Raw genomic sequence first — 41882 nt, forward strand, 5'->3', positions numbered from 1 at the left:
CTGGTGGACCACCTGATGGTCCCGTCTCTCCTGTCGAACCTGTTGCTCCCGTTGGACCTGGTGGTCCTGATGGTCCTGTTGCTCCTGTTATTCCTGTTGGACCAATTTCAGGTAAAGGGAAACAACATTGAAACGGTATACATCTATTCTTTTTAAATTTGCTCATAGTTCTCACCTACCTTATAGAAAAAACAACTTTTCTAAATACCTACACCACAACATATGAACCTTCCAAATATAAGTATAAGGAAAACGCCTATGAAAACCACAATAGAATCATACAATTAAGCCCAATTTCACATTTTCAAATATAAACGGTACTGTTAAAAAAATATATTCACTCCAAAACATTTTTCACATATATACTGTATAAATGTATGGTTAACATAACCCATGGTTCTGGTGCAAAAATAAAATACAGGAGAATAAAGCACATATATTCCTATTGGAATCAGTATTTTTTACAAAATTTTCAACAATTAAAATAAATTCAGATAAAAAGATACTGAGAAGATTCATCTCATTATAAAAAGAATCCCTTACATTTGAGCAGAGATTGTTCAAATGTAAGGGATTTATAACTTATCTCTAAAAAATCGGATCATTTTGGTAGGCGAATAACTTATAACACCCACCTTTTTTATAAACTTAAAAATTTACTTTCTATATTATCTTGTTCGCAACGAATGGTAGTAAGTCGCTATTAATGTCATTAACATTGGAATAGTAATGACAATCGAAAACATGAAAACTATTTCAAATATTGTACTTAATAATCCCGAACTCATCGAAGAAACTATATAACTTACAATCAGTAAGGCCGTACTGATTGCAACTGTTGATATAACTGGTTTTCTAACATTTTTAATCTTTTCCCTTTTTGTTTCTGCATCTGTATAAATCGGCTTTGTACCTGGTTTCGCTTTAAATAGGTGCATATTATAGCTTGAACAAACATACTCCCAACCTGCCAATTCAAACATTTCGACATACTCTTCTAAATCATTCTCACCTAATTCTCTAATATCAAGACTAAAAATAACATCTTCAGCATTTCCTTTTTCTAATTCATATCCCATTCTTTTAAAGCGCTTCACAATCCATCCTTTTGCAGCATACTTTCTTAACTTTTTAAAATCCTTATTTTCAGAAAAAGCAATTCCAAATGATGTTATATATTTTGTTTCTCCCATTTTAGTTCTCCCCTTTTAATCCATTTTCAGCAAATTCAAGCATCGTTTTACGTCTCAAGATATCTTGCTCTAACACTTCTCTTCCTTTATCCGTCAAAACATATACCTTTCTACGTGAATCTGAGTCATCAAATAATTCAATGTATGATTGGGATATTAACTTTTTAATGATTGTATATAGTGATGCAGGCCCAATTACTACTTTTCCATTCGTTAATTCTTCAATCAAACTCATCACCGCATAGCCATGTCTAGGCTTTGTAAACCCTGCCATAATATAAAATACTGAATCGGTTAATTGTTCTAGTGACTTCATTTTATCCCCACTCTCTATATCACTTAATGATATATCTATAAATAATATATCATTAAGTGATATATTAAACAATAAAAAAGATGGAATGAATATATACATCCATTCCATCTTGAAATAAGATCCTTATTAAACTTTAATTCAAATCCACAATTAATATGGGTTTGAATTTTGGATTGCTTAAGTTTTTATACATAAAGATTAATCATTTTTTGTGATCTTTCCTCCATTACAGCGCCGTATCTTCATTTCTAGCTGACAGTTACTATTGAGGAATTATCTATCACTCTTTATTTTATATATACTTTTCTTTAATTTAGGCTTCTTGTGTAACCTTACATTGGTTCCATTAATATCTAAATCAATCTTTTCTTCCTCTAAAATCTCCATTTTCTCCTTATGTTCTTTTTCTATTCTATCTCTTTCTTCTTTTCTCTTAGTCGCTTTGGGACCAATTACGAACAGAATTAAGAATATACTCACCATTACAACAAAAGTGGTCACTAGTACCTCTCCTCCTTTGCCAAAACTTCGTACAACAAAATCCTTTTTAATGTTTAAGACTTAAATCAGCAACCTAGAGGAGAACAAGTACTGGCATAATTACACAGAAACATTATAGATACTACCTGCACTATTCCTCCTTCTCCTTATATAAACCAAGATTATAAATGACGCAGTAAGGCCGGTACTAGCAATGTCATTACAAATATAAAAATTGAACTATATCTCAAACTTGAACTCCATTTTCCATATTTGGGATGTTCAAATTTCTTATAAAGCATACCTAATGCTAAAGATATTAAAAACATCAATACAGCTGTCCCTAAAATTATAGAAGTGATTAAACCCACCATATTACTCATAAAGGTTTGAAAATCAAAAGAACGTGTTGTCAACATTAACACTGGTAGAATCCTTATTAATAGAATGAGAATAAAGGAACCTACTCCAAAATAGATAGATCTTTTTTTCCACTTTATATGTTTAAACCATAAAGAAGCTCCAAAAACTAATAATGAAATTAAAATTACTACAGAAAGAATAAGGAAAATAACATCAAAAAATGCAGGCACACTCACATGGACTGCACCATCTACTTTATTTCCCCCATCTTTTATTACATCACTGCCGCCATTAAACAAAGAACCAAACCAGTCTACAATCCAATCGGTCATCCAGGAAATATCAAATGGTAAATCTTCATTTTTTATTTGTGTAGGAGCAACTGAGTTGAAAATTTTCAAATTCTCCTCCCCCTTCATTAAAAATTCTCCCCTTTACTTTAAGTATATAAATTTCCTTAACCAAAACTAAGAAAGTATTAAATCATACTTGATTAAATAGAAGAACCACACTTATGAATAAAAATTTCATTTGTTACATTTGTACACTCGCGTTTTGATGACTATCCATTGCATTTAGCTTTTTCCCTATTTGGGAATAAGTAAAAAAGTACCCATCCAATTGTGATACACATAATAATTGGATGGGTACTTTTTACACATGCTTTATTCTGTTCTTACTTACACACACGAGGTTTATACATTTCATAGCGATACATACTGTAGTATATAATTAAATCTAGGAAAACGAAATTTCACAAACCTACGATTATAGCCTCTTGGTTTATCGGATAGAACATATGTATGAATAAACACGGCATAATATCGTTTTTTCTATCCTTGTAAATGACTTAATATATATCTTTGCGTATTTATGTCTTGGCGTTTTAATGCCGTTACCAGTTCTCGATTAACATCTGATACAGGTAATGGTTCTCCATATATATCAAATAATCTTATACCCAACTTACTTAAAATACGTATATTATTAAGATTCCTACTCTCTTGTGTATAACTAATAATATTGCGTAAATTAATCCCAAAACTTATCATAAACCAACGCTCCCTCTTCAATGTAAATAGATATGGATATACTTCTATTTATTTTCGAGGAATCCCTTGAAGCTTAATAAGCCCTATATATTTCTCAATACCATAACAGTATAATCTCTCTCTTTTTCTACTATAGTGCTACGCCACCGCTTATAAGAAGTATTCAATAGACAACAGTTAAAAAATCAAAAAATCCATTAACGAAACTTTCATTTCCTTAATTTTACTATTTGAAATTTAAAAGCATGGACAATCAAATAATTCAGAATATTCTGTATATTAATGAAAAAAATCGTAGTTAAATTTAATGTATCTATTTCCTGTTATTATCAGAATAAGCCTTTACAGAGAAATGGGGGATATTATGACTGTTCAAGAAAAAAGTAATAAGCAATTGATGGAATTATTACATGAATGGTATGAAGAAATTCGTTTATATCATGTAAAAGAAGCAAAACAGACATATCTACAAGTAAAAGAACGTTTAAAGGAAATAGAAATAGACCAATATGTATCATTCTATTATTCCCTACTGAATTTTAGATATAAAGTCTTGGTAGATGGAATGAGTATTACAAAAGATTCTTTTAATCAAATAGAAAAACTCCCTAATATCAAAGAGGAATTTTCATTTTTAGCTTACTATTATTATTTCTTTAAGGCAATCCACTCTACAATTTTAGCAAATTATACTGAAGCGAAAACACACTATGAAAAGGCAGAAGAACTTTTAATTGATATACCTGATGAAGTAGAAAAAGCCGAGTTTGAGTATAGATTTTCAACTTACTGTTATCAATCTTATCAACCATTTAAAGCGATTCAACATGTAGTAAAAGCCAAAGAAATATACCGGAATCATGTAGGCTATGAAATTAATATTGCTTTATGCGACAATGTATATGGACTGGCTTGTATAGACCTAAGAGAATTTGAAAGAGCGGAAGAATGTCTCAATACGGTTATTGATGTTTTTAAGAAGTATGATGAAGAACAATTATTATTACGAGTACGATCCAATTTAGGCTGGTTATATAATATTCAAGACTTATATCCATTGGCGATTAGACAGAGTTCTGAAATTATAAATACCATACCGAACCATTTTAAAGCATTATTTGTCTTAGCAAGAGCATATTATAAATTAGAAGGCGTTGAAACAGCAAAAGCATATATCGAGCAAGGAATAAAGTATACAAATGAATCAGGGAATGAGGAATATAAGCATCGTTTCGCAGTTTTAAATGAACTAATCACAGAACTACCTAGAATTAAATTAGAAAAAGTAGTTACTGATGCAATTTCTTATTTTGAAAAAGAGGACATGTGGGATTGTGTAAAAGAATATGCAGAGATTTTAGCACTCCAATTTTACGAGGCAAATAATCATGTTAAAGCGAGCAAATATTTCTATATTAGCAATAATGCTGATAAGAAACATTTGAGAAAAGGAGCGTTAAAGTAATGAAAAAAATAAAAAAAGTGTTATTAAGTATGGTAGTAGTAAGTGCGTTAGCATGTAGCATGATTAGTTTAAATGTATCACAACACTCTTCGTTTAATGGTGGAGATACGCCAGCACCAACAAAACCGATTGTCTCTAGTGGGGTATCTATTGATTAACGTAATACATTTTTCTCGCTTTATGAATCAGAAAATTCAGCCTTTTAATTCTTAAAAAATGTTGAATAAAATGGATAAAATATCGAATCCCTAGTCCGAAACACATTTGTTTCGGACTATTCACGTTCTTCTTTCAACTTTTCTATATAATTGTGAGCAGAATGAAAAATATCAAAAAGTTGATTTAGAAAAAGCACTGCCAAAATCTTCAGCAATGCTTTTCGATTAGACGTACTACGATAATGAGCGTCTACTTTCTTCTATATGTTTGCTCATGAATAGAATACAAATTTGTATTTAACATAAGTTCTGTATGTTTAAATATATTTACTTTAATTTCAAAATACGTTCTATTATCTTTATTGTACATAAAGAAAGGTAGAGCATGCAAACAGGCTCTTATGCTATCTCACATAAGAATCTGCCCAAATCCTTGAACTACTCACCACTTAACGTCCTAACGGACTATTTGAAGTGGTGAGTAGTTCAAATATGTGCTCTTTTTATTTAATTTTGTTTACACACTTAAACGAAATTAGCATATATTATTATATACTAATCCAAGACTCATATAGTCTACTTTACTAAGAGCGCTCATCTATGCGCTCTTTTTTTGTTTTCAGATAACACTTCTGTTTAGTTTTCTTTTTGCTGTAAATGAGTTGCATCCCAAACTTCTCTTCCTAGCCTATATATTTCTCGCATATCAGTTGGCCCTGTCCAGTTCCCTGTTTTATCCCATTTCTTTAAGAAGGAACTCATTTTGGAATAAGACTTTAACAAAAGTATTTGCTGGTACATTTTGATTAACTTTACTCACAGCTCTAAAAGCAGATGCTCTTACAAGCTTATTTTTTTTATCATCACAATAATCCACTTTTAGATTAACACAAGGTTCTTCCTCATGTTTTTTTATTACATTTTTCATATTAGTGATACCACTTACTGTTTTTACGTTTTTATATAATTCTAGTTTTTTATTAGTCCAAACAGTTCATATTGCTACCACATACAATATAAAATGTTTGGACTGTATTATATCAATCAAAACTTAAAGTTAGGAGGGTTTAATATGGCAGCATGTACAGGTTTAGCTTGTGTTATATTCTCTTCATGGCCAAAGGGAACAGTTGTTACAATTACCACTAGATCAGGTCAAATTATTGGTCCTGCTACTTTTTCACAGTTCATTGCGAATACTTGTGCGGTTGTATTAGTTGAAGAAGATGTGATAACCCCCTCTTCTACCAATACTATATTCATAAGTTGTGAAGATATTGAAAGTGTTACTTTAACCACCCCTTAAGATGCTTCAGGTGGTTAAAGTTCAATCCATAGTTAAGACATTCTAATGAATGTCTTAACTATGGATAATCTAATCAAAATGCTCCAAAATGTATTATTCCATTGTATCTATCATTTCAATAAGTTGCTTTAAACTGAATTTTCCCCCTTCTAAAGGTTACTTGTCTACACATCCCTCTACATACTTTCATATGATATAGTATATTGTTTAAAGGAGGGATAAATTTGTTCTTATGTAATTTATTTCGTTGTTCAGGTGGAGTATGTAGTATTTTTAAAAATTTACAACCAGGCGAAGTCGTTACTGTGACTGGTAAATCTGGAAATATTATTGGACCTGCTATTTTTACAAATTTTAACCCTAATACTTGTATCGTCACATTAGAAGAGGAAAATTCAGTTACTCCTCCTACTACAAGTATTACTAAGATCAGTTGTAAAGAAATAGAAAGTGTTACATTTATCTCATAATATATTTTAAACCTAAAGCAGGGATTGAAATATGAAACTCTTATACATTACTTCTGGTTACTCAAAAATCTATCAATATCTAGATCAAAGCATACAGAGAACACTTATCGATCAAAATTTCGAATTATTAGCAGTACAGCCGAGTGAATTAATAGAGCAATTGGATTTCATTACGGCAACGTTTCATCCTGATATTGTTTTCACCTTATTAGGTAATCATCTACCACAAAAAGCAATTCAATATTTTAAAAAAAGGAACATTAAATTAGCTGTCTGGTTAACAGAGGACCCATTTTATATAGATACCTCTCTTCTTCTATTAAATAACTTTGATTTTATATTTACTATTGATAGTGAAGCACTTAAATATTATTCAGGTTTAGGATATACCAATGTATACCACTTACCATTAGCAACTAATATAGATGTATTTAAGCCTGGTCTAAGAAATTCGAAATATAAAAGTGAAATATTGTTCATTGGATATCCTTATCCAACCCGAGTAAAATTGATGCAGTTTCTTTTGGAAAAAACCCCTTATCACTATACTGTTATTGGTCAACACTGGAGAAATAAGTTAATTAAAAAATGGCGGAATCACCGAAGAATTAAAATTATAGAAGAATGGATTCCACCTCAAGAAGTTGCACTCTATTATAATAACGCTAGTCTTATATTAAACCCTCATCGTAGTCATCTATTTTCACAGAATAAAAATAAAAATAAAGTGAAAAATAATACCATTAATAATCGTACGTTTGATATTGCAGCTTGCCAAGGCTTTCAAATTATAGAAGAAAAATCTGACCTTTCATCTTTCTTCAATAAAGATGAAATTATATCCTATAATAGCTTTGAGGACTGTTTAAATAAAGTATCTTTTCATTTGAATGATACGATTTCGAAAAGATTAATGGTCGAAAAAATTCATACAAAAGTTATTACACAGCATACTTTTCATGAGAGAATCCATTTTATTACGACTATTTTACAATCACAACTTCATTAGGTTATTAAATTAAAAATATCTTTTCTTCTATAATCATTCTGAATAAATTAAAATGCCTTTTCATTAAATTGAAAAGGCATTTTAATTTATTCAACGAATTCCTAGTAGTATCTAATTGTACCCTATCAAATAAGATCCCACGAAACAGGCGTTCCTTTTTCAATGTCCTTATTCGCTTTCTTTCCGATAATTTTGGATAGGTGTTTTGGTAATAAGCCATTACCTGGTCTAATAGCTTTAATATTTTCTATCGTGAAAGCCTCTCCCGCTTTTATGTTTTCTACAACATATAATGACCTTCTAAATTTTAAAGAATCTTTTTCTAAATCAGTAGGGCCATAATATACTTTCCCCAAAGATTCCCATGCTTTTTCAGTTTCGCTTACTAATAATTTAAATTCAGCAGGTTCCATTGAAAAATCAGCGTCAACTCCTCCATCCGATCTCGAAAGCGTTAAATGTTTCTCAATTACTGTGGCTCCCAAGGCGACACTCGCTACAGATACTCCTACCCCAAGTGTATGATCAGACAAACCTACTTCACATTTAAATAACTCCTTCATATGAGGTATCGTAGCTATATTTGTAGATTTCGGAGATGCAGGATACGTACTTGTACATTTTAATAGAATTAATTCTTTACATCCCTCTTCTCTCGCAGCTCTTACTGTTTCATCTAATTCAGCAATAGAAGCCATACCTGTCGAAATGATTATTGGTTTTCCTGTCGTTGCTACTTTACGTATGAGGGGAATATCAGTATTTTCAAAAGATGCGATTTTATAACAAGAAACATTCAATGATTCTAGAAAATCTACAGCAGTTTCATCAAATGGAGTACTAAATGGTATCATTCCTAATTCTATACAGCGATCAAAAATGGGTTTATGCCACTCCCATGGTGTATATGCTTCTTTATATAAATGATAAAGTGTTTTACCTTTCCATAAGCTTTTCGTATCCTGAATTAAAAAATCACCATTTTCTATATTTAAAGTCATTGTATCTGGTGTATATGTTTGAATTTTAAATCCTTGTGCTCCAGCCTCTGCTGCTGCCTCTACAATTTGCAAGGCTCTATCTAATGATTGATTATGATTCCCTGACATTTCTGCAATAATAAATGGTGGCGAGCTATTGCCAATCTCTCTACCCCCGATATATAAATTACTCATATTTTTCACCTTCAATTTCTTTTTTTATAGCTTCTTTCCTTTCCATCCATTGTTCATAAAAAAGGGTCATTGTAATAACGTCGATAAATTCATTATCCCTGAAAATATGGTTCACATATCTTCCATCTTCCTGGAAGCCGAGTTTCTGATGAAAGTTTAAACTAATACGATTTGATTCTAATATTTCTGCACATACTTTTTGTATGCCATTTGTTTCAAAAATATAGTCTAATGCTACTATACCTAATACAGTTCCAGCACGCCTTACACTCTGTTTGTCTCCTATATAAAATCCCCAATTACAAGTTCGATCTATTTTATTTATTTTTGTAAAATTAACAAATCCAATTGGCTTTTCTTTATATATTAGTAATCTTGCAATCATTGTTTCATCATATTTTAGTTTTTCAAACCATTTATAGTGTTCGTCTATTGTTATTTTATGATCTTCGTACATAACAGAACGAATTTCTTCTGTATTCCTCCACTTTAAAATAAGATTTAAATCTTTCTTTTCTATACATTTCAAATGGAATTTTTCAATGTTTAACATACTATCCTCCTAAAATAATTTTTGTTATTTCATCCGAATTACTGGCACACTTTATGGCAAGAGCTTTATTAGACATTTCTCTCACTTTATCTGAATCTGTTAAAAGTTTGTTTAGACATTTCGTAATGGTTTCATCTGAAACACTTTCAGCTGTACCGATATTCCATGTAGCTCCGGCCTCCGCCACAGCTTTGGTTACTTCTATTTGATTTTGTGCAGTTGTAATTGTTATAGAAGGTAATCCAAGAAAACAGCGCTCCCATGTTGTTGTTCCCCCAGCTCCTATCCCTAAATCCGCTCGTATCATAAACTCTTCAATATTCTCTATTTGACAATAAAATGAAGCGTTTGAAATGCTCTTGCAATAATTTTGAATATCTTTCTTATGAGGATTTTGGCTTCCTACCACTACATCTATTTTTAAAGTATCACTATTAATATTTTGTATAGCTCTTAACGTTTTTAATGTCTCATTCGTTACATCGTGCCCACCAAAAAATATAAAAATATGTTCAACCGCACCCGTTCTTTTTCGTAAAAATTTCTTAGCAGAATGGAACTCTGGCCGTAATATGGCATATTTAGGTCCTAATTTTATTAAAGAGTGCTCTGGTATTAATTCTTTATAGCGTTCATTAAGGCTTTCGTATAGATTTTGATCTAGTAACAACTCACAATCATGTACTCGATCTGCAAGATCATCAATTACCATAATCTTTTTTACAGTTTTTCTTAAAACAGTTTCCCATTTTTTATCTAATCCATAATGATCAACTATTAACCAATCAAATCGTGGGAGTTGTGACAATATATCATTGGTTTGTTGTGCATCAACAAACCAATGACATTTTAGCCAATTTAAATAACTTCCATATACTGCATTTGAGTATTCAGTATTTTCATCATTTGTATCTAATAAAAATACGTGGAATCCCTTACTTAAAATATATTGCTGAAGATCACCTTGTAACTTACGACAAATGAAATAAATTTGCGCACCTTTATTCTGTAACTCCTGAGCCAGTGTTAAACAACGCATAATATGGCCGGTCCCTATTTCAATAGATGCATCAGCGCGAAAGACAATTTTTTTCTCATCCAAGTTACTCCCTCCTCGTTAAAAGTAATACAATTTATTGATTTATAATTTTGTTTCTCTATTTAGCTCATCTACTAATGATTGTTGATTTGCCCATTTCAATTTCACATGACTATTGATTCGAATGAGTTCAGGGGTTCGAAGGATGTAATCTTTTATTTGGTGAAAATATATAGGTTTGGTTTTTACATTAAGATTTTTATAAAGTTCATTGAACAAATCTAAATCTGGTTGTTCATCTAATGTTAACCTCCAAGAAGGATAACAAAATGAAGGAGGGAGTTTTACTATATTGACCCGGAATAAATGAGGATTATTTGTAAAATAAAATGGAAGGTATTCTGTATAGGTTAAGGTTTTCGGGGTTTGTAGCAAACGTTCAATTGCTTCTAATGTGAAAATATCGCCTGCTGTTCCGACAGGTAACGTACTTAGCTGTGCTTGTGTATAATCTGCTCCACTTTTCAAATGTTGCTCTAGTAAATAATTATTGATTTCTGGTGATACAACTGGGCAATCTCCTGTAATCCGCATAACAATGTTTGCATTTTCTTGTTTTGCAGCTTGGAGTATGCGATCTGCGGTATTTTCTGGATCACCTCTGAAAATTTTAACCTTCCCACCTAGATCAAATTTTTCTAAAGGATCATCTTGTGCTACATCTGAAGTAGCAAGTATGACTTGGTGTCCCCCAGGAATAGCTAATGCATTTATAAGACAGCGTTCAATAGAAGGGATTCCATGTATTGGCAATATTGCTTTTAAAGGCAACCTAGTAGATTTTAATCTACAAAGTACAATAATTACTACTTTAGGAGGTTCAATAACCTCTTTCGTTAATGGAGTTCCTGCTTGCAAATTATATAAAGCTACTTGAGGTAATAATTCCTCAAACTGAAGCTGGTTCAGTGCATTTTCAACGATACCTAGTTCCATATCAACTTTATTAGCTGTAATGATTTCTCCTTTTTTTATATCAACTTTTGTTACTGCTCTTAACAACTTTTTGTTTCGCAATTCTAATAACACCCCTTTCATTTAATGTTTAGCAACTCTATAAAACGAAAGAACTTTTCTTACTGCTTTTATTACATCCCCTACATCAACTTTTGTCATTTTAGGAAATAGAGGAAGTGTAATAATTTCCTCATATAAATTTTCGGCTTGTGGACAAAGGCCTTTTCTATAACCCAAATTTTGATAAAACGGTTGTAAATGTACTGGTATATAGTGCACATTCACACCAATATTTTCTTTTTGTAATGCCTCATAAATTTCTTTTCGATTACCCTTTAATAATTTAGTATTTAACCGAATGATATAAAGGTGCCAACTTGAGTGGGTTTGGGGCAATTGCTTTGGTATGATGATTTCAGGTAAACTATTAAATTCTTTATTATAAATGTCTACATATTTCTTTCTAATCTTAATAAAAGAATCTAATTTACTTAACTGTGATAAGCCAAGAGCAGCCTGTATATCAGTCATCCTGTAGTTGTAACCCAAAAATTGCATTTCATAATACCAAGGCCCATGATTATCAAGAAGTTTTTGAGGATTCCTTTCAATTCCATGTGTACGAAATTGAACAAGCTTTTCATAAAGCAAAGTATTATTTGTAGTAATTACTCCACCCTCTCCTGTTGTAATATGTTTCACAGGATGAAAGCTAAACATTGTCATATCACCAATTGAACCAATCTTTTGATTTTTATAAGTGGCTCCTAATGCATGTGCTGCATCTTCAATGATAATCAAGTTATTCTCATTTGCTATTTTCTTTATTTTATCTAATTCTACAGGCTGCCCAGTAAAGTGTACGGGAATAATAGCCTTTGTTTTGTTTGTAATCTTTTCCTCTATAGACTTAGTACTGATATTGTATGTTTCATAGTCTATATCAGCGAAAACTGGCTTTCCACCCTGGTATAAAATACAATTTGCACTTGCTACAAATGTCATTGAGGTTGTAATTACTTCGTCTCCCTCTGTGATTCCAGCTGCATAGCAGGCAGCATGCAAAGCAGCTGTACCACTTGAAAAAGAAACAGCGTAATTTGCCCCAACGTATTTTGCTATAGCCTCCTCAAACTGTTGAATCGTTGGTCCTGTCGTTAAAAAGTCTCCTTTTAATATATCTATAACTGCCTGAATATCATGGTCATCAATTTGTTGTTGACCATAAGGCAAATATGTTCCTCTAACAGGATTTCCCCCATGTATACCGAGAATTTCCCTGGCCATTATTCTTTCTCCTTAGGGTTAATTTTTAAAGATTTAATCCACTCTTCTGTTTTAATAACTCCATCTTCTAAAGAAACTTTCGGTTCCCAATTTAATATTGTTTTTGCTTTTTCATAGTTACATAATAATTTTTGAATTTCACTTTGTGGATGGATATGAGTTACATGTTGAATACTTACTTTATTTCCCGAAATCAATTCTGCTAATTTATTAATTGATATATCTTGTCCTGTTCCTGCGTTGATAATATGACCATTTGCTTTAGAAGAATAGCCTGCTTTCACAACGAAATCTGCACAATCTTCAACGTATAAAAGGTCTCTCGTTTGTTTCCCATCTCCATAAATATTTACTGGTATTTTATCTAATTTATTATTTATAAAAATGGCAACAACCCCACCTTCACCTCCAGTTTTCTGGAATGGTCCGTACGTATTAAATGGACGAATTACCACAACTGGAAGCTTATAAGCATAATAGTAAGATAGAACCATATTTTCAGCAGCTATTTTTGATCCAGCATATGGAGAAGCTGGTTTAATGGGGTCTAATTCTGATATTCCTTGTGTATTAGTAGCTTTATCATATACCATACAAGTACTCATAAAGACCATTTTGACATTATGCTTATGACATTGTTCTAACAAATTAAAAGTACCTATTGTATCATTTTCAAAAGTCGTTCTAGCATCATCTATACTATCTTGAACATTAATACTTGCTGCTAAATGATAACAAAGGTCAAATGAATGATTTTTAAATAATTGGTCAACCGATTTTTTATCTTTAATATCTCCTTGTATACATTGCTTCAAGTTTAAATCATAAACGAACTCGATAATATTTGCTGTAGTTGAATTCGCTAAATTGTCTAATATCCATACTTCATGCTTATCTTGCAATAATCGCTTTACAACCCACCTACCAATAAATCCTGCACCACCAGTTACTAATATTTTCATAATTTCTCCCCTCCTGCTAGTAGTTGCTGGTTTATAATCAAATTTCTAAGTTCTTCTTTTGAAATCGCATCTTGATGATCAGAGCGATAAAATCCTGGCTTCGCTCTATTGGCATTTTCATATTGAGCACCCTTTTTTAGTGGACTTGGTATGATAAACATATCCGGTAATTCAAAAGCCTGTAAAGATTCATCATGTGTCATAAGTTCTTCATACATTTTTTCACCAGGTTTTAATCCAATTTCTTCAATCTTAATACTATCCTTGGACAAACTATACAACTTTGTAACTTCTTCTATCATCACTTCACCTAAATCTTTTAATGAAATAACTGGCATTTTCAATATGAAAGTTTCACCGCCCTTTGCTATTTTCATTGCTTCAATGGTTAACATCGTTGCTTGTTTCAGTGTCATCATAAATCTGCTCATACTAAGATCAGTTACAGTTATTTTGTGATTTTCTTTAATTTGATTTTCAAATAAGGGAATAACAGAACCTCTCGATCCCATAACATTTCCGAAACGTACACTTGCAAATATTGTTTCACTAGATCCTTTTGAATATTCCGCTGATGTTATCAATCTTTCAGCTGTTAGTTTTGTTGCACCATAATTATTTGTTGGTGAAATTGCTTTATCAGAGCTTGTGAAAATCACCTTTTTTACTTTCTGGGCAATTGCTGCTTTTATTACATTTTGTGTTCCAAAAATGTTGGTCAATACCGCTTCAAACGGATTATATTCACAAAATGAAACATGCTTCATCGCCGCAACATGGAACACATAATCAATATTTTCCATTGCGCTATCTAGGCGATCATAATTTCGAATATCCCCAATTAAATAGCGAATATTTTGATTTTTACCCCTAAACTCTTCTTGTAATAAAAATTGATTATATTCACTTCTACTAAAAATTCTTATAACTTTTGGCTTTCCCTCTAAAACATTAGAAAGAATGCTTTTTCCAATTGTTCCTGTTCCACCAATAATTAAAACGTTTTTATTTTTAAAAAACATGGATATGAATACCTCCTCTTTTTAAAATAATGTTTATCCTTGTGCGCTTTGAATTAAGCCTTGCAACTTTTTGGTGCTTACTTCTTGTGGATAATTTTCACTAATAAATTGTTGTCTTAATTCTTTTGCTAGACTTGACTGCAAAGAATCGTTTAGGACCTTTTCAATCGTGCTCACCATATCTTCAATAGAGTGATTTACAAGCCAATCTAATTTATCATAATACTTATAATCTCTATCCTCTAATAACGATTTATAAACAACTACAGGTATATCTAATAACATTGCCTCTAACCCTACTGTTGAATTAGAAATAACCACAAGATTCGCATGTAAAATAACATCATACATGTTCACTTCATTTGTTATATATTTAACATTAGGATATACGTTACTTAACCGAACATATTCTCCCACTAGGTTACGCCCTTTTTCCCAAGGATGAGGCTTTATAATAACTGTGATATTTTTATCTTTAACTAATTCTTCTGTCAATTCGACATAAAATGAAGTTTTAAATGGCTGGGTTGCAATAAAAACCACTTTTGTAGAGGGGTCTATTTTTAATTGTTTAAAAAGATTCTTTTTATCCGTATATACCATATCGAAGATATCATCATATCTGGGATGCCCTATAATCTCAATTTGAGATTCACTGACCCCTTTTTGAAGGTACCAATCTCGTTCATATCTTCCATATACAACCTGTTTTGTAGCGAAAACTGGAAAGTATGCTTCTTCACCCATTATCGCACCATGCTGAAGACAATAACTCGGTATCCCTTCACTTTTAGATAGAAAAGTAAGAGCTCTGCTTGCTATATCCTCCGTTGTGCCAACAATCACACCAGAAATAACTTGTTCTTTAAAAATGAAATATGCCATATTAAGTTTCTCAATCATAATAGGGAGGTCGCTGAGTAATTTTTTTTGAAAAAACATGTTTGAAAATAGTGGATGTTTATTGAACTTTGAATAGATTTTTTTAGCCTTTTCGATGAAAACATGTGCAGTATTAGGGGCTTTATTTATATAATCTGGTGCACAAATTGTAGGAAGACCATAAAGTTCTGTCTTTTTTGATCTAGTTAATATCTTTGTATGATTTGGATTAAAGTGAGTAAAATTACTTACTGAAAAACGGAGATAATCTGAATTCAGGAGAATCACTCCATTTTGATTTATTCTTTTTATCTTTGATTGAAATGAAGACATTCTTTTTTCAAACTCTAACTGCAACTGTGTTTCCTCTATAGGTTCAATTGACAGTTGTTTATAAAAATCTTTTTCTTTCATTTTATTTTTTACATCTTCGTCCAAATATTGATAGAAATTACTCAGTAATGGTAAAGCAACATTATAATGCTTTAATTCTGAAAAAATATTTATATATTCTAGATTTAATAACCAATAATTTTTCAAATAGATGTCACTCAACATTTCACCCTCTTTTTTTTCTTAAGTCTTCTCTTAATTCTTTACATGTTCTTTGTGGTGGTAATAATTGTACAAATTCATTTTTTTCTTCCGCAAATAACTGCGCATGGATTGAATGTGAAGTTATATAATTGATATCTAAAACTTCATCTAAAGGATGAAAATCCCAATAATGATTTAATCTCCAAAAAAAGCGTGCATCTCCAATACGATAAAACTGAGGATCTTCATCCCAGTAAGAACTCCACCTTTTTTCAAGAATCGGCAAAACAGATGCTCTATGCATTATAGAACAATGATCAATTGCGCATGGTGCATTATTAGTAACTTTTTTTGCAGGCCTTTCAACAGTTTTGATAGGTAAATCTGACTCATCTAGATGAATCGTTTTTGATGCAGAATAAATAATTTGAACATCTTTATTCTCATCAAGATAACTAGACATCATTTTAAGTCGCTCTTTTTCGTATTGATTATCATCTGTAATATAAGTAATATACTCCCCTTTTGCATGTTTAAGTGCCTCGTTAATTAAAGCAGCATATCTGACTTTTTTTGTTCGTTCAGAAATATGGCCTACATTACTTTTATAAAAGTGTACATTTTTCTTGTTTATGAATGGTTGAATCACTTTCTGAGTCAGTTCGTTAGAATCATCATCCATAATAAAAAGTTCAAAATCTTGGAAAGTTTGGTTTAATACACTTAATATCGATTTTTCTACAAATGTGGGCTTATTATAACTCGTCATAATAACTGTAATTTTAGGCAAATTTTACTCTCCTCCTTATCATTAAATAAAAAATAGTTACGTTATTATATAAAGAGAAAGGACGAACCGTTCCGATAATTTTAAAAAAGATTTATATATGTAATAAAATGATAAAGTAGCTATTTTATTTGCCCATGCATCTTTTTTATAATCCGGTATAGTCTATACCATATCTATGAACAAGTAATAAACTATTTAAGTACAAAAAAGAAAATATCAATAGTTAGAAACAACTAACTCCAAAGATTCAATTAATATCCACCTGAAAATATTAAGCTATCCAAAATTCTCACAAGAGGTGACAACTTTGAAACCCCTAATTTCAATTATCCTCACTAGCTATAATAAACCTTCTTTAATTAATCAAGTTATTGAAAGTGTTCAGATGCAAACTTTTAAAGAATGGGAACTTTTTATTATGGATGATAACTCTTATCCAGATACTATAAATATCATAAAAAAGTATTTAGATGACCCTCGAATTTATTATAAGAATAGTTTTATACAAGGTAATGAAAGATATAAAACCACAAGATATGCAACGCTCATTAATGAGGCGCTTCCATTAACATGCGGAGATTATATTTGCTATTTAACCGATGATACTATGTACGTTCCAAATAGATTAGCTGAAATGTTATCTTTCTTACAAAAAAGTCCTGAAATAGATGTGGTGTATTCTTCTCAGCATGTAAAATGTGTTGATTATAATCTGCAACCTACTCATGAATATGTAAGAAAAGCCTCGGAAATTTTATATACAGCTGCAAATGTTGTGGATCACTGTTCAGTTATGCATACAAGAAGAATTTTATTAAAGGTTTATCAAAAATACAGTAATTATTGGGAGACCAATTCTCTATATTGGTTTAACGGAGATGCAATGTTTTGGAAACGTCTAAATACATTCCAACCTTTCTATCCTATTAACAAAGTGCTCGATATTACTTTCAAAACACCTTTTTCCTTCCAAAATCTATATGCCAACCTCCCATCTAAAGATTTAAATGGTATATTGCTTAGAAATTCACAAGGTGACGTATTTTTAGTTGATAATTATAAACGTAGGTCCCTATCAAAAGAAATGCTTTCTTACTTCAAATATAATCAAAATCAAATTGTCCCAATCCCCGAACCATTTATTTACAAATATACAGAAGGACCACCTATATCTCTTACAGAACCCATTCCAAATTTACGTGTTGTAAAAAATGAAAAAGGAGAATTATTTTATATAGAAAATAATCAAAAACGTCCATTTATTAACACTACAGCATTTCGCAAGTTTAAATTTTCAGCTCAAGAAATTATTAAAGTTTCGCAACGTAGTTTAGATGAATTTTCAGATGGACCACCTATTTACCCGAATTTATCTAATTACACGATCCTACCTGAAGGGAAAGTATTTATCTATCATCACAATTATTTCATTATGACAGATCGCATGCTTCACCCAATAGATAAAGACATGTTACAAAAACTGTATCTATTAAAGAACTGTATACCGATTTCAAAAACTAGCTTATCCTACTTTAAAATTGGTCCTCCTATTTCATCATACCCATCTCACTTAGCTGAAGAGTACCAAGAAGACTGACAAACGAGATTGTGCCAAGAAGGACTATCCCCATGCCCATCAACTTAAGAAAAGTAAACACCCCAAAACAAAAAAATGAGCTGTTTTCTCAAAATATCTACCTGTAGAGAAAGAAAGTTTTCATTTAGGGGGTAGTTCAAAACCTTAGCTTACTAGTAGGGGTCACTATCTATCAATATTAGTAATGCAGATAACATCATCCTATCGAATAAAACGGTTCTGGTGCAAAAATAAAGTAAAAGAGAATAAAGCATATATATTCCTAACGGAATCGTATCTTATGCTACAAGTCCAAACAATTGATGGACGAATTCTTTCTGATTTTGGATAGACTGGTTCCGTAAATTAATCTGTTCTTTTTTAATCATATGCATGGCTTCTACTCCAGAAAGAATGGATATAGCTGTGTCAAAAGATTTGAGCCCTAGCATAGAACGGATACGCTTCTTTATAAAGCGATGATCTTGTTCTACTATATTATTCAAGTACTTTTGTTGTCTAAGTTGCATACCATCAGGTATGCTTTTTTCTTTTTTCAACAGTTCAATTGCTATAGGATAAGCCGGATTCTTATCGACTGTTATCACACGTGGCTTTGATACATGAAAAGACCGCAAAGCTTTCTTGCAAAAGCGCTTTGCAGCCTTTCGGTCTCTTGTTTTGCTTAGACAAAAATCGATTGTGTTTCCTTTCGAATCAACAGCACGGTACAGGTACATCCATTGCCCTTTAACTTTTATATATGTTTCATCAACTCTCCAAGAGTCATTGGTTTGCTTGAGGTGACGACGAATTCGTTTGTCCAATTCCGGGCCATACTGATGAACCCAACGCATAATCGTGGTATGAGAAATAGATAAGCCCCGTTCCTTCATCATTTCCACCAAATCACGAAAACTGGGGTTATACCATAGGTACCATCTTACCGTTAACAAAATTATATCAGGCTGATAATGCTTCCATTTGAACAAATTTCCCTTTTTCATACTGATCACATACCTTTTCTAGAGTAGTAATATCAGTATGTCCAAGTTTTATAGATTTTTTGCACCAGAACCAGATAAGGAGTGACTGTCTTTGTATCGTCAAACATTTGAAGAATGTGTATGGGATTGCATTATGAAAGGTGGACATAGGTTTGAATGTGAAGATATATGTCGTATGAATCCATCTAGTGCTAATTTTCACGGGTACAACCCTCACTCAATACCAACAACATCTGCACCTATATCATCTTATGGTACACCTTGGGCTTACGGGTAAAACTCCTACTCACAGCCAACAATTTATTCTTCCATTTTCCCAATAGATCCAGAGTGCTACGCCCAGTGCATAAGGAATGGTCATAGTACCTTGTTCTGTCAAAATGCTTGCAGAGAGAATCCATGGTAAAAATATTTTAATTCAATAAATAAGTAAAAAAACTATCTTATCAAAGATGTTTTTTTATTTTCACACACAAGATTGTTACGAATTTAGGGCCTATTTTTTACAAATAAAAAAGATGACTCATTTCTGAGCCATCTTGAATAAATAATTCGCTATATTCTTAACTGTTTCCGCAGAATGTTCGTTTACAACAATAACTTTAATTCCCCAAAATTCCTTCATTCCGACTTTCCTCTCAACCTTTTTAATACTCTTTTATTGAAAAGAAATTGAACGAAACAAATATCGTTCCTTGTCACTTCTGCAATAGATGATGCAGTTAACAAAAGCAAGGGTATCCTCTATTTCCAAGTATTTTTGAAAACCTAAGGAAAATACGGCCCCTATTATTATATGAATTTAATCTCTTTTTTCTCCACTCTTTACTTTTATTACGTTACGTTCTTAACAATTCGCAAATACATAGTATCCTTTTTCCCAGCGTTCTTTTAACCACCGCAATTTAAATTCCATGTTTGGTTCATAGGTAACAGCTACTTCCATCAGTTTATATTCCTCTAGAATTTCCAAACATCTATTTGGGCTCGGAAGCGTGCGTATAAACTTAATATCCTCATTCTCCAAAAAACCCCATACAATTCCCTTAAAATTAATTGGGAGTAGTTCCAATATCGTATCTCTACTTAATCCCGATGATTCTAAAAAATCTTGAAGATACGATAAGGATAAATATGTCCATGAAGTACTTTGATACTCCTCTCCCAAATTTAAATTCTTATCGCTATTAGTACCACTACATTCAGTATGTCTTATCGCTTCTATTCCCCATTTCATCTTTTTCCCTCACAATCATTATTCCCAGAATCGACTAATAAGTATTTTTACTAATTTATACCAGTTACCTTTAAACATCATAATGGACTTCTCTATTCCTTCTTTTCACATAATGAATATATAGGTAGCATGAACAAATCATATTTATTATCATCGTAGAAAAACTATAAAACACATTGATTCCTAAAACATCACAGAATAATAAAGCAACCATGCTTAAAAGCTAACGTAATTAGTTTCTTTGCTTTCATATTCATATGCTCCTTTGATTGTATGATTATTTGCGTCTTTCAGCTGTTATTGTATTGCCTTTACTGTCAGTCATTTTTAGAGAACCTGCTCGTAAGAATTCAAGTTTATACTCTACAAATGCATTTGTATTCTTTGCATCTATCTTCTTACCGTCTTTTACAAACTCAGTAGGTAACAATGTGACTTGTTTCTTGTCTGCATCGAAAAGCCATGTTCCTGTCATGTGATTGTCTTCATAAGAAGATTTACCTGTATCATCATAAGCAGTAAATGAATTATCTTCACGGAAGTCTAACCCTTTATGGAATTCAGAACCTTTGTAACTACCCCACTCACCTAGTAACTCCTTACCGTCTTTTGATACTTGTACACTGTCATCATCAGAATTAGAAGTTGAAGGCTTATCGAACTGTACTCCTGTTTTCTTACCAATAGCGTTTGCTTGGTCTAATTGAGCGTCTTGAAGTGGTGCATAGCCTTTTTGCCAATACTCATTACCTTCTTTAATTAAGTCCATTGACTTTTGAGACTTATTTCGGTCTTCATCTGTAACTTTTCCTTTGCCTTTTATAATTTCAACTTGTAATGCATAGGCTTTACTGTAACAATCTACAGCTTTTAAGATTTCTTTATGTGAGTCTTCAAACTCTTTTGGCGGTTCTATTTTCTTAAACTTAGCAATACTTTTCTGTACCTCAGACTCTTCTTTCACTATCTCTTTTACTAAAGACTTTTCATCTTTGTCTTTATCCATTGCTAACTCAGTTATAACCGTAATTTTCTGTACTAACTCAGAAGATAAATTCGTCATACGTGTTGGGTACTTCTCTTTTGACAACTTCTCCTTCGTCTCTTCTTTAGACTCTACTTTCTCTTTCGGCTTTGCTTCTGTTTTATCAGTTCCACAACCTACTAACAACATGAACGGTACTGCTAATGTTACTAGTTTCTTCGCTCTCATACATCATACCCCTTATTCTGAATGAATTTTAATTATTAGTTTGTTTTACTTGCAATACTCTTTGTTGCTTCTTCGAATAACTTTGCACCTTGATGTGACTTTGTAATTGATTCTTTCAGTTTACTTTCACTCTCTTCACCTACTGCATCTGAAAGGAGTTGGAATGCATCATAGTATAAGTCCATTGATTCTTTTATCTTGTCATGCTCTGCTTTCAGTTCAGTTGGTGGTTCAAGATACTTTATTTTTCTTACATATGCTTGTGACCCACCTGTTACAAGTTGTATTTCACTCTTCTTTAAGCTTACTGATTTAATGTCTGATTTTGCTGAGTCCTCAATCAATCGTAGTGTTTCGTCTATTTTATTTGCATTGTCTAAAATATCTTGCTTGTATTTGTCAACTTCTGAACCAGTTACCTTACTAGAAGAGTTGGAAGAACTAGTAGAGTTAGAAGTACTTGACTTACTTGTCTCCTTATCTTCACCTTTCGCTATAGATAAGCTATCCTCTTTCTTGCTATCAGTTGACTTACTCTCTTTTTCTATCTTTTGCGTTTCTTCTTTCTTTGGTTCAGCTTTCTTACCATCAGTTTCAATTGTAATACAACCACTCAATAACATAACTGGTAACGCTAAACTTACTAATTTCTTTGCTTTCATGATTCCTAATACCCCTTTATTTGTAAAATTTAGTGCAAACAAGTTAATATACTTAACTAAGAAATTTTCCCCGAATAATTTCTTAGAAACTACTATCCATAGATTACCTGTATATTCATAATCTTTCTATATATATCATTTTACAAATAATTACAAATATGGTCAAAGGTATTTATGTAGTCTTTAAAGGTAAATTTATTAGATGAAAAGAAAAGTTTTATTTTTAAACCTTTTCTAATACGATCAATTGTTCATTTTCTAACGAACAAATTACAAACGAAGGTTGAGTCGTGAACATCGATTCATCGTTATTACAACAAAACAAAGGTGAAGAGGCGGATCAATAATGAAGAAAATTAACCTACTTATTGCCGGGGTGCTAACTTTAGGGTTAGTCGCTTGCGGTACAGAAGAAACAGAAGTCAAAACAAAAAAAGAAACGAAGAAAGCAGAAGAACAATAATGCCAAGAACGAGAAAGATACAATAAAATAATAGTTGAATGGGAGTCCAATACATATTATTAAAATTAAAGTGGTTCTAGTCGGAGGAAGGCACCTTAGGGTGTCTTTTCTTTATTTTCAAAAGGACCTGCTCAATTAATACGTAAAAACATAAGGTAAAGTGAATCCATTAAAATTTTTGGTAGCACTGATTATGAAGAAAATGGAAGACTATCAATAACACTGTTAAAAGAAACAGCTAAAGCCATTAAATTTCCAGTTAATCAAGGGAGACTCTTTTTCTCTAAGGGTGGTAAATTTGAAGCAGTTAAGCTGAACATTGCTGAAGTATTTGATAATTTAGAAGAGTTATCAACCATATCAAGATTTCTAACTGGGTATGCGGATTTTGTATTAGTTGGTGATGATTTAGAATTCGGCGTATGTATTGAGAGAACGGAATATCATTATGAATTCAGTATGTGGGGATTAACGAAAATCTAAATTATGAAAATAGACAAAACCACCTTTTTGATAGGTGGTTTTGTCTACTATTTCACATACACATAGGCTTCATTTGCTGTTACATAGTATGTTTTACCTTTGCTATTGTGTACTTTATATTGTGGTGAGCCATTGACACTTACTTTCGCATCAATCATGAATCCTAATCCTATATCTACAGAGCCAGCAACATCTTTGTCTTGCCAAGAAGGGTATTATTGAAACGTAGATTATTAACCTTAGCAACAACATGCTTACCTACAAAGGGACTCCACAGTAATTTCTCCTATTATATATATAAATCATGCTTAGTTAAATTGGTTTAACTTTATATGGAGCCAAAACCTCTAAAAACTTATTTTATAATTACATAAATAATCCCAATATATTTAAAATATGATATAATGATGCATTGATTACTAGTAATTAGGGGGATATACAGCATGAACTATACACATATGCCAAAAGGAATAGGAATGGTTAAGCGGACTCCATTCGCTTCGATACCGAATAAATTCATCGGTATTGGTAAGATTGTTAAAAAACAAACAAAAGTAGAGTGCCCTACATTAACCCAAGACGAACAAGAAATTATTGAAAACAAGTTATTATGTTCATTTCTTTCTGAAGAGAAGATATTGATTACTTATTATAGAGATGGTCATTTGCTTACTAGATCTGTGACTGTAACTGACATAAATCCGATAAAGAATTTAATAACTTGCACTGATGCATCTTATAACAGAATTTTCCTTAAATTTATAGATATAATTGATTTGAGATAAAAACATACAATTTTTCAAATATATCCGGGAATAAAAATGAAAGAATCTTGTATTCTAGGTTAAATACAGATAGAGAAAAATTGTAAGTTCTTGTGAGAGTTAGCAAGATAAAGGCTGTTTGTTTATGTTTTGGACTGTCTGTTATGGTTATCGAATTTACAAATACAAAAGAGGAACAGAACTTAATAGAGAAAGCTAAGGAATCATTTAGATAATAGTTAAAGCCGCCCAATTAAGGACGGCTTCAACTATTACTTCACTTTGATATATTCGTAAAACCATTTACCTTCAGGTCGAGTATCCATCCACCAAGTAATTTTATCTAATTCTGTATTAGGTAAAACTTCGGTTTCGATATTGCATAACCCTGTAAATGGATCAGTAATAATTCTACCTTTCGTTCCTCGTTCAACCATAGCTTGAATCGCTTCGTATAGCAAATTAGTACCAAATCCGCCAGACTTAACGTATTGATAACCACCGTTAGAAACAGATTGTTCTAAGTGTTTCTCTCCTGTATACCAATCTAATGTTTTGTCACCTTGCAATAAATTAATATCCACTTTCCCAATACCATCAATATAACCATTATCGGTATATTGCCAGATATCACAAGGATAAGAGGGTTTCTTTTGTGGACGGCCATCATTTGTTCCATAGCGCGGTAACCAAATAAAATCAGCTTGTACACTTTGTAAATTATAGTCACCGTACATGTGATGAGCTACATAAAATCCTACTTTCCAACCTGCAGCTTTACATGTATCAATGAAAGCTGGTGATGCTTTTGCTAAATCATTAAGGTTACCTTTGCTTTTCATTGACTTTATTATATCGTCTTCCACAATTGCATCAGCTACTGATACAAAACATCCATAAGCATATGCCGCATGTGGAATACCGTATTGCTCTAGTTTCGATACATGCTCATTATATAAATGATCTACTAATTTCGAACCGTATTGTACACGACAAATAGCTAATTCAATTTGCGGTGCTGCTACATCCCAATTAATATTATCATTCCATTTTGAAATATCTACAATGTGTCCCATTATTGAACATCTCCTTTTTCATTTTGATCAGCGTCATCTCCATGACTTGTCCAAATGCCTAGTGCAATACCAAATAAATAAACAGCTTGCTGCACCTTTTCTAAATTACCTTCAAATCCAGTTACCCCGAACACTGATAAAATCAATCCAAGACATGAAAAGAGCGCAACCCATGTTTTCCAATTGCGCAAACGTTTTAAAATATTTTCTTTTGTAAGTGGCATCTTTAATTTGCCTCCTTTTCTAAAGTATCCAATCTTTTATGAGCTTGTTTAGAACTTTCTTCTACCCTTGTAATACGTTCACCAAGTACAATCATCTGTTTTTCATTCGCCTTTATATCAATACGAATATCATCAACGCCTTTGCTGATGTACTCTAATTTCGCGTTCGTTTCTGCACTTTGTTGGCCATCCAATTTAATGGACCTTGTTTTATTTAATGAATACCCAAAATAACTAATTGCAAGAGATAGCAATGCAATTAATAAACCAAGTTCAATTGTCATTTTTTCGCTCCTTTCAAAATAAAAAAGCCTACATTTCGCACGCTTTGAAGATGCTTATTCTGCTGGTTGATATGTTACACCAGTAATCAATTCATATTGCTCCAGCGTAATTTTCCCTCTTCTTACAAATACCGCTACATCTTCATTTGATAGGAAGAAACTCGTTATAACTCCTCCTTATGGTAATTCTTCTTGTAAATCCATTCATTTAAATGTATAATTATATAAAAATTTGAATCGAGGTGAAAATCATGAGAATTTTTAGTTCATTATTGATCTCTACTATCTGTTCAACAATCCTTTTAGTTTGGAATTCCCTTTCTTTCTATACTGGATTCACAACAGGACATACATACTACTGGGTTAACGGTATCATAGCCTTGATTTTCCTTCTATTCTTTGTCTTAAATATGCGAGATATCATAAAGAAAAACTACAGAACATCAGGACAATAGGAGTTGATACATATGTGGGAAAGATTTAAAAACTATAAATATTCCTCAAAAGAATTAAAGTTCATGCTTTGGTTATTTGGTATTACTTGTTTTGTACACTCAGTCGATTTCTTTGGCGGACTATTTTCTTCCGAGTTCCTTTGGTTTAAAGGGCTTTGTGCTATAGGAGCATTGTTAGCTTTTATGGATGTTAAGCGACAAATCAATAGGTACAAGATAGCGTTGTAAAAGGAGCCATTGTAGGTTCCTTTTTCTATGCAAAATAAAAAAGCAGCTGTTAAGCTACTTTGAATTCTTCTTATCCCCAAATGAAATGATATATATATTCTCCCGTTACACGTTCATTAATTCCAGCAATCCTAGCGAATCTCATTAAGTCCGCCCCTTGAAGAAAATACACCGAAATCGTAACTGGTACTTGTGACCACATGAATTGATACAGCTCATTCACTCTCTGATTCGTCGAAACGATTAAATCATTTACAGGTCCATGATTCCATGCAGAGGTTTGAACTGAAGTGAACGGAAGGTCTTTCCCATTAACCACTATTCTTGCCACACTTTGAGTTATGTCCACAACAATCCCCTCCACCATTACAAAAATCATCCTGTTTCTATACTCATATTCTTGATTGAAATTAAATGTTTAAGGCAAACCCCTATTTTTATTTCGACTCAGATACAATTTATTTTATAAAATAAAAAGCAGCGGATTCGCTACTTTAATTCTTCTTTATTCGCTTCTATTTCTTCTTCATTAAATGATTTTTGTACATCTCTTTTTAAATCCAATCCCTTATAAACAAGTTCCTTAAACTCTTTCATAAATAATGAATCCACTAATGGATCATTCACCACTTCCCATAACCCTATCAGTTCTGTATATTTAGGCGTTCCCATGAAATATTCATGTGATTTTACAGCTTCAAAGTGTCTATGAAATTCCCAATGACATTCTTCACATAGAGGAATAAGGTTATCATAATCATTTGTCCCACCTGTTTTTAACGGGATTTTATGATGCAGATGAACATCTGTTTTTGAAAAGCATTTTTCGCACATTTTAGGTTTCTTAGTCCGCTTCCAGTATTGCTTACTTATATTTCGGAATTTCTGCCGAAGCTGTTCATATTCCTCCATCATAATTCCTCCCCTTTTAATTCTTTCGCTTTCGCATAAATAGTAGAACGCGGAACACCTGTCATTTTTGAAATATCATTTACACTCAAACCATTTTCCTTCCTATTTAAAAATAAGTTCATGGCTTGTTTAACTTGCTTTTCATCCTGCCCTTTACGTCCCATATGTTTACCCATCGCTTTAGCCCTTTCTCGACCTTCAGCTGTTCTTTCATTGATTAAATCTCTTTCAAACTCAGCAATAGCCCCTAACATAGTAAACATCAATTTACCTGCAGGTGTTGAAAAATCAATTTGTTCTTTAAGAAACACCACCGCTATTCCTCGATCAGCTAATTGATTTACAATCTTATGCAAATCAAATATTGATCTGGCCAAACGATCTATTTTACAAACAACAAATTTATCTCCTTCTCTCATATACTCTAGTGCCTTTTGCAATTCTTCCCGATCACTATTAGCTCCACTGTACTTTTCAGAATATATTTTGTCACATCTATATTCTGTTAACCTTTCAATTTGTGCATCTAAGTTTTGATCTTTTTTACTTACCCTTGCATAACCAACGATAGCCATCCAAATCACCTCAAAATAGTCTAAAAGTCTTAAGAATTATATACTTTTATTTTAGACTATCTTTTAGACATTAACAACTATCTGTTTACAAAGTTTTTACCCTATAAATTTTAATTGTACAAAAGGGTCAACTTTTAGACAGAAGAACCGGACATTCTTCACCTCTATTTTCGTTCGTTGTGTTCGTTTGTTTTGTTAGACCTTAAACCGAATCGCAACTATATTCTTCATATTTAGTAAGTAGCAATTTAGAAAACCTATAAATAAAAAAAAGAGTGCTGTAAAGAAGCACACTCATTCAAAGGACTTTACCAATCCTTACGCTTATCACAATCACAGTCACGATCATGATTACGTCTGCGACGACATTCATCACAATCACAGTCGCGGTCACGTCTACAACGACGGTCATCACAATCTCTATGTCTGCGTCTGCAAAACATTAAATCATCCCAAAATCTATTACAATCTCTGCAATGTCTGAAATTACAATTACATCCCATAAATATGATTACCTCCTCTTAACAATAGAATTCCTCATATTCTATGATTAAAAGTTAAAAACAGCTTGTTTATTAGTCTACTTTCTGCATTTTAAAGTAATAATATTATTATCTAATCTTCAAATTGCAAGTCTATTTCACCCCTTATCATCTCTTAACAACAAACAAGACGCCAGCCAGATTACGGCAGCGCCTACGATAATTGCTATACACTTAATCAAACACATTTATCCTCACATTATTTATTTCTTTGCTTCCATACCCCATTCTCTTTACGATAAGTATCCTTTCCATTCATGGAGTCAGCTGTATTACCAGGCATGCTATATCTTTTATTCTTTTTCTTAGCCTTCTTCTTCAGCCTTTTCTCTTCTTGAACAGCTTGCAAATCCGCCTTCCATTGTTTCAACAAATCCTTTTCACTTCGCATCGAATTTGTACCCCTTGGATTAAGATGTGAACCAAACAACTAGATTCTACCAATTTATATAGATATCCTTTAATCCAAGTGTTAATTTTATACAAAATAAAAGAGCACCCATAATCGATAGGTGCTCAAATATATGAAGTGGGGCAACCCCATACTCCAATATATGCTTGTCCTTATTAAAAGGTGCAAAATAAAAAGAGTACCCGTCATTAGGTACCCTTCAACAAATAAGTATGGCGCCCCAAGTTTCACCTCATATGATAACTCGTCCCACGAATTCATCATATGCTTGTCTTATTAGAATGTTCACTGGTTTAATGTGTAATTTATATATAACAAAGAAAAAAGCACCCATTTTGGATGCTTAATGTATACTAATATTAATATTGAATAGCTCTATTGATAGACTTTCTAGAACAATGAATATACTAGCTGAAGCTGATCTATATCCAATATTATTTCCTGTAACATTAATAGTAATCTCCGCTAAATGGGTTTGCACATCATCTTTTTCAAAAATTTTATCTTCAACCTTTTCAATTATTGCTACATTATCTACTTCTTTAAAAGTTTTCAGCAATTTTGTTTCTAATAAAGTAAAATCAAAATTTTCATCTTTAACTACATCAAATTTAATCTTCATTTATCTTTCCCCATTTTTAACCAGTTAATATATTGACATCAGTATAATTATATATACTTTTATTACATAATTCAAAAGTTATGTTTTATAAAACTCCCCATAGTTCACATATTTAATAGAGAGAAATAAAAAAACAAATGGCAAAAATTCCTCTTCAAAGGTCAAGATAACTCTCAACCTTCTCCAAGTCACCGCAACACTATATATTAGCTACACGCTTCACATTTGGTTAGTTCGGTGACTGGGAGAAGACTAAGAATCTTCTCGTTTATACTCCGTAGAGTCGGCTCAATACTTCGGCTACTTAATGTCATTTTCACCTTTGCAGACCAATATCGAATTATAAAGGATTAATATCAAGACGTATATATTTCTTCCGACGCCTTGTCTGAACCAATACACTAGAGGGACGGAAGGGGAATGTTTCCGCTGTATTGGCTCAAACAAAGAGCGAAAGCTCTCTGCTCTCATTTTGGTCATTAATAAGAATTGTGAGTAATTACTAATGAACGAGATTACGCATACATTTTTAGAATTTTAGAACGCAAGTGTCACTCAATCATGAGCAACCACCCCCATTCCATTTTCAAGAAACGACATATTAGAGAAATAGACTTATATTTATTATCAACCCAGAGGACGCATCCCGAGCTGAATGATAAATATAAATAATTTCGGGAAGCTCTTATTCCCTCTAGCCTCCGCGTCACCGAGTAACGTTATTATAATGGGAACGCTATCCCCAAAACGTATTCTCTTTTCAAAGAACTGTTTATGGAAATAGCTTATAATTTTCACGTTTTTATTTAGTCCCCCAAAAAGTTCGCATTTTGTTCGCGGTTTTTAGATTATCCCTAATGCTGTAGCAATCAATTTAACCGCACTCTGCTTCTTCTCATAGAAATATGTCTTCTTGAGTAGTAGATCATGATAAACGTCTGAATCCTTTACTCTCTCGTTTGTCAGAAACTTACGCTCAACGATTTTACGCTCGTCTTCATCTAATAAGTTGTTAAGCGCCTTCTCTACCTGCTGCACCTTCCAGTTACTTGTATTCCTTGAATCACGTAACTCAGGGAATAAACTGATTCCTTCCTGCTCCACTTCATTACTGAATCGCATCTTGAGTGCTCTGTATTCCTTTAATACGCTCCCTACTTCCTTTTGTACTTTCTTATCATCGATAGCTGGTAATAAAGTTAATTGTCTCTCCATGAAGGAATCCCCCTATTTCTGAATTTGTAATTTTAACATCACATAAGGTACGTGAAATTTTAATATCTCATTGTTGAATAAGGGAACGACGGTTAGTAAGTAGCCCCACCATCTACTCTCCATCGTTCCGCTATCCATTAAGCCTTTAATAATTTACGTTTCTTGTTGTTCATTTTCTCTTTCGCTGCTTCAATGTCATTCGCTACCTTTTTATGGTCCTGATCAAATTGAATCATGCTATCTATTACCGGTGTGAATCCTTGCTCATCAATGTATTGTAAGTAATCAACTGGCGCTCTTTCTGTCTGATCTGCCAGGTACCCGTAAATATCAAAGTCTGCTCTCGGTATCGACTTCTTACCTTTTGGCTGCTGCGACATCCTTACATAAGCTTGAATGACTGATAGTGGTACCAGAAATACTGACTTGTCCTTGCTAAATCCAATAAGGAAGAAACAAATCGCTCCCATCTTCTCTGCTTTCTCTAGATAATCCAATTGGTGCCGCGCAATGTTTTTTAAATCAAATCTATTTATCTCATTTGTAGACTTCGCCTCAAACGCTATAGCTCGTCCTTTATACACGCCGTCATAGTCTACTGTACTTTTAGATTCGTAATAACCATCTTTCACACGGCCATAAACCATCTTTAATACCTTTACAGGAGTCGGACGCTTGTTTATAAGCGCCACTCTCCCTCTTTGATACATTTCATTCGATAGATTGATAAGCTTTTCAAAAGCCATTCCACGGTTACCTTGTCCCATTTTTATTCCTCCATTTCTTTCTTGCAGCCTTCAAGAAAATCAATAACTTCCTGAACATGCTCCCTTGTTGTCATACTTTCCATTACGTATCCTGCATCGTTATAAACATTAACCTTATTTCCTGTAAACTCCATTCCGCACATTCCGTCTGCACCTAATAGCTTTACTTTATCTTCCACTCTGCCAACCTCGCTTTCTATTAAAATGATTATTTTGTTTAGTTTTCTTTCCAACTCTCACCCTTACGAAAATGAATATTCCATGCTTGTTGTCGTGTAAAACCTATATCTTGCAGCTCTTTTATATTTTGGGGCTCTTCAAATGTGCAAGGAACACTTATTTCTCTACTAAAATCAAAACCAGATTCAACTGTTTCATCAGAAGAAATATCGATTTCTTGAATACCACCCTGTATTTCCACACTTTCTCCTTCAGCTGTTTGTATAAAGTATTTAACACCTTCTAAATTCAGGCCCATATCCATTCCCCTTTTCTACAAAATGAAATTTTTATAATCATAATTAGATAAAAACAACATAAATTTTAATGAGACTGGGTATTTATTAGCGGTTAGGAGCGCCTTGGTCAAGCGTTCCTTTTTTGTGTGTACAAAATAGCGTTTTTGTTAAAATTTCACTTCAATATACTTCATTTATGGTATATAATGATAATCGAAAACCAAAACTTTCATTTTAGAAAAGTCCTTACGTTTATGTGAGGGCTTTTTTACATTCAAATAAGGATGTTATTTAAATTTTACAAAACCTATCTTTACCAAAATAGGTTCAAAATTACCCATTTAGCATAATATAATCCTTTTAAACATTTTAAATTTATAATTAGTAATGGAGGCATTAAAATGGGAAGCATCCCAAAATTACCATCACAACAATCATCCCTAAAAAACCAAATTAATTCTAACAATCACCAACAAACGAATAAAAAACTAAGACGTCGTCTTTTACTAGCGCTAGCTTTTATGCTACCTATTGTTATTTCCGCCCAAATCTCCCTTTATAAGCAGGAGCAAATGATTAAGAAAAAACAAATTATACTTAATAATGAAAAACAAAAATTATCTTATTTAAAGAACGTTGGACACTATCTTGAAAATGATATTAAAACTTTAACAGAGAGTGAAGAAGGTATTTTACAGTTCGGAAGAAAGTTGTATGGGTTTTCCAAGGCTGATGAAACTATATTTCTAATAGCTAAATAGCTTTTCGATATATAAGCAATTATCATTAATCAATGAGCAATTTAATGATAATCGCTTATTATCAACATCCCATTAAATAACTATTTTGTTAAGATTTTAAGTATCCAATTTCCTTTTTCGAATAATCTTTTTTATATCGCACATACTATCTCTAAGCCGACCTTTCCCCGGCTGCACTCTTTCAAAACGGAAAGCGCTCCTCCGTGCCGTGCAAGAACATGGCGGGCAACTTAATCAGTTGCCTGCTGTTTTTGTGTATAATCGTAAAAATTCTTGTGCAGTTGCGATAGGTAAGACTTTGAAGTTATCTCCATCTTTTCCCCCGCTTAACACTGTACGTGCTACTTTCATCGCATACAGCGCCCCATCTTATTCTGCTATACTAAAGCAACTAGATTACAAACAATGTTGTACTCACCAACGTATTAATTCCCCTTTCTTACGAAAAGTCCCATCATCTTACTCGATCCTGTGAGTTACATCTAGTTAATTTAGTTTTCAAAGAACAAGACTAGGGACTATCCCTCCACATTCGTTACATGTTTCGTCGGTACTGTTTCCCTACCTTCACAAGAATGAAGCAATTTCGGTTCGTTAGAACCTTATATGCATCTGTCCGCTAGTAGGCGTTGGTGACAGTTTCTTGCTTACCACGTTCCGATTGACCTAGCTATACATATATCCTTAGGTGCTTGCTGTAAGCCTGTTATCTTTACATCATCATCGTTAGATGTTCCGAATTTCATATCCTTTAATCTTACTTTTCGGTAGATAACATCGTCATTGACGACATACATATTTCTTATGTATTAATAATTTAGACCCGTATATTCGCAAGTTCGCCAGTCCGTTATTTTAGACATTCTCATCATAGATGTTTTGTAGCATCCCGACCTATCCATTACCATATGATTTCTCACTTAGGTTTTGTTCAGCCGACTTCACCTAGCTTCATACAATTTGTGACTACTATCACGCCTTGCATGTAGGAGTATTAGATAAGTAGTTTCAGCTCAACCTGACAGCTTTCATTCCTACTTTCAGTCAATCAGTTGTTGTTATCAAATTGATGACCCTCCCATTTCGTGTTTACACACTTATAAGGAAACGTGTCGCGCAAAGGATTATTTTGTTAAAATTCTGGATAAATATTAATATTCTTCATAAAGGAGGTTTACTGATGAAAATGATTTTTTTAGTTATTTTCATAACAATTTCCCTTGTAATAATTTTGTATTTTGTTGGTATGTCACTCTTTTGAAATCAACCCTAAATTAAAATAAAACTATTTAAAACATCCTCCGTTTAATTATCAATTATTCCGTCAATACTGTAGATAGGCTGTTAGCCAAAATTCATTTAAAGTAGTTTTCTCTGTATCTCCTTGCAGGGAGCAGTTAGCTTTTGCTAGCTGCTCTTATTTTCTGCAATTGGTTACATTTACCTGATGTTTTTAACGTAATATTACGTTAAAATTTAAAAGAATAAAATATATTGAGCTGTTATACCATTACCCTAGGAAACTAGGTTTTTTTTTTCTACAAAATGAAATTTTTATTAAGAGTTTATAATCTCTCTGATTTTTTTAATCTTATCTGCGTTAACGTCTCCTAAAGCTTTCATATCAATTACTACACTAGAATGTCGCGCTCCATTCAATAAATCTACGCAACATACATGTTGTTCTTTTTCATCACTGGCCTTTAATTGAATGCCTTGAAATGAGGCATCACATATATCCCTTAAATATGATTTCGTTTCAAATAGCTCATTCCAATGTTCATTCAAATACATTTTCATAAAGCTTTCGATATCTTCACCACAAGATACCTCGATCTCTTCAATAAATGAATCGTCCATTGTAAAAACGTTAAAGATCATCCAAGCTGTAATATTGTTTAATTTCACGCTGTTTTCTTTCATCATTAATCCTCCTCAAGTTCCGTAACAGTTATATAATTTCTAGCATTCTTTCGATTCGATATTCTCCTTTGATACGCTGGTCTTGTATAAAAACGAACTGTTGCAGGAAGTACGCCCATATAATCAGCGCATTCCTTTATGGTCCCGATACATAGCAATGATTCACCTTTATAAACGACGTACTCCTTTAAGTTCATTGTTCATTCTCCTTTTCTAATAAAATAGCGTTTTTGTTTAGTTTCACTCTAAAAGTAAAATTTTCATTTTTTCATTCAACCGAGTTCATAACATATTCTTTTCCTCTGATAAAATAATGATTAGGTGCCCCATGCGCATTTTATTCACTGGAAATAATACCTTTCACGTACTTACGTATTAGAAACTTCATTTCTGCTTCTTCTGCAATAGCAATTTTGTTCACTTTTTTGATACATTTATGAAACATTCATATATTATCTTTAATATGTTCTATTCTTTTTAAAGAACCATGTGAGAATACCAAAACAAGAAGCCCTAGAGCCCTAACTCTAGGGCTTCTTGTTTTTAAATAACTATTTTGTTAAAAACTCTCTTTTTTCGTTTTCTTACATTTCAAAATACAAATGTAGTAAAATATAAGAACACTATAATTTAAGGAGGTGCGAAAACTTCAAAATAATTGCAGGTAATCTCTAAATCTTGGACATACTGATACTATTACTCTAAAAAAGGGGCATGATCAGTATGGAAAAGCGAAATTTATTCAAGTGGAAACATTATCATCATGATATTATTTTGCAAACAGCAAGATGGTACCTACGGTACAACTTGAGCTTTCGTGATTTGGTGGAAATGATGGAGGAACGGGGCTTATTCGTTGCTCATACAACGATTATGCGTTGGGTTCATCAGTATGGTCCTGAATTAGACAAAAGAATCCGTCGTCATCTCAAGCAAACCAATGACTCTTGGAGAGTCGATGAAACATATATCAAAGTGAAAAGTCAATGGATGTAGCTGTATCGTGCTGTCGATTCGAAATTTACCTAAGAAAAGCAAGAAACCACAAGGCTGCTAAGCGATTCTTCAAGAAAGCTTTGCAGTCTTTTCATATTTCTGAGCCTCGTGTCGTGACAGTAGATAAGAATCCAGCTTATCCTATAGCAGTTGAAGAATTGAGAAAAGAAAAAAAGATGCCATTAGGCATCCAACTAAGGCAAGTGAAATATCTCAATAACATAGTGGAACAAGATCATCGGTTTATTAAAAAGCGGGTTCGTTCGATGTTAGGATTGAAATCCTTTCGCACAGCTACATCCATTCTTTCTGGAATAGAAGCTATGCCTATGGTGAAAAAAGGGCAACTTGTTTTATTGGACAAGTGAAGTTCATCCATCAACTATTTGGGATTGCTGCTTAAGACTAGATTTCACTAGGAAACTTTTCGCATCTTTATATCTTTCCTAAGTATTTGCACCAGAACCGTTAATAATGTTTGCACTTGAATAGATTTTGCTTTTCCATACCAATCACATCCTTCTTTAGAGTACTAGTATCAATATATCCAAGTTTAGGTGGTTACTTACAAGCGTTTTGGAGTGTTTGCACCAGAACCCATTTGTTTGACAAAATAAAAAGGAAAAACTAATTGAATAGTTTCCCCTTTTATTTTGTATTGCAGAGAATGTTATACCCTCATGCCCATCAAACTAAGCTCATGTAACGTCAATGATAAGCAAGATTGTTTCTTTTTTTCGAAAGTCTATATGTAGATGCTTTAAAGACTTTAGTTTTTTATCATCTGTTATAGTTGATATAACTAGAGTCATAATAAACCCACTGACCTGTTCCCATTCTTAACCAACCGTTCTTTTCTTCATATACTGTAACTTTTTCGCCTTTACTTGCCTTTCTAACAATAGAGTAGTTTGAACCTGCTCCACTTCGAATATTTACTCCAATACCATTGATTTCAGCCGTTCCAATTACATTTTGAACACTACCAGTTTCAATTACTAGAAGCATGTTTAGAATGAACGATGCTGTTTCACCACGGGTTGTTGTTCCTTTAGGATCGTATTGATTGTCTTCTTTACCTTTTACAATACCTAAGCCATACAATCTTTGTACGTCTTCTTTATAGTTAATTTGTTCCTTATCTACGAATGGTAAGTTTGCAACTGGCCCCCATAGACCTTTATACTGTAAAGCCCTGTTTACAATGATTGCTGATTCTTCTCTTGTAATAGGTGTGTTTGGGTCAAAAGAACCGTCTCCTCTACCTGCAATGATACCTGCACTTGCAGTTCGTTTAATACCATCTCGTAGAGTTGGGTTTGCATCATTTAAGTCTTTAAATGATGCATCTCCGGCTGGCAAGTTTAGAGACTTAGAGATTAATTGGGCAAATTCGGCTCTTGTTACTGCTCTGTTAGGTGCGAAAATTCCGTTTCCTTCCCCTACCATAATACCCCTTCTATTTAATTCTCGAATAGCTGACTCATACCCCCCCCCTGTAATATCGTCTGTTGGTTGAGAAAGGTTATTATAATTCCCCTTAACACCATTTACGAATGAATCCCATTGTCCATTGTTAATCATGTTAGCAGGACAGTTTTTACCACTCCATCTTTGGTGTTTTACGATATTATTTAACGGTACACCAGTTTCTTTCATTAAATAAGCTACAAGTTTCTTAGCATTATCTACTGCTTTACTGTAGTTACCGTCTCTGTTAACTGCGATTTCAATTGCAATAGATTGTCTATTACCTGGACCATCACCATCTCCTGCGTGCCACCCGTTTTCGTTTAATGGTAAGTGTTGATAAATCTCTTTATCGTCTACTGTAAAATGCCATGATGCAACTCGGTTTGTGTTCCCTACTGCTTGGTTATATAGGTATTGAGCATGGTTTTTAGCACCTGCTCCTACACTTGTATTATCAGTCTCATGAATTGTAATGTACTTTGGACTCATGTAGTTTTGAGGACGAATATTATCGTTACCTGCTGGAACAATCCATTCAGTGAATGGAACACCGTTTATTGTACTAGAGATGCTAGGTGATGCAGGAGATAGACTACGTTTTGTTCTGTTCGAATTGCTTGGAACAGTTAATGTACCCGTTTCTTCATGAATACCTTCTGAACGTTGAAGACTGTCTGCTTTCTTATTATCGATAGTACCTCCACCACGTCCGTCTACCCCTTCAAAACTAGCTTCAATACTTTTTAAAGCCTGTTCATCTGATGTTTGAAGTTGGTCTGTTTTACTTTGTTCCTGGACGCTTGTAGGTTGCTTATTGTTTACTGATTGTTGTTCCTCTGCAAATGATGCCAATGGTGAAGATAATACCGTTAAGCCTGCTGTTAATGCTACTACTTTTTTGTTAAATTTAATATTCATTTATAATTTGGTATATCTCACTATTTTAATAGGTATACCTTCCTCCTTGTACTTCTTTTAGTGTGAATAATAGTTTAAATAATGGTAGTTTGAATCCCCAAAATAACGACTTGATTTTTCATTTCATATAATTAACTGAAATCTATAGGTCCGCCTAGATATGTCAATATTTCAGGGTTATAACACAACACTAGGGTTCCCCCATAACTAAGACCAATGAAAAGAGAATCCAACACAGATCTCTCTTCATAATTGTTTAAATTGATATTGGGGAGTGTTTCAAACAAATATCGAAGAGAATGATAAGGACTTAAATTGTTCTCTTTTGCAGTTTCAACCACACTATACATGATGGCACTCCCTCTAGTACCTTCGTAAAAATATAGTTTAAATAACATAAATAACCTTTAATATACAAAACTATAACATTTACTTTATATCCCGTTTGATTTCTATGAAATTCAAAAACCTTTCAAAAATCCTGATTACAAATAAAAAGGGACTTCAAAACACAGAAGCCATTTTTTGTGTTGGTTTGGAATAAAGCTTGATCAAAACTCAGGGGTTTTACCGTGACAGCTTTATCTAATGACGCAAAACGGTGCAACTTTTTTTGCAAACAGTTAAATTTTATTCAAAATAGTACGACCTTATTTCACAGCAAAAACCATGTCATGTATCTTAGTACTTTGGAACTTCTAATATACTCTTTTTCTTCCCATCATATACTATAGCTGTTTTTGCTTTTATATTCTCATTGTCATATGTGAAATCTTGGTTTGAGAAATTCACAATCACTTTCATGTCATTTCCAAATGTCGTACTTTGAACTTGCCGATCTTCAGACAATACTTCAAAATTAGTCATTGGTTTTGTTACGGCTTTCTCATGAAATGGAGACCATACTTTCAAATAAGAGGTAATGATGGATTTACTTTTCTCCCATTCATTTTTATCAATATGATATAAAGGTGGTACATTATACAACATTTCAGATAACATTCTATTTCCTATCTCATCCTTAATTCTAAAACTTCCCCATGACCATTGGTGAGTCGTAATAATTGAATCATTATATACAAGTTTATATAACGGAATTGAATATACAGGATTATTATAAATATTTTTATAAATAGGCTTAATAGGTATGGTTTTTCCATTCAGTTCTGGAATAGCACCATCTGGTGAAGTGGATTTATATCCGCCTACATAATATGGGTTCTTTTTATCTCTCATATCAGAGTCGGGCCAAATCCCAGGCGTTTCTATTCCATGCGCAAAGGCAATTATATTACTAGCAAAGTCATTCCCACCTTCTGATCCGACTACCATATGTTTTTCTTCGCTAATATATTTCATTCTTTGCAGTCTTGCTTTTACATCTTGCTCCTGAGTAGTAATGTGATTTGGAGAATAATCATCATAAATTTCACCTGTAGCATCACAATCGACAAACCAAGAATTAAACGGTATATTATTTTGTAAAATATCACCTACACGTTCTTGCACACTAGGTAAGGATAAAGTTGGATTTAACTTTCTTCCTTTTCCTAAGAATCCTCCTACTTTTTCTCCTTTTTCATTCGATATTGTAGCGTTTTCATATAAAGTTTTATCTTTAAAAGAAGCTGTATTCCACTCTCTACTTCCCACTTCATGAATCGAGTGGTATGAATCATAAGGACCGATTAAATACCCCATTCTATTTGCTTCTTCTACCATTTTGGGATTCATTAATCCATTAGCCCAATTAGGTAAACCTATCCATGCTTTTTTAACATTCGATTTCTTCATATCAACTAAAACATCTGTTGTTTCTTTCTGTTCCCATCTACTTACTTCATCCACTGCCTCTGTTAACTTACTCTTAATTAATCCTTTGTTCAGTGTATATAATTCTTGTTCACTTAAGTTTTGGATTCCTTTTTTCAACAATTCATCCATTCCAGTATCTGGATTACTGAAAATATCTTTATTATAAAGTTGTTCTAATATTAATACCTGATTTATCGCATTAACTATTACTTTTTGCTGGCTTTTATCGATAGCTTTTTGATTCTTTATATCTTGCATAACAGTTTCAAAATCTTTTGAGCCATCTTCCGTATTTTCTTGTAACAACTGTGCCATCCAATTTGTAAATGGCTCATCCATTTTTTGTGTGAATTTATCCCACTTGATATTTTCTACTGAAATCCCACTGTGGTCCCAAAAATAAATATGAGGAGCACCATATAATTTTTTAATGTTCGGATTTGTTTTTGCTTTTTCTTCTAGTGTCTTAAATTCTCCCTGTTCTTTTATATAATTTTTATAAATATTTGCCATCGAGACAGGGTTTTTATCAGTTAGATACAATCTGAATCCATATTCTTTATTCTTATTAATAGAAGGATATTGATGTGTAAAACTAAACTGTATATCGGAATCAGCAGTGAAATGAATATTATCGTTATACATTTTTTCAGCTATATACATAATGGAATAATTAGATTTATTCAATGCAAAGAATCTCATAGAAAAACTTTCTATGAATGACATCTCTTGATCTTTTAAATATTCTTTCCAGTTTGGATCATTGCTAGGTATATTTTTTCCTTCCCATAATGGTAACGTATAGCTGTCCGCACTTACTTTAGGCCATGTAAATTCATTAGCTCCTTCAGACTTAGTAGATTTTAACTTAATATTTAAATAAGACTCTTTCTTTTCAATCTTCACATCTATTTGGTCATCTGGATAACTCCATGATATACAATCATCTTTTTTTATTAGATTTGTTATTTTTTTCTTCGATAGTGGTAAGGAAGCACTTTCTCTTACACCATCTTTTTCCACAAAAATTTCACCCGTTTCAGGATTCACATCAAAAGTGAAATTTTTGTATTGAGAAACCACGCTTTGTCCCTTTGTTGTAAAATCCTTTTGTTGCGCATAACTCAGGGATGGTAATGTAAGACACATTGAACTCATCAAAATTGGAATGACTAGCTTGTTCATTTTTTTATTCATACTTATAAACCTCCTTTTTTGTATTTCTATCCTACAAATACATTGTGACAGGAATGTGACAAAATGGTGAGTGGCTCAAAAAAAACGAATTCTTGCCGTGCCCCTATTTGAAATTGTCACATTTCTGTAACAACAGTGATTTATTTTATAATAGGAAACTATCATGGAAAGAAGGGGAATTTATGAAAAAATCATACCGATAGTCGCATTAATAGGCATGATGAGCTTAGGGATACAAGAAATGAATGTGAAAGCTGAGACATACAAAAGTGCAGGTTCCAAAATGGATTTTTGGAATTCTAAAAGAGGTACCGCCAGCATTTCGGAAAAAATCCACGCTAAGCAAGCCACGATAAAAAGAGCCAATTTTACCCTATCAAGAGTAAAGTTAGCTCTTTTATTAATCCACGTATTTTACCTAGAAATTTTATCTGTTCTGTCGCCTAATATTTCAATAAATTCGCTGTACTCCTATTCATATAATATCTTTTATTGTAAATCTTCGAACTCCCACAAAAGTAAATATGGTTCTGGTGCAAATACTTAGG

Annotated in this window: 49 protein-coding genes and 4 pseudogenes; 15 read left to right on the plus strand and 38 right to left on the minus strand. The window is 32.8% G+C overall.

The window, feature by feature from the left end:
• Window positions 1-668 precede the first annotated feature (668 nt).
• The 5 genes from B5P40_RS30805 to B5P40_RS30825 all read right to left on the minus strand — a co-directional run bounded on the left by B5P40_RS30805 (window position 669) and on the right by B5P40_RS30825 (window position 3404).
• Complete coding sequence (locus B5P40_RS30805) at window positions 669-1193, minus strand: DUF2812 domain-containing protein (RefSeq protein ID WP_002191480.1); 525 nt, start codon at window positions 1191-1193, stop codon at window positions 669-671.
• A gap of 1 nt (window position 1194) precedes the next feature.
• A complete protein-coding gene (locus B5P40_RS30810) occupies window positions 1195-1509 on the minus strand; it encodes a PadR family transcriptional regulator (RefSeq protein WP_113710473.1) in 315 nt (104 codons plus the stop codon).
• Window positions 1510-1782: 273 nt separating this feature from the next.
• A complete protein-coding gene (locus tag B5P40_RS30815) occupies window positions 1783-2010 on the minus strand; it encodes a hypothetical protein (RefSeq protein WP_002191478.1) in 228 nt (75 codons plus the stop codon).
• Window positions 2011-2171: 161 nt separating this feature from the next.
• Window positions 2172-2771 (minus strand): hypothetical protein, encoded by a 600-nt coding sequence (locus B5P40_RS30820; protein WP_002016593.1) that lies wholly within the window; start codon window positions 2769-2771, stop codon window positions 2172-2174.
• 414 nt (window positions 2772-3185) lie between these two features.
• Window positions 3186-3404 (minus strand): hypothetical protein, encoded by a 219-nt coding sequence (locus B5P40_RS30825; RefSeq protein ID WP_002191476.1) that lies wholly within the window; start codon window positions 3402-3404, stop codon window positions 3186-3188.
• 364 nt (window positions 3405-3768) lie between these two features.
• On the opposite strand from B5P40_RS30825, the gene B5P40_RS30830 reads away from it, so the two are divergent.
• Together B5P40_RS30830 and B5P40_RS30835 are read left to right on the plus strand one after the other, a co-directional pair.
• Window positions 3769-4869, plus strand: a complete 1101-nt coding sequence (locus B5P40_RS30830) for a response regulator aspartate phosphatase (protein ID WP_002191475.1) — start codon at window positions 3769-3771, stop codon at window positions 4867-4869.
• Window positions 4869-5027 carry a Phr family secreted Rap phosphatase inhibitor gene (locus tag B5P40_RS30835; RefSeq protein ID WP_000721406.1) on the plus strand — a complete coding sequence of 53 codons (159 nt, stop codon included), beginning with the start codon at window positions 4869-4871 and terminating at the stop codon, window positions 5025-5027. The genes B5P40_RS30830 and B5P40_RS30835 overlap by 1 nt, the downstream gene beginning before the upstream one ends.
• A 757-nt stretch (window positions 5028-5784) precedes the next feature.
• On the opposite strand, the pseudogene B5P40_RS34145 reads toward B5P40_RS30835, so the two are convergent.
• A pseudogene (locus B5P40_RS34145) lies at window positions 5785-5937 on the minus strand (ABC transporter permease); the annotation flags it as partial.
• A 162-nt stretch (window positions 5938-6099) separates the two neighbouring features.
• Between B5P40_RS34145 and B5P40_RS30845 the strand changes: the two are divergent.
• The 3 genes from B5P40_RS30845 (at window position 6100) to B5P40_RS30855 (ending at window position 7812) form a co-directional block, all read left to right on the plus strand.
• A complete protein-coding gene (locus tag B5P40_RS30845; RefSeq protein WP_002191474.1) occupies window positions 6100-6333 on the plus strand; it encodes a hypothetical protein in 234 nt (77 codons plus the stop codon).
• A gap of 224 nt (window positions 6334-6557) precedes the next feature.
• Complete coding sequence (locus B5P40_RS30850) at window positions 6558-6803, plus strand: hypothetical protein (protein ID WP_002169373.1); 246 nt, start codon at window positions 6558-6560, stop codon at window positions 6801-6803.
• 31 nt (window positions 6804-6834) lie between these two features.
• The gene (locus B5P40_RS30855) at window positions 6835-7812 is read left to right on the plus strand and encodes a CgeB family protein (RefSeq protein ID WP_002191473.1); all 978 of its coding nucleotides are present in this window, start codon (window positions 6835-6837) and stop codon (window positions 7810-7812) included.
• A 125-nt stretch (window positions 7813-7937) separates the two neighbouring features.
• On the opposite strand, the gene pseI is transcribed toward B5P40_RS30855, so the two are convergent.
• From pseI to B5P40_RS30900, 9 genes are read right to left on the minus strand one after another with little or no spacing between them, the layout of a single operon-like run.
• On the minus strand, window positions 7938-8987 hold the full coding sequence (gene pseI, locus B5P40_RS30860; RefSeq protein ID WP_002169371.1) for a pseudaminic acid synthase: 1050 nt from the start codon (window positions 8985-8987) through the stop codon (window positions 7938-7940).
• Window positions 8980-9540 (minus strand): UDP-4-amino-4,6-dideoxy-N-acetyl-beta-L-altrosamine N-acetyltransferase, encoded by a 561-nt coding sequence (pseH, locus tag B5P40_RS30865; RefSeq protein ID WP_002016604.1) that lies wholly within the window; start codon window positions 9538-9540, stop codon window positions 8980-8982. Before pseH ends, pseI begins: the two co-directional genes overlap by 8 nt.
• Window position 9541: 1 nt before the next feature.
• Window positions 9542-10642 carry a UDP-2,4-diacetamido-2,4,6-trideoxy-beta-L-altropyranose hydrolase gene (pseG, locus tag B5P40_RS30870; RefSeq protein ID WP_002169370.1) on the minus strand — a complete coding sequence of 367 codons (1101 nt, stop codon included), beginning with the start codon at window positions 10640-10642 and terminating at the stop codon, window positions 9542-9544.
• A gap of 39 nt (window positions 10643-10681) precedes the next feature.
• Window positions 10682-11677 carry a cytidylyltransferase domain-containing protein gene (locus B5P40_RS30875; protein ID WP_002016607.1) on the minus strand — a complete coding sequence of 332 codons (996 nt, stop codon included), beginning with the start codon at window positions 11675-11677 and terminating at the stop codon, window positions 10682-10684.
• Window positions 11678-12883 (minus strand): UDP-4-amino-4,6-dideoxy-N-acetyl-beta-L-altrosamine transaminase, encoded by a 1206-nt coding sequence (gene pseC / locus B5P40_RS30880; RefSeq protein ID WP_002016608.1) that lies wholly within the window; start codon window positions 12881-12883, stop codon window positions 11678-11680.
• Complete coding sequence (locus tag B5P40_RS30885; protein WP_002193460.1) at window positions 12883-13845, minus strand: dTDP-glucose 4,6-dehydratase; 963 nt, start codon at window positions 13843-13845, stop codon at window positions 12883-12885. Before B5P40_RS30885 ends, pseC begins: the two co-directional genes overlap by 1 nt.
• Complete coding sequence (locus B5P40_RS30890) at window positions 13842-14867, minus strand: SDR family NAD(P)-dependent oxidoreductase (protein ID WP_002193459.1); 1026 nt, start codon at window positions 14865-14867, stop codon at window positions 13842-13844. Before B5P40_RS30890 ends, B5P40_RS30885 begins: the two co-directional genes overlap by 4 nt.
• A gap of 33 nt (window positions 14868-14900) precedes the next feature.
• Window positions 14901-16304, minus strand: coding sequence for a CDP-glycerol glycerophosphotransferase family protein (locus B5P40_RS30895; RefSeq protein WP_181150780.1), 1404 nt, complete (start codon window positions 16302-16304; stop codon window positions 14901-14903).
• 4 nt (window positions 16305-16308) lie between these two features.
• Window positions 16309-17076: a glycosyltransferase family 2 protein gene (locus B5P40_RS30900; protein ID WP_002193457.1), complete on the minus strand. Its 768-nt coding sequence runs from the start codon at window positions 17074-17076 to the stop codon at window positions 16309-16311.
• A gap of 307 nt (window positions 17077-17383) precedes the next feature.
• Between B5P40_RS30900 and B5P40_RS30905 the strand changes: the two genes are divergently transcribed.
• Window positions 17384-18673, plus strand: a complete 1290-nt coding sequence (locus B5P40_RS30905; RefSeq protein ID WP_113710470.1) for a glycosyltransferase family 2 protein — start codon at window positions 17384-17386, stop codon at window positions 18671-18673.
• A 278-nt stretch (window positions 18674-18951) separates the two neighbouring features.
• Here B5P40_RS30905 and B5P40_RS30910 read toward each other — a convergent pair whose 3' ends face one another.
• Complete coding sequence (locus B5P40_RS30910; RefSeq protein ID WP_113710471.1) at window positions 18952-19659, minus strand: IS6 family transposase; 708 nt, start codon at window positions 19657-19659, stop codon at window positions 18952-18954.
• Between the two features lie 91 nt (window positions 19660-19750).
• On the opposite strand from B5P40_RS30910, the gene B5P40_RS30915 reads away from it, so the two are divergent.
• Window positions 19751-19936, plus strand: a complete 186-nt coding sequence (locus tag B5P40_RS30915) for a hypothetical protein (RefSeq protein ID WP_002187150.1) — start codon at window positions 19751-19753, stop codon at window positions 19934-19936.
• 570 nt (window positions 19937-20506) lie between these two features.
• Here B5P40_RS30915 and B5P40_RS30920 read toward each other — a convergent pair.
• From B5P40_RS30920 to B5P40_RS30930, 3 genes are all read right to left on the minus strand, one after another.
• Window positions 20507-20896 (minus strand): hypothetical protein, encoded by a 390-nt coding sequence (locus B5P40_RS30920; protein WP_002187147.1) that lies wholly within the window; start codon window positions 20894-20896, stop codon window positions 20507-20509.
• Window positions 20897-21173: 277 nt separating this feature from the next.
• Window positions 21174-22109, minus strand: a complete 936-nt coding sequence (locus B5P40_RS30925) for a DUF3994 domain-containing protein (protein ID WP_002191429.1) — start codon at window positions 22107-22109, stop codon at window positions 21174-21176.
• 35 nt (window positions 22110-22144) lie between these two features.
• Window positions 22145-22771: a hypothetical protein gene (locus tag B5P40_RS30930; RefSeq protein WP_002193441.1), complete on the minus strand. Its 627-nt coding sequence runs from the start codon at window positions 22769-22771 to the stop codon at window positions 22145-22147.
• Window positions 22772-23117: 346 nt separating this feature from the next.
• Here B5P40_RS30930 and B5P40_RS30935 point away from each other — a divergent pair, with 346 nt between their 5' ends.
• Window positions 23118-23234, plus strand: coding sequence for a hypothetical protein (locus tag B5P40_RS30935; protein WP_002191427.1), 117 nt, complete (start codon window positions 23118-23120; stop codon window positions 23232-23234).
• Window positions 23235-23393: 159 nt separating this feature from the next.
• Window positions 23394-23717: pseudogene (locus B5P40_RS30940) on the plus strand (YxiF family protein); the annotation flags it as partial.
• A 47-nt stretch (window positions 23718-23764) separates the two neighbouring features.
• On the opposite strand, the pseudogene B5P40_RS33890 reads toward B5P40_RS30940, so the two are convergent.
• Window positions 23765-23988 (minus strand): annotated as a pseudogene (locus B5P40_RS33890) (N-acetylmuramoyl-L-alanine amidase); the annotation flags it as partial.
• Between the two features lie 172 nt (window positions 23989-24160).
• On the opposite strand from B5P40_RS33890, the gene B5P40_RS30950 reads away from it, so the two are divergent.
• On the plus strand, window positions 24161-24502 hold the full coding sequence (locus tag B5P40_RS30950) for a YolD-like family protein (RefSeq protein ID WP_002187255.1): 342 nt from the start codon (window positions 24161-24163) through the stop codon (window positions 24500-24502).
• 251 nt (window positions 24503-24753) lie between these two features.
• Here the strand turns inward: B5P40_RS30950 and B5P40_RS30955 are convergent, their stop codons facing one another.
• From B5P40_RS30955 to B5P40_RS30970, 4 genes are read right to left on the minus strand one after another with little or no spacing between them, the layout of a single operon-like run.
• Window positions 24754-25557, minus strand: a complete 804-nt coding sequence (locus B5P40_RS30955) for a GH25 family lysozyme (protein ID WP_078177483.1) — start codon at window positions 25555-25557, stop codon at window positions 24754-24756.
• Complete coding sequence (locus B5P40_RS30960) at window positions 25557-25781, minus strand: hypothetical protein (RefSeq protein WP_002191424.1); 225 nt, start codon at window positions 25779-25781, stop codon at window positions 25557-25559. Before B5P40_RS30960 ends, B5P40_RS30955 begins: the two co-directional genes overlap by 1 nt.
• Window positions 25782-25783: 2 nt before the next feature.
• A complete protein-coding gene (locus tag B5P40_RS30965) occupies window positions 25784-26065 on the minus strand; it encodes a hypothetical protein (protein ID WP_002191423.1) in 282 nt (93 codons plus the stop codon).
• 54 nt (window positions 26066-26119) lie between these two features.
• Window positions 26120-26233 (minus strand): XkdX family protein, encoded by a 114-nt coding sequence (locus B5P40_RS30970; protein WP_078177489.1) that lies wholly within the window; start codon window positions 26231-26233, stop codon window positions 26120-26122.
• Window positions 26234-26316: 83 nt separating this feature from the next.
• Here B5P40_RS30970 and B5P40_RS33895 point away from each other — a divergent pair, with 83 nt between their 5' ends.
• On the plus strand, window positions 26317-26520 hold the full coding sequence (locus B5P40_RS33895; protein ID WP_002191422.1) for a hypothetical protein: 204 nt from the start codon (window positions 26317-26319) through the stop codon (window positions 26518-26520).
• Window positions 26521-26532: 12 nt separating this feature from the next.
• Window positions 26533-26748 carry a hypothetical protein gene (locus B5P40_RS30980; protein ID WP_002187260.1) on the plus strand — a complete coding sequence of 72 codons (216 nt, stop codon included), beginning with the start codon at window positions 26533-26535 and terminating at the stop codon, window positions 26746-26748.
• Window positions 26749-26818: 70 nt separating this feature from the next.
• On the opposite strand, the gene B5P40_RS30985 is transcribed toward B5P40_RS30980, so the two are convergent.
• The 10 genes from B5P40_RS30985 to B5P40_RS31030 form a co-directional block, all read right to left on the minus strand.
• Window positions 26819-27115: a hypothetical protein gene (locus B5P40_RS30985; RefSeq protein ID WP_002078426.1), complete on the minus strand. Its 297-nt coding sequence runs from the start codon at window positions 27113-27115 to the stop codon at window positions 26819-26821.
• A 122-nt stretch (window positions 27116-27237) separates the two neighbouring features.
• Window positions 27238-27660 carry an HNH endonuclease signature motif containing protein gene (locus tag B5P40_RS30990; RefSeq protein WP_078177485.1) on the minus strand — a complete coding sequence of 141 codons (423 nt, stop codon included), beginning with the start codon at window positions 27658-27660 and terminating at the stop codon, window positions 27238-27240.
• A complete protein-coding gene (locus B5P40_RS30995; RefSeq protein WP_078177486.1) occupies window positions 27660-28235 on the minus strand; it encodes a recombinase family protein in 576 nt (191 codons plus the stop codon). The genes B5P40_RS30990 and B5P40_RS30995 overlap by 1 nt, the downstream gene beginning before the upstream one ends.
• Before the next feature lie 308 nt (window positions 28236-28543).
• On the minus strand, window positions 28544-28738 hold the full coding sequence (locus B5P40_RS31000; RefSeq protein ID WP_071748230.1) for a hypothetical protein: 195 nt from the start codon (window positions 28736-28738) through the stop codon (window positions 28544-28546).
• Between the two features lie 238 nt (window positions 28739-28976).
• A complete protein-coding gene (locus tag B5P40_RS31005) occupies window positions 28977-29168 on the minus strand; it encodes a hypothetical protein (protein WP_002191417.1) in 192 nt (63 codons plus the stop codon).
• 364 nt (window positions 29169-29532) lie between these two features.
• Window positions 29533-29811, minus strand: a complete 279-nt coding sequence (locus tag B5P40_RS31010; protein ID WP_002187120.1) for a hypothetical protein — start codon at window positions 29809-29811, stop codon at window positions 29533-29535.
• An 843-nt stretch (window positions 29812-30654) separates the two neighbouring features.
• Window positions 30655-31026, minus strand: coding sequence for an ArpU family phage packaging/lysis transcriptional regulator (locus B5P40_RS31015; RefSeq protein WP_002191415.1), 372 nt, complete (start codon window positions 31024-31026; stop codon window positions 30655-30657).
• 137 nt (window positions 31027-31163) lie between these two features.
• The gene (locus tag B5P40_RS31020) at window positions 31164-31793 is read right to left on the minus strand and encodes a Holliday junction resolvase RecU (protein ID WP_002191414.1); all 630 of its coding nucleotides are present in this window, start codon (window positions 31791-31793) and stop codon (window positions 31164-31166) included.
• Between the two features lie 2 nt (window positions 31794-31795).
• Entirely contained in the window at window positions 31796-31972 is a 177-nt protein-coding gene (locus B5P40_RS31025; RefSeq protein WP_002187114.1) for a hypothetical protein, read from the minus strand.
• Between the two features lie 38 nt (window positions 31973-32010).
• Window positions 32011-32271, minus strand: a complete 261-nt coding sequence (locus tag B5P40_RS31030) for a hypothetical protein (protein WP_002191413.1) — start codon at window positions 32269-32271, stop codon at window positions 32011-32013.
• A 381-nt stretch (window positions 32272-32652) separates the two neighbouring features.
• Between B5P40_RS31030 and B5P40_RS31035 the strand changes: the two genes are divergently transcribed.
• Window positions 32653-33012: a hypothetical protein gene (locus B5P40_RS31035; RefSeq protein WP_002187112.1), complete on the plus strand. Its 360-nt coding sequence runs from the start codon at window positions 32653-32655 to the stop codon at window positions 33010-33012.
• 1557 nt (window positions 33013-34569) lie between these two features.
• Here the strand turns inward: B5P40_RS31035 and B5P40_RS31040 are convergent.
• Both B5P40_RS31040 and B5P40_RS31045 read right to left on the minus strand, forming a co-directional pair.
• Window positions 34570-34935, minus strand: a complete 366-nt coding sequence (locus B5P40_RS31040) for a hypothetical protein (protein ID WP_002191412.1) — start codon at window positions 34933-34935, stop codon at window positions 34570-34572.
• 2 nt (window positions 34936-34937) lie between these two features.
• Window positions 34938-35132, minus strand: coding sequence for a MerR family transcriptional regulator (locus B5P40_RS31045; RefSeq protein ID WP_002187109.1), 195 nt, complete (start codon window positions 35130-35132; stop codon window positions 34938-34940).
• Between the two features lie 526 nt (window positions 35133-35658).
• Here B5P40_RS31045 and B5P40_RS31050 point away from each other — a divergent pair.
• A pseudogene (locus B5P40_RS31050) lies at window positions 35659-36334 on the plus strand (IS6 family transposase).
• Between the two features lie 377 nt (window positions 36335-36711).
• On the opposite strand, the gene B5P40_RS31055 reads toward B5P40_RS31050, so the two are convergent.
• Both B5P40_RS31055 and B5P40_RS31065 read right to left on the minus strand, forming a co-directional pair.
• A complete protein-coding gene (locus tag B5P40_RS31055; protein ID WP_113710472.1) occupies window positions 36712-38322 on the minus strand; it encodes an S-layer homology domain-containing protein in 1611 nt (536 codons plus the stop codon).
• 681 nt (window positions 38323-39003) lie between these two features.
• On the minus strand, window positions 39004-41334 hold the full coding sequence (locus tag B5P40_RS31065; RefSeq protein ID WP_002187103.1) for a glycoside hydrolase: 2331 nt from the start codon (window positions 41332-41334) through the stop codon (window positions 39004-39006).
• Window positions 41335-41497: 163 nt separating this feature from the next.
• Between B5P40_RS31065 and B5P40_RS31070 the strand changes: the two genes are divergently transcribed.
• Entirely contained in the window at window positions 41498-41881 is a 384-nt protein-coding gene (locus tag B5P40_RS31070) for a hypothetical protein (RefSeq protein ID WP_002191405.1), read from the plus strand.
• The last annotated feature ends 1 nt before the right edge of the window (window position 41882 follow it).

Source organism: Bacillus sp. SRB_8, assembly GCF_003264205.1.
Taxonomy (GTDB): Bacteria; Bacillota; Bacilli; order Bacillales; family Bacillaceae_G; genus Bacillus_A; species Bacillus_A mycoides.

Coding starts and splice junctions, on each gene's coding strand:
- B5P40_RS30965 (WP_002191423.1), bottom strand. CDS start 26,065: ATGACAATTGAACTTGGTTTATTAATTGCATTGCTATCTCTTGCAATT.
- B5P40_RS30955 (WP_078177483.1), bottom strand. CDS start 25,557: ATGGGACACATTGTAGATATTTCAAAATGGAATGATAATATTAATTGG.
- B5P40_RS30950 (WP_002187255.1), top strand. CDS start 24,161: ATGAACTATACACATATGCCAAAAGGAATAGGAATGGTTAAGCGGACT.
- B5P40_RS30925 (WP_002191429.1), bottom strand. CDS start 22,109: ATGAGAGCGAAGAAACTAGTAACATTAGCAGTACCGTTCATGTTGTTA.
- B5P40_RS31010 (WP_002187120.1), bottom strand. CDS start 29,811: ATGAAGATTAAATTTGATGTAGTTAAAGATGAAAATTTTGATTTTACT.
- B5P40_RS33895 (WP_002191422.1), top strand. CDS start 26,317: ATGAGAATTTTTAGTTCATTATTGATCTCTACTATCTGTTCAACAATC.
- B5P40_RS31020 (WP_002191414.1), bottom strand. CDS start 31,793: ATGGGACAAGGTAACCGTGGAATGGCTTTTGAAAAGCTTATCAATCTA.
- B5P40_RS30810 (WP_113710473.1), bottom strand. CDS start 1,509: ATGAAGTCACTAGAACAATTAACCGATTCAGTATTTTATATTATGGCA.
- B5P40_RS31055 (WP_113710472.1), bottom strand. CDS start 38,322: ATGAATATTAAATTTAACAAAAAAGTAGTAGCATTAACAGCAGGCTTA.
- B5P40_RS31040 (WP_002191412.1), bottom strand. CDS start 34,935: ATGAAAGAAAACAGCGTGAAATTAAACAATATTACAGCTTGGATGATC.
- B5P40_RS30845 (WP_002191474.1), top strand. CDS start 6,100: ATGGCAGCATGTACAGGTTTAGCTTGTGTTATATTCTCTTCATGGCCA.
- B5P40_RS30820 (WP_002016593.1), bottom strand. CDS start 2,771: ATGAAGGGGGAGGAGAATTTGAAAATTTTCAACTCAGTTGCTCCTACA.
- B5P40_RS30930 (WP_002193441.1), bottom strand. CDS start 22,771: ATGAAAGCAAAGAAATTAGTAAGTTTAGCGTTACCAGTTATGTTATTG.
- B5P40_RS30885 (WP_002193460.1), bottom strand. CDS start 13,845: ATGAAAATATTAGTAACTGGTGGTGCAGGATTTATTGGTAGGTGGGTT.
- pseI (WP_002169371.1), bottom strand. CDS start 8,987: ATGAGTAATTTATATATCGGGGGTAGAGAGATTGGCAATAGCTCGCCA.
- B5P40_RS30825 (WP_002191476.1), bottom strand. CDS start 3,404: ATGATAAGTTTTGGGATTAATTTACGCAATATTATTAGTTATACACAA.
- B5P40_RS30855 (WP_002191473.1), top strand. CDS start 6,835: ATGAAACTCTTATACATTACTTCTGGTTACTCAAAAATCTATCAATAT.
- B5P40_RS30990 (WP_078177485.1), bottom strand. CDS start 27,660: ATGGAGGAATATGAACAGCTTCGGCAGAAATTCCGAAATATAAGTAAG.
- B5P40_RS30935 (WP_002191427.1), top strand. CDS start 23,118: ATGAAGAAAATTAACCTACTTATTGCCGGGGTGCTAACTTTAGGGTTA.
- B5P40_RS30960 (WP_002191424.1), bottom strand. CDS start 25,781: ATGCCACTTACAAAAGAAAATATTTTAAAACGTTTGCGCAATTGGAAA.
- B5P40_RS30875 (WP_002016607.1), bottom strand. CDS start 11,677: ATGAAAGGGGTGTTATTAGAATTGCGAAACAAAAAGTTGTTAAGAGCA.
- B5P40_RS30835 (WP_000721406.1), top strand. CDS start 4,869: ATGAAAAAAATAAAAAAAGTGTTATTAAGTATGGTAGTAGTAAGTGCG.
- B5P40_RS30985 (WP_002078426.1), bottom strand. CDS start 27,115: ATGGTGGAGGGGATTGTTGTGGACATAACTCAAAGTGTGGCAAGAATA.
- B5P40_RS30980 (WP_002187260.1), top strand. CDS start 26,533: ATGTGGGAAAGATTTAAAAACTATAAATATTCCTCAAAAGAATTAAAG.
- B5P40_RS31065 (WP_002187103.1), bottom strand. CDS start 41,334: ATGAATAAAAAAATGAACAAGCTAGTCATTCCAATTTTGATGAGTTCA.
- B5P40_RS31035 (WP_002187112.1), top strand. CDS start 32,653: ATGGGAAGCATCCCAAAATTACCATCACAACAATCATCCCTAAAAAAC.
- B5P40_RS31045 (WP_002187109.1), bottom strand. CDS start 35,132: ATGAACTTAAAGGAGTACGTCGTTTATAAAGGTGAATCATTGCTATGT.
- B5P40_RS30910 (WP_113710471.1), bottom strand. CDS start 19,659: ATGAAAAAGGGAAATTTGTTCAAATGGAAGCATTATCAGCCTGATATA.
- B5P40_RS31005 (WP_002191417.1), bottom strand. CDS start 29,168: ATGCGAAGTGAAAAGGATTTGTTGAAACAATGGAAGGCGGATTTGCAA.
- B5P40_RS30890 (WP_002193459.1), bottom strand. CDS start 14,867: ATGTTTTTTAAAAATAAAAACGTTTTAATTATTGGTGGAACAGGAACA.
- pseC (WP_002016608.1), bottom strand. CDS start 12,883: ATGGCCAGGGAAATTCTCGGTATACATGGGGGAAATCCTGTTAGAGGA.
- pseH (WP_002016604.1), bottom strand. CDS start 9,540: ATGTTAAACATTGAAAAATTCCATTTGAAATGTATAGAAAAGAAAGAT.
- B5P40_RS30830 (WP_002191475.1), top strand. CDS start 3,769: ATGACTGTTCAAGAAAAAAGTAATAAGCAATTGATGGAATTATTACAT.
- B5P40_RS31030 (WP_002191413.1), bottom strand. CDS start 32,271: ATGGGCCTGAATTTAGAAGGTGTTAAATACTTTATACAAACAGCTGAA.
- B5P40_RS30805 (WP_002191480.1), bottom strand. CDS start 1,193: ATGGGAGAAACAAAATATATAACATCATTTGGAATTGCTTTTTCTGAA.
- B5P40_RS31070 (WP_002191405.1), top strand. CDS start 41,498: ATGGAAAGAAGGGGAATTTATGAAAAAATCATACCGATAGTCGCATTA.
- B5P40_RS31015 (WP_002191415.1), bottom strand. CDS start 31,026: ATGGAGAGACAATTAACTTTATTACCAGCTATCGATGATAAGAAAGTA.
- B5P40_RS31000 (WP_071748230.1), bottom strand. CDS start 28,738: ATGGGATGTAATTGTAATTTCAGACATTGCAGAGATTGTAATAGATTT.
- B5P40_RS30920 (WP_002187147.1), bottom strand. CDS start 20,896: ATGAAATGGGGAATAGAAGCGATAAGACATACTGAATGTAGTGGTACT.
- B5P40_RS30995 (WP_078177486.1), bottom strand. CDS start 28,235: ATGGCTATCGTTGGTTATGCAAGGGTAAGTAAAAAAGATCAAAACTTA.